This is a genomic window from Curtobacterium sp. 18060, from assembly GCF_902706105.1.
Lineage (GTDB): Bacteria > Actinomycetota > Actinomycetes > Actinomycetales > Microbacteriaceae > Curtobacterium.
Window position 1 is genome coordinate 1 of record NZ_CACSJV010000008.1, and the last position, 56469, is coordinate 56469.

At 70.0% G+C, this 56469-nt stretch carries 53 protein-coding genes and 1 tRNA gene (1 of these 54 only partly in view); 30 read left to right on the forward strand and 24 right to left on the reverse strand.

The genetic code is table 11. The features are described 5' to 3' along the window. Positions 1–187 precede the first annotated feature (187 nt). On the reverse strand, positions 188–973 hold the full coding sequence (locus GVL05_RS06145; RefSeq protein ID WP_123291876.1) for a trimeric intracellular cation channel family protein: 786 nt from the start codon (positions 971–973) through the stop codon (positions 188–190). A 69-nt stretch (positions 974–1042) separates the two neighbouring features. Here GVL05_RS06145 and efeU point away from each other — a divergent pair, with 69 nt between their 5' ends. Genes efeU through efeB form a run of 3 tightly spaced genes read left to right on the forward strand, consistent with a single transcriptional unit; the run spans position 1043 to position 5146 of the window. Further along, positions 1043–2641 carry an iron uptake transporter permease EfeU gene (efeU, locus tag GVL05_RS06150; RefSeq protein WP_159572267.1) on the forward strand — a complete coding sequence of 533 codons (1599 nt, stop codon included), beginning with the start codon at positions 1043–1045 and terminating at the stop codon, positions 2639–2641. Beyond that, a complete protein-coding gene (gene efeO, locus GVL05_RS06155) occupies positions 2628–3848 on the forward strand; it encodes an iron uptake system protein EfeO (RefSeq protein WP_123291878.1) in 1221 nt (406 codons plus the stop codon). Before efeU ends, efeO begins: the two co-directional genes overlap by 14 nt. Further along, entirely contained in the window at positions 3845–5146 is a 1302-nt protein-coding gene (gene efeB, locus GVL05_RS06160; protein ID WP_159572270.1) for an iron uptake transporter deferrochelatase/peroxidase subunit, read from the forward strand. Before efeO ends, efeB begins: the two co-directional genes overlap by 4 nt. A gap of 329 nt (positions 5147–5475) precedes the next feature. On the opposite strand, the gene GVL05_RS06165 is transcribed toward efeB, so the two are convergent. The 3 genes from GVL05_RS06165 to GVL05_RS06175 form a co-directional block, all read right to left on the reverse strand. Further along, positions 5476–7830, reverse strand: coding sequence for a bifunctional UDP-sugar hydrolase/5'-nucleotidase (locus GVL05_RS06165; RefSeq protein WP_159572272.1), 2355 nt, complete (start codon positions 7828–7830; stop codon positions 5476–5478). A 66-nt stretch (positions 7831–7896) separates the two neighbouring features. After that, positions 7897–8832 carry a sugar phosphate isomerase/epimerase gene (locus GVL05_RS06170; protein WP_159572274.1) on the reverse strand — a complete coding sequence of 312 codons (936 nt, stop codon included), beginning with the start codon at positions 8830–8832 and terminating at the stop codon, positions 7897–7899. Continuing rightward, positions 8829–9986, reverse strand: coding sequence for a Gfo/Idh/MocA family protein (locus GVL05_RS06175; protein ID WP_235035877.1), 1158 nt, complete (start codon positions 9984–9986; stop codon positions 8829–8831). Before GVL05_RS06175 ends, GVL05_RS06170 begins: the two co-directional genes overlap by 4 nt. A 76-nt stretch (positions 9987–10062) precedes the next feature. Between GVL05_RS06175 and GVL05_RS06180 the strand changes: the two genes are divergently transcribed. The 3 genes from GVL05_RS06180 (at position 10063) to GVL05_RS06190 (ending at position 12481) form a co-directional block, all read left to right on the forward strand. After that, positions 10063–11484, forward strand: coding sequence for a glucose-6-phosphate dehydrogenase (locus GVL05_RS06180; protein WP_159572276.1), 1422 nt, complete (start codon positions 10063–10065; stop codon positions 11482–11484). 28 nt (positions 11485–11512) lie between these two features. Continuing rightward, complete coding sequence (locus GVL05_RS06185) at positions 11513–12298, forward strand: dienelactone hydrolase family protein (protein ID WP_159572278.1); 786 nt, start codon at positions 11513–11515, stop codon at positions 12296–12298. 110 nt (positions 12299–12408) lie between these two features. Continuing rightward, positions 12409–12481 (forward strand) — tRNA-Arg (locus GVL05_RS06190). 97 nt (positions 12482–12578) lie between these two features. Here the strand turns inward: GVL05_RS06190 and GVL05_RS06195 are convergent. The 6 genes from GVL05_RS06195 to GVL05_RS06220 all read right to left on the reverse strand — a co-directional run bounded on the left by GVL05_RS06195 (position 12579) and on the right by GVL05_RS06220 (position 18663). Continuing rightward, entirely contained in the window at positions 12579–12737 is a 159-nt protein-coding gene (locus GVL05_RS06195) for a hypothetical protein (protein ID WP_159572282.1), read from the reverse strand. 396 nt (positions 12738–13133) lie between these two features. After that, positions 13134–14225, reverse strand: a complete 1092-nt coding sequence (locus tag GVL05_RS06200; RefSeq protein WP_159572284.1) for an alkene reductase — start codon at positions 14223–14225, stop codon at positions 13134–13136. Between the two features lie 41 nt (positions 14226–14266). Beyond that, positions 14267–14479, reverse strand: coding sequence for a hypothetical protein (locus tag GVL05_RS06205; protein WP_173169183.1), 213 nt, complete (start codon positions 14477–14479; stop codon positions 14267–14269). A 52-nt stretch (positions 14480–14531) separates the two neighbouring features. Beyond that, entirely contained in the window at positions 14532–14972 is a 441-nt protein-coding gene (locus GVL05_RS06210; protein ID WP_159572286.1) for a MarR family winged helix-turn-helix transcriptional regulator, read from the reverse strand. Positions 14973–15270: 298 nt separating this feature from the next. Further along, the gene (locus GVL05_RS06215; protein ID WP_159572288.1) at positions 15271–17949 is read right to left on the reverse strand and encodes an MMPL family transporter; all 2679 of its coding nucleotides are present in this window, start codon (positions 17947–17949) and stop codon (positions 15271–15273) included. A gap of 75 nt (positions 17950–18024) precedes the next feature. Continuing rightward, a complete protein-coding gene (locus GVL05_RS06220; protein ID WP_159572290.1) occupies positions 18025–18663 on the reverse strand; it encodes a TetR/AcrR family transcriptional regulator in 639 nt (212 codons plus the stop codon). A 184-nt stretch (positions 18664–18847) separates the two neighbouring features. Here GVL05_RS06220 and GVL05_RS06225 point away from each other — a divergent pair, with 184 nt between their 5' ends. From GVL05_RS06225 to GVL05_RS06250, 6 genes are all read left to right on the forward strand, one after another. Beyond that, a complete protein-coding gene (locus tag GVL05_RS06225) occupies positions 18848–20329 on the forward strand; it encodes a mannitol dehydrogenase family protein (protein WP_159572292.1) in 1482 nt (493 codons plus the stop codon). Between the two features lie 108 nt (positions 20330–20437). Next, positions 20438–21145, forward strand: coding sequence for a YafY family protein (locus tag GVL05_RS06230; protein WP_159572294.1), 708 nt, complete (start codon positions 20438–20440; stop codon positions 21143–21145). A gap of 106 nt (positions 21146–21251) precedes the next feature. Continuing rightward, on the forward strand, positions 21252–21623 hold the full coding sequence (locus tag GVL05_RS06235; RefSeq protein WP_159572296.1) for a VOC family protein: 372 nt from the start codon (positions 21252–21254) through the stop codon (positions 21621–21623). Between the two features lie 38 nt (positions 21624–21661). Continuing rightward, positions 21662–22390 (forward strand): alpha/beta fold hydrolase, encoded by a 729-nt coding sequence (locus GVL05_RS06240; protein WP_159572298.1) that lies wholly within the window; start codon positions 21662–21664, stop codon positions 22388–22390. Further along, a complete protein-coding gene (locus tag GVL05_RS06245; protein WP_159572300.1) occupies positions 22387–23238 on the forward strand; it encodes an MBL fold metallo-hydrolase in 852 nt (283 codons plus the stop codon). Before GVL05_RS06240 ends, GVL05_RS06245 begins: the two co-directional genes overlap by 4 nt. Next, positions 23235–23795: a TetR family transcriptional regulator gene (locus tag GVL05_RS06250; RefSeq protein ID WP_159572302.1), complete on the forward strand. Its 561-nt coding sequence runs from the start codon at positions 23235–23237 to the stop codon at positions 23793–23795. The genes GVL05_RS06245 and GVL05_RS06250 overlap by 4 nt, the downstream gene beginning before the upstream one ends. A 170-nt stretch (positions 23796–23965) precedes the next feature. Here GVL05_RS06250 and GVL05_RS06255 read toward each other — a convergent pair whose 3' ends face one another. Beyond that, positions 23966–24532: a GNAT family N-acetyltransferase gene (locus tag GVL05_RS06255; protein WP_159572304.1), complete on the reverse strand. Its 567-nt coding sequence runs from the start codon at positions 24530–24532 to the stop codon at positions 23966–23968. 9 nt (positions 24533–24541) lie between these two features. After that, entirely contained in the window at positions 24542–25537 is a 996-nt protein-coding gene (locus tag GVL05_RS06260) for an alpha/beta hydrolase (RefSeq protein WP_159572306.1), read from the reverse strand. A 113-nt stretch (positions 25538–25650) separates the two neighbouring features. On the opposite strand from GVL05_RS06260, the gene GVL05_RS06265 reads away from it, so the two are divergent. Genes GVL05_RS06265 through GVL05_RS06280 form a run of 4 tightly spaced genes read left to right on the forward strand, consistent with a single transcriptional unit; the run spans position 25651 to position 29346 of the window. Continuing rightward, the gene (locus GVL05_RS06265) at positions 25651–26562 is read left to right on the forward strand and encodes an ABC transporter ATP-binding protein (RefSeq protein WP_131880578.1); all 912 of its coding nucleotides are present in this window, start codon (positions 25651–25653) and stop codon (positions 26560–26562) included. Further along, positions 26559–27410, forward strand: coding sequence for an ABC transporter permease subunit (locus tag GVL05_RS06270; protein WP_159572308.1), 852 nt, complete (start codon positions 26559–26561; stop codon positions 27408–27410). The genes GVL05_RS06265 and GVL05_RS06270 overlap by 4 nt, the downstream gene beginning before the upstream one ends. Further along, positions 27407–28693 (forward strand): sensor histidine kinase, encoded by a 1287-nt coding sequence (locus GVL05_RS06275; RefSeq protein ID WP_159572310.1) that lies wholly within the window; start codon positions 27407–27409, stop codon positions 28691–28693. Before GVL05_RS06270 ends, GVL05_RS06275 begins: the two co-directional genes overlap by 4 nt. Next, positions 28690–29346 (forward strand): response regulator transcription factor, encoded by a 657-nt coding sequence (locus GVL05_RS06280; RefSeq protein ID WP_159572312.1) that lies wholly within the window; start codon positions 28690–28692, stop codon positions 29344–29346. Before GVL05_RS06275 ends, GVL05_RS06280 begins: the two co-directional genes overlap by 4 nt. A gap of 26 nt (positions 29347–29372) precedes the next feature. On the opposite strand, the gene GVL05_RS06285 is transcribed toward GVL05_RS06280, so the two are convergent. After that, entirely contained in the window at positions 29373–29564 is a 192-nt protein-coding gene (locus GVL05_RS06285; protein ID WP_159572314.1) for a hypothetical protein, read from the reverse strand. A gap of 223 nt (positions 29565–29787) precedes the next feature. Here GVL05_RS06285 and GVL05_RS06290 point away from each other — a divergent pair, with 223 nt between their 5' ends. After that, entirely contained in the window at positions 29788–30645 is an 858-nt protein-coding gene (locus GVL05_RS06290) for a pentapeptide repeat-containing protein (protein ID WP_159572316.1), read from the forward strand. 6 nt (positions 30646–30651) lie between these two features. On the opposite strand, the gene GVL05_RS06295 is transcribed toward GVL05_RS06290, so the two are convergent. After that, complete coding sequence (locus GVL05_RS06295) at positions 30652–31569, reverse strand: NADP-dependent oxidoreductase (RefSeq protein WP_200849169.1); 918 nt, start codon at positions 31567–31569, stop codon at positions 30652–30654. Between the two features lie 92 nt (positions 31570–31661). Between GVL05_RS06295 and GVL05_RS06300 the strand changes: the two genes are divergently transcribed. Continuing rightward, positions 31662–32168 (forward strand): MarR family winged helix-turn-helix transcriptional regulator, encoded by a 507-nt coding sequence (locus GVL05_RS06300; protein WP_159572318.1) that lies wholly within the window; start codon positions 31662–31664, stop codon positions 32166–32168. Then, positions 32165–32413 (forward strand): hypothetical protein, encoded by a 249-nt coding sequence (locus tag GVL05_RS06305; protein WP_159572320.1) that lies wholly within the window; start codon positions 32165–32167, stop codon positions 32411–32413. The genes GVL05_RS06300 and GVL05_RS06305 overlap by 4 nt, the downstream gene beginning before the upstream one ends. A 4-nt stretch (positions 32414–32417) precedes the next feature. On the opposite strand, the gene GVL05_RS06310 is transcribed toward GVL05_RS06305, so the two are convergent. Continuing rightward, on the reverse strand, positions 32418–32657 hold the full coding sequence (locus GVL05_RS06310; protein WP_159572322.1) for a hypothetical protein: 240 nt from the start codon (positions 32655–32657) through the stop codon (positions 32418–32420). A gap of 62 nt (positions 32658–32719) precedes the next feature. Here GVL05_RS06310 and GVL05_RS06315 point away from each other — a divergent pair, with 62 nt between their 5' ends. Further along, complete coding sequence (locus GVL05_RS06315) at positions 32720–33676, forward strand: phosphotransferase (RefSeq protein WP_159572324.1); 957 nt, start codon at positions 32720–32722, stop codon at positions 33674–33676. Here the strand turns inward: GVL05_RS06315 and GVL05_RS06320 are convergent. Further along, positions 33673–33903, reverse strand: coding sequence for a hypothetical protein (locus tag GVL05_RS06320; RefSeq protein WP_159572326.1), 231 nt, complete (start codon positions 33901–33903; stop codon positions 33673–33675). The two genes, GVL05_RS06315 and GVL05_RS06320, sit on opposite strands and share 4 nt — an antisense overlap. A gap of 42 nt (positions 33904–33945) precedes the next feature. Here GVL05_RS06320 and GVL05_RS06325 point away from each other — a divergent pair, with 42 nt between their 5' ends. The 4 genes from GVL05_RS06325 (at position 33946) to GVL05_RS06340 (ending at position 40197) form a co-directional block, all read left to right on the forward strand. Next, positions 33946–34383, forward strand: coding sequence for an NUDIX hydrolase (locus tag GVL05_RS06325; RefSeq protein ID WP_159572328.1), 438 nt, complete (start codon positions 33946–33948; stop codon positions 34381–34383). Positions 34384–34733: 350 nt separating this feature from the next. After that, a complete protein-coding gene (locus GVL05_RS06330; RefSeq protein ID WP_159572330.1) occupies positions 34734–37160 on the forward strand; it encodes a hypothetical protein in 2427 nt (808 codons plus the stop codon). Between the two features lie 23 nt (positions 37161–37183). Further along, positions 37184–37423 carry a DUF4190 domain-containing protein gene (locus GVL05_RS06335; protein ID WP_159572332.1) on the forward strand — a complete coding sequence of 80 codons (240 nt, stop codon included), beginning with the start codon at positions 37184–37186 and terminating at the stop codon, positions 37421–37423. A 719-nt stretch (positions 37424–38142) separates the two neighbouring features. Further along, positions 38143–40197: a transglycosylase domain-containing protein gene (locus GVL05_RS06340; protein ID WP_235035878.1), complete on the forward strand. Its 2055-nt coding sequence runs from the start codon at positions 38143–38145 to the stop codon at positions 40195–40197. A gap of 99 nt (positions 40198–40296) precedes the next feature. On the opposite strand, the gene GVL05_RS06345 is transcribed toward GVL05_RS06340, so the two are convergent. The 4 genes from GVL05_RS06345 to GVL05_RS06360 are packed head-to-tail and all read right to left on the reverse strand — an operon-like array spanning position 40297 to position 44337. Further along, a complete protein-coding gene (locus GVL05_RS06345) occupies positions 40297–41307 on the reverse strand; it encodes an ABC transporter substrate-binding protein (RefSeq protein ID WP_159572334.1) in 1011 nt (336 codons plus the stop codon). Positions 41308–41318: 11 nt separating this feature from the next. Beyond that, on the reverse strand, positions 41319–42188 hold the full coding sequence (locus tag GVL05_RS06350) for an ABC transporter ATP-binding protein (protein WP_159572336.1): 870 nt from the start codon (positions 42186–42188) through the stop codon (positions 41319–41321). Next, positions 42185–43261, reverse strand: a complete 1077-nt coding sequence (locus GVL05_RS06355) for an iron chelate uptake ABC transporter family permease subunit (protein WP_235035879.1) — start codon at positions 43259–43261, stop codon at positions 42185–42187. Before GVL05_RS06355 ends, GVL05_RS06350 begins: the two co-directional genes overlap by 4 nt. Further along, a complete protein-coding gene (locus GVL05_RS06360; protein ID WP_235035880.1) occupies positions 43258–44337 on the reverse strand; it encodes an iron ABC transporter permease in 1080 nt (359 codons plus the stop codon). Before GVL05_RS06360 ends, GVL05_RS06355 begins: the two co-directional genes overlap by 4 nt. A 28-nt stretch (positions 44338–44365) precedes the next feature. On the opposite strand from GVL05_RS06360, the gene GVL05_RS06365 reads away from it, so the two are divergent. Next, positions 44366–45205 carry a siderophore-interacting protein gene (locus GVL05_RS06365; RefSeq protein ID WP_123938320.1) on the forward strand — a complete coding sequence of 280 codons (840 nt, stop codon included), beginning with the start codon at positions 44366–44368 and terminating at the stop codon, positions 45203–45205. 243 nt (positions 45206–45448) lie between these two features. Here the strand turns inward: GVL05_RS06365 and GVL05_RS06370 are convergent, their stop codons facing one another. The 3 genes from GVL05_RS06370 to GVL05_RS06380 form a co-directional block, all read right to left on the reverse strand. Beyond that, complete coding sequence (locus GVL05_RS06370; protein ID WP_123938319.1) at positions 45449–46363, reverse strand: carbohydrate ABC transporter permease; 915 nt, start codon at positions 46361–46363, stop codon at positions 45449–45451. Position 46364: 1 nt separating this feature from the next. Further along, entirely contained in the window at positions 46365–47336 is a 972-nt protein-coding gene (locus tag GVL05_RS06375) for a carbohydrate ABC transporter permease (protein ID WP_111086244.1), read from the reverse strand. A gap of 84 nt (positions 47337–47420) precedes the next feature. Continuing rightward, the gene (locus tag GVL05_RS06380; protein WP_111086245.1) at positions 47421–48776 is read right to left on the reverse strand and encodes an extracellular solute-binding protein; all 1356 of its coding nucleotides are present in this window, start codon (positions 48774–48776) and stop codon (positions 47421–47423) included. A 308-nt stretch (positions 48777–49084) separates the two neighbouring features. On the opposite strand from GVL05_RS06380, the gene GVL05_RS06385 reads away from it, so the two are divergent. Beyond that, positions 49085–50590, forward strand: a complete 1506-nt coding sequence (locus tag GVL05_RS06385) for an alpha-N-arabinofuranosidase (RefSeq protein WP_159572338.1) — start codon at positions 49085–49087, stop codon at positions 50588–50590. Positions 50591–51019: 429 nt separating this feature from the next. Here GVL05_RS06385 and GVL05_RS06390 read toward each other — a convergent pair whose 3' ends face one another. Continuing rightward, on the reverse strand, positions 51020–52054 hold the full coding sequence (locus GVL05_RS06390) for a LacI family DNA-binding transcriptional regulator (RefSeq protein ID WP_159572340.1): 1035 nt from the start codon (positions 52052–52054) through the stop codon (positions 51020–51022). Positions 52055–52245: 191 nt separating this feature from the next. Between GVL05_RS06390 and GVL05_RS06395 the strand changes: the two genes are divergently transcribed. The 4 genes from GVL05_RS06395 to GVL05_RS06410 all read left to right on the forward strand — a co-directional run. Then, positions 52246–53193, forward strand: a complete 948-nt coding sequence (locus GVL05_RS06395; protein ID WP_111086247.1) for a carbohydrate ABC transporter permease — start codon at positions 52246–52248, stop codon at positions 53191–53193. Further along, positions 53190–54191, forward strand: a complete 1002-nt coding sequence (locus GVL05_RS06400) for a carbohydrate ABC transporter permease (protein ID WP_200849170.1) — start codon at positions 53190–53192, stop codon at positions 54189–54191. Before GVL05_RS06395 ends, GVL05_RS06400 begins: the two co-directional genes overlap by 4 nt. Positions 54192–54290: 99 nt before the next feature. After that, positions 54291–55625, forward strand: a complete 1335-nt coding sequence (locus tag GVL05_RS06405; RefSeq protein WP_173169216.1) for a sugar ABC transporter substrate-binding protein — start codon at positions 54291–54293, stop codon at positions 55623–55625. A gap of 70 nt (positions 55626–55695) precedes the next feature. Then, positions 55696–56469: the start of a beta-galactosidase family protein gene (locus GVL05_RS06410; protein WP_159572342.1), read on the forward strand. 1056 nt of this gene lie beyond the right edge of the window; 774 of the gene's 1830 nt are visible here — the first part of the coding sequence; the start codon lies at positions 55696–55698; its stop codon lies beyond the right edge, outside the window.

Consider the following 56469-nt stretch of genomic DNA (forward strand, 5'->3'; position numbering starts at 1 on the left):
GGCGAGCTTGGGGTGGGAGACCTGCCGCGCCGCGCGTCTGATCACGCGCGGCATCAGCGAAGCCCCCATCACCACGTCTGCGCGGAACCGCCGCGTTCGGGTCGCGTCGGTTCGGTGCGGACGACATGAGCCGGGTCCATACCCGACGGTAGGGATGCTACGCCGGAGCACCGACAGATGACACCCCTCAGTCGTCGAACGAGGAATCCGTTGCCGTGTCGTGTTCTTCGCGGACACTGCCCGCTCCCGTCCGCCGTCCGGGGCGTCGGAGCAGCCGGAGCGCGTCGGGTCGCAGGCTCCGCCCGCGCCGCAGCAGCGAGCCGAGCGTCGACTTCGGCTGCCAGTCACGACCGTTGGGCAGTCCCCAGCCGCGGCGGACCGCACCCCAGCGCAGACCGAGCGACAGCGCGATCGCGGCCACGATCCCGATCGACGGCGACCCGAGGGCGGACGCGACGACCATGACCACCGACGCCGCGACGGCCACGGTGGCGTACAGCGCGTTCCCGCCGAACACCGCGGGTACCCGGCGGAGCAGCAGGTCCCGCATCGCGCCGCCGCCGACCGCCGTGATCGTGCCCATGATGATCGCGGCGGGCCACTCCAGGCCGGCGTCGTAGGTGCGCTGCACCCCGACCACCGCCCAGAACCCGATCACCGCGGCGTCGAGCACGGTGAACAACCGGTCCCAGGTGATCTCGGAGAACGACACGAAGAAGGCGATGAGTGCCCCGGCCAGCGCGACCGGCACGTAGAGCGGGTCGACGAGTGCGACCGGGGGGCCGTTCTGCAGCAGGGTGTCGCGCAGCATGCCGCCGCCGAGCCCCGAGACGAAGCCGACGACCAGGAACCCGAACAGGTCGAAGTCCATCGCGCGGGCGATCGATCCACCGAGCAGGGCGGACGCGAACACCCCGGCGAGGTCGAGCACGTTCGTGACCGACGCCAGGCCATCGACGGACAGCAGGTTCATGAGAACCATCAAACCCCACGCCGAACGACTGGCGGGCCGAACGGCGGTTAGGTTAGCCTCACCTACGTCATGCTCGCCACTCTCGTCATCGGCCTCCGTGAAGGCCTCGAAGCGACGCTCATCGTCGGCATCATCGCCGCGTTCCTGCGTCGCAACCGTGTCCCCGTCGCCCCCATGTGGTTCGGCGTCGGGGTCGCCGTCGTGCTCAGCATCGGCGTCGGGTTCGGCCTGCAGGTCGTCGAGCAGGCCCTGCCGCAGGCGCAGCAGGAGGGCATGGAGGCGATCATCGGCATCGTCGCCGTGGTCTTCGTCACCGGCATGATCGTCTGGATGCGCACCCACGCGCGCACCCTGACCAAGGAACTCGAGGCGAGCGCGACCGAGGCGCTCGGCCGCGGCACCGCGTGGGCACTGGCCGGCATGGCCTTCCTCGCCGTGCTCAAGGAGGGCTTCGAGACCGCGGTCTTCCTCCTCGCCACCTTCCAGGCGTCGTCGGACACCGGTCTCGCCGCCCTCGGCGCGGTCATCGGCATCGCGGGCGCCGTCGTCATCGGCTACGGCATCTACACCGGCGGCGTCCGGCTGAACCTGTCGAAGTTCTTCACCGGCACCGGCGTCTTCCTGGTGTTCGTCGCCGGCGGGCTCGTGCTGACGGTGCTCCGGCGCGCGCACGAGGCCGGGTGGATCGTCATCGGGCAGCAGCGGACCGTCGACCTGTCCTGGCTCGCCCCGAACGGGTCGGTGCAGGGTGCGCTCGTCACGGGCGTGCTCGGCATCCCGCCGGATCCCCGGGTGATCGAGGTGCTCGGCTGGGTCCTCTACGTCGTGCCCGTCCTCGCCCTGACGCTCTGGCCCCGCGCCTGGCGTCCGTCGTCGGCACGCGTCCCGATGGTCCGCGCCACCGTCGCCGGAGCCCTCGCGGTGGCCGCAGCCGCGCTGGCGATCGCCGTCCCGACGGGCGGCGTCGACCTGCCCGGCTCCGCCACCGTCCGCGGCGACGCCACGTCCGTCTCGGCGGACATCCACGGTGCGTCCGGCGTCCTCCGCGTCGCCGGCACCACCACCGGCCAGGAGGCACGGCTCACGTTGCCGACGTCGGCCCACCGCCGCGTGACCCGTGCGGGCGTGGCCGCCGACCGGTGGCGGATCCGCACGTCGGCCACCGCCGCGGACCGCCCCACCACGCTGACGCTCGACGACCTCGTCGACCTGTTCGGCCGGATCCCGGTCGGCGTCTCGCCGTCGACGAACCCCGGCCCGTTCACCGCCCGCTGGGCGGTGCGCGACACCGTGACCCTCTGGACGGTCCGTGGTGGGGTCCTGGACGCCACCCGCGACGAACGCACCGTGCTGACGCTGAGCGGTGGGGGCCTCCCGTCCGCCCGCACCACGACCCTGGACCGCTCCGTGTGGTCCGTCCCCGACTCCCGCGTCGAGCAGACAGCCACCTCGGTGGCGGCCGCGGACTCGCGGGCTGCCGAGCTGCTGCTCTGGAAGGCCTGGTTGCCGATCGCCCTCGGCGTCGCAGCCGCCGCCCAGGCGCTGCTCGCGCTCCGTGACCGCCGTCGTCGTCGGACGGCACCCGTGAACCCCACCCCCGAAACCGTCCCGACACGCGGCCCACCCGCCGGGGACCCTGCAAGGAGCAACGACTATGCCGTTCGGTAAGCCCGTTCGACCCCTGATCACCCTCGGCGCCCTCGGCGTCGTCACCGCCCTCGCACTGACCGGCTGCGCGAGCTCCGACGGTGCCTCCGACAGCTCCACCGACGCCGCGAAGGTCTCGCGCGTCACCATCACCCTGACGAACGACGGCTCGGACCAGTGCAAGGTCTCCGAGACGAAGGTCCCCGCCGGGCCGGTCACGTTCTCGGTGAAGAACGAGTCCTCGACCGCCATCACCGAGGTCGAGCTGCTGCAGGACCAGCGGATCCTGGGCGAGAAGGAGAACCTCGCACCCGGCCTCGACGCCGTGCAGTTCACCGCGACCCTGACCGGTGGGGAGTACCAGGTGTACTGCCCCGGAGCTGACACCGAGCTCACCGACTTCACGGTCACGGGCAAGGTCACCTCGACCGCGAACAGCAGCGCCGCCACCCTGCTCGACGAGGGTACGAAGGGCTACGCCGACTACGTCGACGGCCAGGTCACCGACATGGTCACCGCGGTCGAACTGCTGCAGAAGGACATCGACGCCGGCGACCTCGACGCCGCGAAGACCGACTACGCGAACGCCCGCCCGTTCTACGAGCACGTCGAGAGCGACGTCGACGGCTTCGTCAAGAAGGGCCACAAGGCGACCGACAACGCCGGCAACCTCGACTACCTGATCGACATGCGCGCCTCGAACCTCGACCCGGCCGTCGGCTGGAGCGGGTTCCACGCCGTCGAGAAGGACCTGTTCCAGGCGGGGGAGATCACCGCGTCGACCAAGAAGACGGCGGCCGACCTGACCGAGAACGTGCAGCTGCTCGCGAAGCTCGTCCCGACGCTCGACTACAAGCCCGAGGACCTGGCGAACGGCGCCGCCGGCCTGCTCGAGGAGGTCCAGTCGAACAAGGTCACCGGTGAGGAAGAGGCGTACAGCCACATCGACCTCGTCGACCTCGCCGCCAACGTCGAGGGTGCCCGTCAGGCCTTCGCGTACCTCAAGCCGGGCCTGACGAAGCTCGACCCGACCCTGACGAAGCAGATCGCGAAGCAGTTCGACGCGACGAACACGATGATGGACGGCTACCGCAACGCCGACGACCTCGGCGGCTTCGACACGTGGGACGCGGCGACCAAGAAGTCCGACGCGAACCGCATCTCGCAGCAGATCCAGGCGCTGCAGGACCCGCTGTCCCGCCTCGCCGAGAAGGTCGCCACCGCGTGACGCAGCCCGACGACGACCGCGCAGCCCGTACCGGGGTCTCCCGGCGCGGGCTGTTCGGCGCGGGACTCGCCGCGGCCGGAGCCGGGGCGGGCGCCGCGGTCGGCATCGGCGGCGCGACGGTCGCGACGGGGGTCAACCCGTTCACGGCGGCCGCCAACGGTGACGAGTCCATCGACCTGTCCCAGAGCCACCCGTTCTACGCGACCGCCGCACGGCAGCCGCAGGGCGGGGTGCAGACCGCCCCCCAGCGGTACTGCGTCTTCATGACCTTCGACCTGTCCACCAGCGTCGCGACCGACCTGCAGGTGCTCCTCGCCCGCTGGTCCGCGGCGATCGCGCAGCTGCAGGCGGGGAAGACCGTCGGCAGCGTCGAGCCCGCGCACGGTGACGGCGTCGGCGCGGACACCGGTGAGGCGCTCGACCTCGGCCCGGCGTCCCTGACGGTCACGGTGGGGTTCGGCCCCGGCGTGTTCGACGAGCGCTTCGGGTTGGCCGACAAGCGTCCGGCGGACCTCGCCGACGTGCCTCGGCTGCCGAGCGACAACCTGCAGGCCGGACTGACCGGCGGCGACCTGTCGTTGCAGGCCTGCGCCGACGACCCGCAGGTGGCGTACCACGCCGTCCGCGACCTGGCCCGGATGGCGCGGGGGACGGCGACCGTGCGGTGGACCGTGCTCGGCTTCGGTCGTGCGTCGGCCGGCCCGCACCAGACGACGCCGCGCAACCTGATGGGCTTCAAGGACGGCACCAGGAACATCACGACGGACGAGGACCACGACCGCTTCGTGTGGGTCGACGACCCGGGCGACGGTGCGGCGTGGATGACCGGCGGCACCTACCAGGTGGTGCGGAAGATCCGGATGAACATCGAGATCTGGGACGCCGACGTCGTCAGCGACCAGCAGCGCGTGTTCGGTCGGACCAAGATCGAGGGCGCACCATTGTCCGGTGGGACCGAGCACACGACGCCGGACTTCGCGGCGACCGACGGCGACGGTGCCACGAAGATCGACGTGACGTCCCACATCGCCCTGGCCGCCCACGAGGCGAACGGCGGGGTGAAGATCCTGCGTCGTCCGTACAACTACACCGACGGCCTCAACGAGTACGGCCAGCTCGACGCCGGGCTGCTGTTCCTGGCGTACATGAACGACCCGGAGCACTTCACCCGGCTGCAGCGGAAGCTCGGCGCCTCGGACCGGTTGAACGAGTACATCTCGCACATCGGTTCCGCGGTGTTCGCGATCCCGCCGGCACCGCGCAAGGGGTCGTACATCGGCGAGCAGCTGTTCCGCTGACCGTGTCCGGAGCGCGCTGACGCCGCTGGGGGAGAGGGCGCCCTCCGCCGTTTCCCTGGAGGCGGAGGGCACCCGCGCCGCGGGGTCTCGTCGAACGGAACCACCGCCGACCTGAGAGGCGACCCGGCGCGACGCGTCGCGATGCGACAGCCCCGAGAGTACCCCGCCGATCCCCGGATCCGCAGTGCGAGCGCTGCTATGGGACAGGGAGCGCGGCAGCGGATCCGCGCGCGGTGCGCGCCGGACGCGATCCGTGCCTCCCGGCGCGACGGAACGGGCCGCCTCACGGTGGTGAGACGGCCCGTTCGTGTCGGACTGGAGGCCCGGTGTCAGTCGGTCTGGACGCTCGCGTTGGTCCGTGCGCGCTTCCGGCGCACGGCGACGAGTGCGGTGATGCCCGCCAGCAGGAGCAGGCCCGCTGCGATCCCCGGCGCCGTCAGGTCCGCGCCCGTGTAGGCGAGGTCACCGCCGGCGTTCGTCGAGTCGGACGGGTCGCCCGCCAGGTCCGTGCCGGTGCCCGTGTCCGTTCCCGGAGCGTTGCCGGTGCCGTTGCCGGCACCCGGGGCGTCCCCGTTGCCCGCGCCCGGGTCAGCCGGGTCCGTGGGGTCGGTCGGGTCCGTGGGCTCGGTCGGGTCCGTCGGGTCGACGGCCGCGGCGAGCGGGATGGTCACGGCGAGCGTGATCGTCTGGCCGCCCGGCAGGGTGACGACGAGCGGCTCGTCCGTCGTCGCGGCGGCACGGGCAGCCGTCCGGACCGTCGCTGCGTCGGCCGACGACTCGACGGTCGGCACGGCGAAGGTCAGCGTCGCACGACCCTGCTCGTCGTTCGTGTCGACGATCGTCGGGTCGATCTCGGCGGTGGCGAGCTCGACGTCACCGGCGCTCACCGACACGGTGCCGGCTGCAGCGGGGTCGTCGCTGCTGAACACGAGCGACGACAGGTCGATGCTGATCTCGTCACCGGGCTGGAACCCGCCCTCGGGGGTCGGCGTGACCGTGGTGCCGACGGCACGCTGGTCGGACGGCGGGGTGACCGTCGGGTTGGCCAGGAAGTAGTCCACCTGCGCCTGCAGGTCGACCTGGCCCGAGTCGGCGATGTTCGCGCCGGTCGCGAAGGCGGCGAAGTTGTCGCCACCGGTCGACAGGAACGAGTTGACCGTCACCTTGAGGGTGTCGTCGAGGGCGATCGACTCGCCGTTCAAGGTCATGCCGGTGATGCGCTCGCCACGGCCCTTCGCGGGGTCGTAGGTGTACGCGAAGCCGTCCGAGACGCCGAGCTTGAGGAACGGACGCGGCAGGCCGTCCGGCTGCCACTGCTGCTCGAGGGCGTCCTTGATCTGCTGGCCGGTCATGTCCTCGGTGACCAGGGTGTTCGCGAACGGCTGGACGAGCGCGGCCTCCTTGTAGGTCACCGTGCCGTCCGGGTCGCCGGCGCCGCTCGACGCGTAGACCATGTCCGTGCGCAGCCCGCCGGGGTTCATGAAGGCGATCTGCGAGCCGTTGCGCTCGGTCGCGGAGCGCTGCACTTCGGCGATGGAGTTGCCCAGGACGGACTCGCCGCCGCGGTTCTCGGTCGTGCGGTCCGACTGCACAGCACGACGCAGGTCGCCGGTGATCTCGCCGAGCTTCTTGCTGCCCTCGACGTCGGCGACGGCCTTCGCAGCCGTCACGATGTCGGCCACCGCGTCCACCGAGGTGGAGTCAGCCGGCACGCGGGTCTCACCGTTGACCGACTTGACCTCGGACGTGATGCCGGTGAGCTGCTTGTCGGCGTCGACGGTGAGCTGCAGGTGCCCGAAGTTCACGCCGTAGGAACCGGTCTGGATCACCGGGCGGGTCGTACCGTCGGGACCCGCGATCTGGTGGTTGTAGGTCGCGTGGGTGTGTGCGGAGACGATCGCGGACACCTTCGACGAGACGCCCGAGGTGATCGTGCCGAACACGCCGGACCCGGTCGCGTCGGCGAGGGCGTTCGTGGGAGCACCCTCGTGCACCAGCAGGACGAGCACGTCGGCCTCGCCGTTGCTGTCGACACCGTCGGTGAGCTGGTCGGCGTACTTGTTGACCTGGCTGACGATCGGGGCCATCGCGAGGCCCTCGACACCGCCGGGGCTGACGAGCCCCGGGATGAGGTCCTCGGTGGTCGCGCCGATGAAGCCGACCTTCACGCCGCCCTTCTCCACGATGGAGTACGGCTCGAACGCGGGGTCGGTCGTGCCCTGCTTGACGATGTTCGCCGAGACGTAGGGCCAGTCGGCCCGGTCCTCGATGCGCCCGGTCAGGTCGTCCTGGCCCTTGTCGAGCTCGTGGTTGCCGATCGCGCTGACGTCGAGGTCCATGGCGTTGAGCGCATCGATCGTCGGGGCGTCCTGCTGGATCAGCGAGGTGAACGTCGAGGCACCGACGTTGTCGCCGACGCTGGCGAAGATCGTGTTCGGGTTGGCCTCGCGGTACGACTGCACGACACCGGCGAGCTTGGCGGCACCGGCAGCCTTGTCGACGGCGGTGCCCTCGGACTCGATGCGGCCGTGGAAGTCGTTGACGTCGATGATGTCGATCGTCGTGTCGCCCTCGGCGGCGACGGCGGTGGAGGGGACGGACAGTGCGACGAGCACACCCGCGGTGGCGAAGGCCGCGCCGCTGATGATGCGCCGTCGGCGGCGCGGAGAGGAGTGGAGTTTCATCGTCGGAGAACCTATGAGGACGCACAGCCGACCCGCCAGTGTCGGGTCGAAGTCGTCACACGACGTTCACATGAGCTGGGGTTCCTGTGCGATGAGGGGACGGAGCGTGCGGTGGGCGATGCGCAGCCCTTCGAGGACCTTCTCGTCCGTGCCGCCCCAGAGCGGGTCCTCGTGCTCGACCGACAGGGTGCCGTCGAACCCCGCTTCGTACAGGCGGTCGACGACGTGCGGCCAGTCCACGACGCCACGGCCCGGCACCCGGAAGCGCCACCAGCCCATGTCCCACGGGTCGTCACCCTTGTCGACCTTGCCGAAGAACCCGTACGCGTCGCGCTTCCGGGGGAAGAGCTCGAGGTCCTTCGCCTGCGCGTGCACGATGTGCTCGGCGAACGGCAGGATCGTCTCGACCGGGTCGATGCCGATCCAGGTCAGGTGCGACGGGTCCCAGTTCAGGCCGAAGCCGAGGCCGGTGACCCAACCCCAGAGCTCGGGGGAGTACGCCAGGTTGCCGGGGTAGCCGTCCGGGTGCCAGCCCTCCATCACGCAGTTCTCGATGATCAACCGCACGCCGCGCTCGCCGGCGTAGTCGACGAGCTCGGGGAGGACCCGGTTCCCTTCTGCCATGTTCTCCCGCACCGACCTGCTGTTGTCGCGGCCGATGAACGTGCCGACGTACGGCACGCCGAGCACCTGCGCGGCATCGATCGCGTGCTTGAGGTGGGTGCGGATCTCCTCGCGGCGGTCGAGGTCCTGGTGCAGGTTGTTCTCGTAGTACGCGAGCGCCGAGATCTCGAGGCCGGTGCGGTCGAGCAGGTCACGGGTCGTAGCGGCGTCCTCGTCGGTGAACGTCGCCACCGGCAGGTGCGCCGCCTCGAAGTCGCGGCCACCGGTGCCGGGCCACACGCCGACCTCGAGCCGCTCGTACCCTTGCTCGGCAGCGAAGGCCGCGATGCGGTCGAGCGACCACCCGGGCAGGCAGGCCGTCAGCATGCCGAGCTTCACCGGATCTCCCGCCACGTGGTCTCGGCCGCGCTGGTGATCACGGCGTCGATGATGTCGGCGGAACGTGCGCCGTCCGCGAAGGTCGGCAGGCCGTCGGGGGCCGCACCGGTGCGGACCGCCGTGTAGGTGTCGGCGACGAACGCGGCGAAGGCGTCGAGGTACCCCTGCGGGTGCCCGGACGGCACGAGCGCCAGACGCCGCTGGTCCGGGTACCCCTGCGACGGGTCGCGCACGACGATCTGCGCACCACGCTCGTTGCCGAACCACGCGGACTCGGGCTGTTCCTGGTCGAAGGCGGCGCTGCCCCGGGTGCCGTCGACCTCGAACCACAGGCGGTTCTTCCGGCCCGAGGCCACCTGCGAGATCACCACGTTGCCGATGCGGCCGGTGCCGGTGCGGAACGTCGCGACCGCGGTGTCCTCGGTGGTGACCTCGGCCCGTTCCGCAGCGTCGGCGACCGGGTCGGGGTCCGGGGAGCCGGAGAACGAGGGCCCCGACGCCGCGGGCCGGGTCGGGTAGACGATGTCGGTCGCCGCGGACACCGAGGTGAAGCGCTCGCCGGTGACGAACTCGACCAGGTCGCACCAGTGCGAGCCGATGTCGGCGAACGCGCGGGACAACCCGCTCGAGGTCGGGTCGACCCGCCAGCTCGAGGCGTCCTCGTCGAGCATCCAGTCCTGCAGGTAGTGGCCGTGCACGGCGAGGAGTCGACCGAGGTCGCCGTCGGCGATGCGCGCGCGGATCTCACGGATCATCGGGTGGTAGCGGTACACGAACGGCACCGTGGCGACGACACCGGCGTCCGCTGCCGCTGCGACGAGTTCGGCGGCCTGCGCCGGGTCGATCGCGAGGGGCTTCTCGCACACCACGTGGATGCCCGCGGCGATGACCGCCATCGCCTGCGGGTGGTGCTGGTCGTTCGGCGTGCAGATGTGCACGACGTCGGGGGCGTCCGCGATGACGTCGTCGAGCGAGGCGTACCCACGAGGCAGGTCGAGTTGCGCCGCGACCTGCTCGGAGCGCGATGCGTTCCGGCCGAGCACCCCGAGCACCTCGGCACCGGCGGCCCGGGCCGCGCGGGCGTGGACCCCCGCGATCATGCCGGTGCCGATCACGACGACGCGGAGGCGTCGTCCTTCGTACCCACTGCTCATGGTGCTCCCTCGCGCCGAACTGTCACCACCGTAGCGGCCCGGCCGTCCACCGGGGCCGATGAGTACGGTCGGAGGCATGTCGAGCCTCCAGACCAGCCTGCTCATCCTCGGAGCCAGCGGCGACCTGTCCAAGCGCCTGCTCCTGCCGGGTCTCGCGACCCTGCTCGAGGTCAAGGACGACTGGGACGTCCAGCTCATCGGGGCGGGTGTCGAGGACCTCTCCGACGCCGACTGGAAGGCGCAGGTGCGCGAGTCCTTCGAGAACGCGCAGGCGTCGAAGAACGAGGGCGACGAAGGGGCGGAGGGCGACTCGTCGCTGTCGGAGCGGCTGCAGGCCGTGATCGACGCGTCCTCGTACCGGAAGGCCGACGTCACGAGCGCCGACGACCTGCGCGCGCTGCTCGGAGCCTGCGACCACGACCCCGCGATCTACTTCGCGCTGCCACCGGCCGTGACCGAGAAGAGCTGCGAACAGCTCGCCCACCTCGACCTGCCGAAGCGCACCCGCCTCGCGCTCGAGAAGCCGTTCGGCACCGACGCGGCCAGCGCCGAGCACCTGAACGACCTGCTGCACTCGTTCATCCCCGAGGAGCGCATCCACCGGGTCGACCACTTCCTCGGCCGTTCGACGGTGCTCAACCTGATCGGACTGCGCTTCGCGAACCGCATCATCGAGCCCCTGCTGTCCTCGCAGCACGTCGAACGCGTCGACATCGTGTACGACGAGACCCTCGGGCTCGAGGGTCGCGCCCGCTACTACGACAGGGCCGGCGCCCTCACCGACATGATCCAGAGCCACCTGCTCCAGGTCATGGCCGTCGTGGCGATGGAGGCACCGGCGTCGATCGACGCCGACGACCTGCGGACCCAGAAGGAACTCGTGCTGCGCGCCGTGCGGCCGTGGGGCGGGGACGTCGTCGCCGCCGGCAAGCGCGCCCGGTACACCGCGGGCACGGTCGGCGACCGCAAGCTGCCGTCGTACGCCGACGAGGACGGGGTCGACCCGTCGCTCGGCACCGAGACCCTGGCCCAGCTGACCCTCGAGATCGCGAACTGGCGATGGGCCGGCGTCCCCTTCACGCTGCGTTCCGGCAAGGCGCTCGCGAAGCAGCGCCGCGAGATCGTCATCACGTTCAAGGACTCCCCGCAGGTGCCCGTCGGTCTGTCCGGCGCCGCCCAGCCGGACCGGCTCCGGATCTGGATCGCCCCGGACGAGATGCAGCTCGAGCTGAACGTCAACGGGCCCGGCGACCCGTACACGATCGACCGCACGAGTCTCGAGACGACGTTCAACCCCGGACGACTCAGCGCCTACGGCGAGGTCCTGGCCGGTGTGCTCGAGGGCGATGCGACGCTGTCGGTCCGCGGTGACAGTGCCGTGCAGGGCTGGAAGGTCGTCGGACCGTTCCTCGAGGCGTGGAAGGCCGGCACGACGCCGCTCGACGAGTACCCGGCCGGGTCGAGCGGTCCTGAGGACTGGGACAACATCGACGCCTGAGCCGGACGGCGGCGTAGCGTCGGACGACGTGACCACCATCGACGACGTCCTGCAGACCGTTCCCGAACCCGCCGGCGCCGACATCCGTGTCGAGCCCGTCCACTACGACCACGAGGGCACCGACCTGCTCGGCGTGCTCGCGAAGGACACGGCCGTTGCCGGTCCTCGCCCGGCCGTCCTGGTCGTGCACGACTGGCACGGCGTGAACGAGCACGTCGAAGCGCGCGTGACGATGCTCGCCCGCCTGGGCTACGTCGCCTTCGGTGCGGACATCTACGGTGCCGGCGTGCGGCCCGGTGACGACACCGCCGGCCAGGTCGCCGGGTCGTACTACCAGGACCTGCCGTTGCTCCGGGCACGTGCGACCGCCGGCCTCGAGCGGCTGCGACAGGACCCCGACGTCGATCCGGCCCGCATCGTCGTCATCGGCTACTGCTTCGGCGGCTCCACCGCGATCGAGCTCGCACGCACCGGCGCGGACCTGGTCGGAGCGGTGTCGTTCCACGGTGGCCTCATCACGCACGACCCCGCCGACGCCTCGGCGATCCGGGCGAAGCTGCTCGTGCTGACCGGGGGAGCGGACCCGGTCGTGCCCGACGACGCCGTGCACGCCTGGCAGGACGAGATGCGCACCGAGCCCGGCGTCGACTGGCAGGTCGTCACCTACGCCGGGGCCATGCACGCGTTCGCCGTGCCCGGGACCGACGCGCCCGACCACGGCGCCCAGTACCAGGAGCGCGCCGACCGCCGATCGTGGCAGGCGCTGCGGGTGTTCCTGGCCGAGGTCTTCGGCGAGGAGGCCGCGGCGCTGTGACGCCGGGGGTTCGGCAGTCGCCTCGCGACACGCCGGGTGGAGCGGTCGGGCGGCCTCGATTGGCGCCCGGGCCGGAGCTGTTGTAGAGTCTTCCACGGCCGCAAGGCCACGCGCTCGTAGCTCAATGGATAGAGCATCTGACTACGGATCAGAAGGTTGGGGGTTCGAGTCCCTTCGAGCGCACAGTGCCGGTTGAACGGCATGACACCGAACAGACGAAGGGCCCCGGCGGATTCCGCCGGGGCCCTTCGTCGTTGGTGGTTCGTGCGCGAGTCGTGTTTCACCGACGCTGACGCCCGAGCAGCGCGATCCCCAGCACGACCAGCGCCACGACGACGAGCCCGACGACGACGAGCAGGGGGAGCAGGTCGATCGACGCGGTGTCGTGGCACTCGACGGTTCCCACGGCACAGGATGCGAGGACGGTCGTCGTGGTCATGGTCCGAGTGAAGCACGACGACGAGGTCGGTGTTCGCGGCCCTCGGTGCGCACCCGCTGGTGGCGCTGCTGATCAGTCGGGCCGACTTCGTGAGCAGAAATGGTCGGGTTCGTCGGCGGGACCCGACCATTTCTGCTCACGAAGCGCGCGGCACTGCCACGATCCTGCGAGAAGCACGTCACGCATCGGAACCATCCCCGGGACGGACGGGAGGCCCGTGGCGGTCTCGCCACGGGCCTCCCGTCCGTCGTTCGCTCGCCCCCACCCCGTGGGGTTCCGAGATCTCGGAACCTCGCGGGCACGCGCAGTCCTGATCGGAACCTCGACGGAACGCACGCGGGGTGTCGTGGAACCTCGACGCGCAGCGCGCCGCGTGTCGTGGAACCGCGCGCAGCGTCAGACGGCCGCGCGCACCTCGGCCAGCGACGGGTAGTCGGTGTAGCCCTCGGCGCCCGCGCCGTAGAAGAGCTCGGGGCGGGGCTCGTTCAGCTCCGCGTCCTGCTCCCAGCGGTGGGCGAGGTCCGGGTTCGCGATGGCGGGACGGCCGACCGCGATCGCGTCGGCGATGTCCTGGTCGTGGACGACGGTGATCGCTTCCTCACGCGTCGTCATCGCGCTGAAGCCCGAGTTGACGATGAAGGGTGCGCCCGCGGTGCGGCGGACGTGCTGCACCAGGTCACCGGTCGGCTCGGCGTGCAGGACGTCGATGAAGGCGAGTCCGAGCGGCGCGAGGCCCTCGGCGATCGCGGTGTAGGTCGCGCGGACGTCGGCCGCGTCGTCCTCGATGACGCCCTGGATGCCGTGCTCGGGCGACAGGCGGATGCCGGTGCGGTCCGCGCCGACGGCCTCGGCGACGGCGGTCGTGACCTCGATCGCGAAACGGGCGCGGTTCTCGGGCGAACCGCCGTACTGGTCGGTGCGGGTGTTCGACACCGGGGACATGAACTCGTGCACCAGGTAGCCGTTGGCACCGTGGACCTCGACGCCGTCGAGTCCGGCGGCGATGGCGTTGCGGGCAGCCTGCGCGAAGCCCTGCACGGCGTCCTGCACCTCGGCGGTGGTCAGCTCGTGGGGGACGGGCATGTCGGCCTTGCCCGTCGCGGTGTGGGTCTGTCCGGGAGCGGCGATGGCGCTCGGGGCGACGATGCGCGGTGTCTGCGAGATGTCGGGGTGCGAGACACGGCCACCGTGCATGAGCTGCATCACGATGGTGCCGCCCTCGGCGTGCACGGCGTCGGCGACGCGGCGCCAGCCGGCGATCTGCTCGTCGGTCTCGATGCCGGGCTGCCCGGGGTAGGAGCGGCCTTCCTGCACGGGCCAGGTGCCCTCGGTGATGATCATGCCGAGGCCCGCACGCTGACGGTAGTGCTCGACGAGCAGGTCGTTCGGGATGCCGTGCTCACCGGCGCGGGTGCGTGTGAGCGGGGCCATGACGACGCGGTTCGACAGGCGCAGGGCGCCGAAGGAGGTGGGTTCGAAGAGCTTCACGAGGGAGTGGAACGTCGTGTTGCTCGGTGCAATTCCCGCCGTCAGTCGCGCGGGCAGACCAGGGTCGACGAACGGACCTGGCCCTCGGGGCGGATCACCTGGTGCAGGGAGAGGGGCTTGCCGCAGATCGGGCAGCCGCGGTCCACCGATCGGTCGTCGACCCCCTCGGGGTGTCCGGCGCCGATCTGCGACGGTCCCATCTTGTTGATGAGCGTCGTGTTCCACCGTTCGTACCACTTGCCGAAGCGCCCCACGGTGCATCCTTTCGTTCGTGCACGAACCATTATGGCACCATCGGCCCCGGGATCACACCTGGTCGACGCGCTCCAGCAGTTCCGTCAGGTCGTCCTTGAGTGCCTCGAGGCGTTCCAGCGGCCACCCGAGCCGGTCCGCGACCGCCAGGGGGACCGCTCGTGCGCGGTCGCGCAGTGCCCGACCCGCCGTGGTGAGCGAGACCTCGAGTTGCCGTTCGTCGGCGGCGCTGCGGGTCCGGCGGACGTAGCCGGAGGCCTCGAGCCGCTTGAGCAACGGGCTGAGGGTGGCCGAGTCGAGCCGCAGTTCGCCGGCGATCTCGCGCACCGACCGGGGGTCCTGCTCCCAGAGTGCGAGCATCACGAGGTACTGCGGATGCGTCAGGCCCAACGGCTCGAGCAGGTCGCGGTACAGCCCGATGACGCTCCGGCTCGTGGCCGCGAGGGCGAAGCAGAGCTGCCGGTCGAGCGCGAGCGGGTCGGGTGCGGAGGTCATGCGCCCACGATACCGTTCGCCCACGAAGTGTTCCGGGGTCCTCTCACGATGCCGCGCGGGCGCTTCCATGCGTGAGCAGGATCCGACAGAACACCAGTCGATCAACGCGTGTTCTGTCGCACCATGCGGACACATCAGGTGCGTGCGCATGTTCCGACGTTCCACGCGTCGATCAACGGGTGGTTCGTCGGAAGGTGCGGACGCATGCGTCCGGCCGCCGCGCGGGGTGGGCGCACGCACGGGAGGCCCGGGGCCGGTCTCGTGGACCGGCCCCGGGCCTCCAGGCTGGGTGCGTCGACTACGCGCGGTGCGCGGGCGGGTGCCCCGACTCGTGCGCGTTGGCGTCCGGCGCCACGGGGAGGGCGTGCGACCCCGTGTGGGTGTCCTCGTGACCGGGCTGACCGGGCTGGCCCGGCTGACCGGCGACCGGGTGCGACCGCTCGAGCTTCGCGCCCTCGACGTCGACGTCCGGCACGATCCGGTCGAGCCACTTCGGGAACCACCACGCGCTCTGGCCGAGCAGGTGCATCGCAGCCGGGATCAGCAGCATGCGGACGACGAACGCGTCGATGAGCACACCGAACGCCAGCCCGAAGCCGATCGGCTTGATGGTGGAGGAGTCCGAGAAGATGAAGCCCGCGAACACCGAGATCATGATGATCGCCGCTGCCGTGACCACCGCGCGACCGGCGTGCAGCCCGCGCTGGACCGCGACCTTCGCCGAGGCGCCGTGGGCGTAGGCCTCACGCATGCCGGACACCAGGAACAGCTGGTAGTCCATCGCCAGGCCGAACAGGATGCCGATCTCGATGATGGGCAGGAAGCTCAGGATCGGCGCCGGGTCGTGCACGCCGAACACGGAGCCGAGCCAGCCCCACTGGTAGATCGCGGTCAGGCCACCGAACGACGCCATCACGGACAGGATGAAGCCCGCCGTCGCCGTGATCGGGACCAGGAAGGATCGGAACACGATGATCAGGATGATGAGCGACAGGCCGACGACCACCACGAGGTAGAGCGGCAGGACGTTCGACAGCTTCTCGGACACGTCGATGTTGGCGGACGCGTTGCCCGCGACACCGAGCGTGACCGTGCCGTCGTCGGTCGTGACGGTCTGCTCGCGCAGGTCCTTGACCAGGTTCTCGGTGGAGATGCTGTCGGGACCGCCGCCGGGCTTCACCTGGAACGCGATGATGTCGCGGTCCGACGAGGTACCGATCGGCAGGACGGCCTTGACGTCGTCGTTCTTCGCCAGGGCCTCGCCGATGGTGACCTCGGTCGCGGTGACGTCGGACTTGCTGATCGACTCCGGCAGGGTCGCGACGACGAGCAGCGGGCCGTTCTGGCCGGCACCGAACTCCTCGTCGAGGGCCTTGTACGCCTTGTACTGGCTCGAGTCGACGGACTCGGACGCACCGGTCGGCAGGCCGAGGCGCATCTGCGTCGCGGGGAGTGCGATGACACCGAGCACGGCGACACCGGCGACGAGCGTGACGATCGCGCGCCAGGTCTTCATCGGCTTGTTCGGCACCCGGGTCGAGCCGGTGTTGCCGATCTTCGCGCGCTCCTTCTTCCGCAGGATCCGCATCCCGATCAGGGAGAGCAGCGCCGGGGTGAACGAGGTGGCGATGAGGATCGCGAAGAACACCGCGACCGCACCGACCGTGCCCATCAGCCCGAGGAACGGGATGCCGGTGATGTTCAGCGCGAGCAGCGCGACGATGACGGTCGCACCGGCGAACACCACGGCGTTGCCCGAGGTGCCGTTCGCGAGGCCGATGGACTCGTGCACCTGCATGCCCTGCTTCAGCTGGGTGCGGTGTCGGTTCAGGATGAAGAGCGAGTAGTCGATGCCGACCGCCAGGCCCAACATCACCCCCAGCACCGGCGTGACCGAGATGAACTCGACCAGGCCGGAGAACGACAGCGAGGCAAGTGACGCCACGCCGACGCCGAGCACGGCGCTGACGAGCGGGATCGCCGCGCCGATGACGGTGCGGAGCATCAGGAAGAGCACGAGCGCGGCGATGATGACGCCGACGATCTCGCCCGGGCCGAGGATCGACGGCACGCCCTGCGCGATGTCGTTCGACACGGAGACGTTCAGGCCGCTGATGTCGGCCGAGTCGGCGTCGTCCGCGATGGCGGTCTTCGTGTCGGCGGGGACCTCGTAGGTCGACTTCGTGAACTGGACCGTGCCGATGGCGGCGCTGCCGTTCGACGACACGAAGCGGACGTCCTTCGACAGGTCGAGGAGCTTCGAGCCCTGCTCCAGCTCGTCGGCGCTGTCGTCGAGCTTCTTCGTGTTCGCGTCGATCGTCTTCTGCGCGTCGGCGATCTGCTGCTCGCCGGCGTCGATCTGCGCCTGCTGTGCGTCGATCTGGGCCTGCGCCTGCTGGAGCTGCGCCGCTGCGGCCTGCGCCTGCGCTGCCGGGACCGCTGCGGAGCCGGCTGCCTGCGCCTGGGCCTTCTGCGCGTCCAGCTGCGCCTGCGCGTCGGCGATCTGCTGCTTGCCGGACGTCAGCTGCGCCTTCTGAGCGTCGAGCTGGTCCTGTCCGGTCTCGAGCTTCGCGCGGCCGTCGGTGATCTCCTTGCGGCCGTCGACGATCTTCTGGCGCTGCTCGTCGAGCTGGTCCTGGGTGTCGAACCCGCTCGTCGCGCCCTTGACGCCGTCGAGCTTCTCGACCTTGCTCAGGAAGTCCGCGACCTCCGACTTCTGTGCGTCGGTGAACGCCTTGCCGTTCTTCGTCTCGAAGACGATCGTGCCGTTGCCGCCGTTCGCGGACGGGAACTTGTCGGCGAGCTCGTCCTGCACCTGACTGGTCTTGGTGTTGGGGATCGAGATCGCCGACGAGATCGTGCCCGAGAACAGGCTGTAGGTGACGCCGGCGACGGCCATGATCACCACCCAGGTGATGATCACGAGCCAGTGGCGTCGTGCGGAGAACCGTCCGAGACGGTAGAGGAGACCGGCCATGCGGTTGCCCCGTTCCTTTCGTTGCAGGTGCTGTGTGGAGCGGGGTGCGCCGGTGGACCCCTGGGGAGGGAAGTGTCAGTCGGTGGGCATGTAGCCGCTGCGGACGCTGTGCACGAGTCGTGCGAGCAGGGCGTCCCAGTCGGCGACGGACTGCTCGTCGATCGCGGGGCCGGAGGTGGCCAGCCAGTGTTCCGCGATCACGACGATGCCGCTCATGAGCGACTCGACGAGCAGGGCGGCGTCGAGGGGATCCGCCGCCGGGTAGCGACGTGCGACCTCGTCGCGGAGTCGTTCGGTGACCCGTGAGAACGCCGTCTGGGTGAGGACCGCGGCCTTCGGGTCGTCCTTGCCCGGGTCGCCGAGGATCCGGTACATGCTCGAGATCGCGGCTGCCAGGTCGGCTCCGCGTGCGGCGGACTCGAGCTCGTCGAACATCGAGGCCCGGCTGCCGTCACCGATCGGCGTCCGCGCCATGTCGACCAGGAACCGGTCGATGATCACGGACAGTTCCTGCTCGCACACGGCCAGCAGGACCTCGTCGAGCGAGGCGAAGTGGTTGAAGACCGTGCGCCGGGCGATGTCGGCCCGGGCGGCCAGGTCGTCGACGCTGAAACCACGACCCCCGCGCTCGTCGACCAGGTCGCGAGCGGCCTGCAGGATCGCCGCACGGTGCTTCGCCTTGAGGGCGGCGCGGCGGTCGGTCGTGAGGGTCACGAATGAGAACACTAGGTGCATCGATGCACTCGGTGCAACGACTACGAGTGCATCCTCAGGTTCGTACCCCGCGGTGGAAACTCGGTTCTGAACAGATGTGCGCGTGGTTGACTGCACCCAGCACGACCGCCGGTGCGACCGGCGGCGCGACCGCCAGAACGACCGCCGTACGAAGGAGTACTCGATGCCCGTCCGCCTGTCCCCGGAGACCCTCGACGAGATCGCCGCGAGCGGTGTCGCCGTCCCGACCTACGACCGCAGCGGGATCACCGCCGGCATCGTGCACTTCGGCGTCGGCGGCTTCCACCGCGCGCACCAGGCGATGGTGATCGACCGGCTGCTCCAGCAGGGCGAGGCGCGCGAGTACGGCATCTGCGGCGTCGGTGTCCTCGAGCAGGACCGCCGGATGGCCACGGCGATGGCGGAGCAGGGCGGCCTCTACACGCTCGTCCTCAAGCACCCCGACGGCACCCGAGAGTCCCGTGTCGTCGGCAGCATCGTCGACTACCTGCTCGCCGTCGACGACCCGGACGCCGTCGTCGAGAAGATGGCGCACCCGGACACCAGGATCGTCAGCCTGACCATCACCGAGGGCGGCTACAACTTCGACCACGTCACCGGCCAGTTCGTCGCGGACGAGCCCGGCGTCGCGGCCGACCTGCGTGGCGACGGACCGCCCCGCACCGTGTTCGGCCTGGTCGTGGCAGCGCTGCAGCGGCGCCGGGAGCGCGGGCTGGAGCCGTTCACCGTGATGTCCTGCGACAACATCCAGGGCAACGGCCACGTCGCCCGCGACATGTTCACCGCCTACGCGCGCCTGCAGGACCCGGCGTTCGCCGACTGGATGGACGAGCACGTGTCGTTCCCGAACTCGATGGTCGACCGCATCACACCGGTCACCGCCGACGAGGACCGCGCCTGGGTCCGCGACGAGCTCGGCATCGAGGACGCCTGGCCCGTCGTCGCCGAACCGTTCTTCCAGTGGGTGCTCGAGGACGACCACCCTTCCGGACGTCCGCCGTACCAGGACGCCGACGTGCAGATCGTCGAGGACGTCGAGCCGTACGAGCTGATGAAGCTCCGGTTGCTCAACGCCTCGCACCAGGGCCTGTGCTACTTCGGGTACCTTTCCGGGTACCGCTACGCGCACGAGGCCACGCAGGACCCGGCGATCGCCACGTTCCTGCGCCGCTACATGGACGAAGAGGGCTCGCCGACCCTGCACCCCGTGCCCGGCATCGACCTCGAGGACTACAAGTCCACCCTCATCGAGCGCTTCCAGAACCCCGAGGTCCGCGACACCCTGGCCCGGCTCTGTGCCGAGTCGAGCGACCGGATCCCGAAGTGGCTGCTGCCGGTGGTCCGCGACAACCTCGCCGCCGGCCGGCCCGTCACACTGTCTGCCGGCATCGTCGCGTCGTGGGCGCGCTACGACGAGGGCACGGACGAGTCCGGCGAGCCGATCCAGATCGTCGACCGGCTGGCCGAACCGCTGCACCGCATCGCCCTCACCCAGCGCGACGACCGGCTCGCCTTCATCGCGAACCGGCAGGTCTTCGGCGACCTGATCGACGACGTACGGTTCGTCGCGGCGTACCGCGACGCCCTCGACGGGCTCATCGCCGACGGCGCCCACGCCACGGTCGAACGCTTGTCGCGTTCTTGACGCGAGTCGCGCCCTGCGCGTGACCGGACGGCGGACGGGAGGCCCGGTGCCAGCTGGCGCCGCGCCTCCCGTCCGGTGCCCGGTCGCGTCACGGGCTAGGGTCGCGTCGTGAACCGGACCGACCGCCTGTACGCGCTCGTCGAGGAGCTCCGCGCCGCGGCGCCCGCGCTGCGGAGCGCGCGACGACTCGCCGAGCGGTTCGGAGTCAGTGTGCGCACGGTCGAGCGGGACCTGCTGTCCCTGCAGCAAGCCGGGGTGCCGATCTGGGCCGAGCCGGGGCGGACCGGCGGGTACACGATCGACGCCCGTGCGACGCTCCCGCCGCTCGGGCTGACCGTCGACGAAGCGCTCGCGGTGGCGATCGGCCTCGGCACGCTCGGCTCCAGCCCGTTCCGAGACGCGGCGCGCAGCGCTGCCCGCAAGGTCACCGCGGTGCTCGCCGAGGACGACGCCCGACGGGCAGTGCGACTCGCGAGCCGCGTGCACCTGCTGGAGTCGGGGGAGCGCACGCCTGCTCCCACGGCGCTCGCTGGTGCGCTGACGGGCGGGCGCGTCGTCCGGATGCGGTACCGCGACGCAGCGGGCGCGGAGACCGACCGCGTGGTCGAAGCGCTCGGGTACATCGGGAAGGGCGAGGACTGGTACCTCGTCGCGTGGTGCCGGTTGCGCGATGGCGTCCGTGCCTTCCGCGGAGACCGGGTGCTGGCGGTCGAGGAGACCGACGAACAGGCCCCGCCCCGGGTGGTCCACCTCGACGAACTCGACATCCCGCACGGCGTCCTGCGCCCCGTGCTCGGAGACCTGCTCGGGGACTGAGGCGCCAGATCCGCCTGCTGTTCGCCGAAACACCGACAGGACGGTGTCGCGGTGGTCGCGCATGCTCGACGAGTCCGGTCACGGTGGCCGGCCAGGAGGGCTTCCCATGCAGTTCGCATCCGTCCGGATCATCACCGACGACCTCGACGGGATGGTGCGGTTCTACGAACGCGTCACCGGGACCGAGGCGCGGCGGCCCGCACCCGTCTTCGCCGAGATCGTGACCGGCGGCGCCGTGCTCGCCCTCGCGACCCCGGCGACCGTGGCGATGCTGGGACCGGCCGCGCCGGAGCCCCGCACGAACGGCGGCGTGTTCCTCGAGTTCGTGGTGGACGACGTCGACGCCGCGTTCGCGGGGCTGCGTGGTGCGCTCGAGGACGTGGTGGTGCCGCCGACGACGATGCCTTGGGGCAACCGGTCGGCGCTGTTCCGTGACCCGGACGGCAACCTCGTGAACCTCTTCAGCCGCCCCGCTTGACCGTGTATTCTGTCAGTCACTGACAGAATCGAGTGCACATGCAGCTCCACGTCGAGACCCACGGTCACGGCCCGGTCCGGGTCGGACTCGTGCACGGCATCCTCGGTTCGGCGCTGGTGTGGCGCGACCTCGTGTCCCACGCCGATCCGGACCGGTACACGTTCCTCGTGCCGGACCTGCGGGGTCACGGCGAGAGCGACCGCGCGGCGTCGTACGCACTCGCCGCGTTCGCTGACGACCTCGCCGAGACGCTGCCGCAAGGGCTCGACGCCGTCGTCGGACACTCGCTCGGCGGACGGGTGCTGTTCGACGCCGTCGACCGGTTGCGCCCGGCCCGTGCGGTGTACCTCGACCCCGGCTTCCACCTGCGGGCACCGGGGCGGAGCGTGCTCGGGCGGGCGTTCTGGGCGCTGCCCGGGCTGCAGCCGTTGCTCGTGCAGGCCTACGACCGCACCGATCCGCGGTGGGGGCCGGCGAACGTCGCCCGGGCCGAGGAGAGCCATCGGCACTGGGACCGCACGATGCTGCGCGACGTCCTGCGAGCGGTCGCGACGACACCGGTCGCTCCGGCGGCCCCGTTCGTGCCGTCGACGCTCGTGCTCACCGACGACGGTCGACACGTCGTGCCCGCGGCCGAGGTGCCGGTCTACGAGCGCCTCGGGTGGGACGTCGAACGGGTGCACGGCGTGCACCACGACCTCGCGATGGAGGACGCCGCGCGCACGATGCGGCTCCTCGACGACGTGCTCGGCGGGGCGCACGCATGAGCGTCACCACGGTGTTCGGCGGGGTGTCCAACGTCCTCGTCTCCGACGGCACGACCTCGCTGCTCGTGGACGGCTTCTTCAGTCGTCCCTCGTTCCCACGGCTGATGCTCGGCCGGCTCCGACCGGACGTCACCCGGATCGAGGACGTACTCGCACGGTTCGACGTCGACCACCTCGATGCCGTGCTCGTCTCGCACTCGCACGCCGACCACGCCCTCGACGCCCCCGTGGTCGCGGACCGGACCGGGTCCGAACTCGGCGGCTCGGCGTCCACCCGGATGATCGCCACCGGGTACGGGCTCGACCGCGTGCCCTTCCGGGAGCTCCACGACCGAGAGTCGTTCGCGGTGGGGGCCTTCACGGTCACGCCGCTGCACGCCCTGCACAGCGACGGCGATGCGGTGCCGGGCGAGATCACCGAGCCGGTCACCCTGCCGGCCCGGATGCGCGACTTCCGTACCGGCGGGTGCTCCTCGTTCCTGTTCGAGCACCCGGACGGATCGGTGCTGGTCCACCCGACAGCGAACTGCATCCCCGGAGCGTTCGCGGGGCTCCACGCCGACACCGTCTACCTGGGTGCGGGTGCCGCCGGTGCGAAGCCGACGGCCTGGATCGAGCAGTACTGGCGAGAGACCGTCGGCGCGCTGCACCCGAGCGTCGTCCGACCGGTGCACTGGGACGCGTTCTGGCGTCCGTTGACCCGTTCGCTCAGGCCGCTGCCGAAGAAGCTCGACCGCCTCGACGTCACGATGCGCGCGTTCACACGCCTGGCGGACGACGACGGTGTCGACCTCCGGCTGCCGGAGCTCTGGCAGCGCGAGACCGTCTCCGCGCGGTCGGCGTCGTGACCGGGGTCCGGGCGCAGAACCGCCGGGCGACGGAGCGTGCCGTCGAGGACGCCGCGGTCGCGCTGGTCGGCGCGCGCGGGTTCGACGTCGTCACCGGGGCCGAGATCGCGACCGCGGCCGGCATCACCGAGCGCACGTTCTTCCGGTACTGCGCTTCGAAGGTCGACGCGTTCCTGTTCGTCTCGCGCGACGTCCACGACGCCGTCACCGCCGCCGTGACCGCCCCGGTGCCGTTCGATGCGTTGACCGAGGTGATCGCCGAGGTGCTCGTGACGTTCGAACGCGACCGCCCCGACGACCTCGACCGCCTGGTCCGGGTGCGCGCGCTGCTCGTCGCCGATCCGGTGCTGCTGTCCGCGGTCCTCGAACGGGACGCCGCGCAGACGCTGGAGCTGCACCGTGCGTGGGGCGGCGCCGATCGGTTCGCGGTGCCGTTGGCCCTGCTCGCGCTGCGCGCCGCGTTCGACGAGTGGGCGGAGCACCGCGCGGGGGAGTCGCTCAGCGCGGCGTTCCGTCGGACCTGCGCCGCGCTGCGGAGGGCGGCGACTGGCGGCTGATCGCGCGTCATGCCGTGGACGCAGCCACCAGGCGGACGGGAGGCCCGTGGCGGGCGTGACCCGAGCCTCCCGTCCGCTCTGGACCGTGACGCGAGACGCGCCGGGCAAGCACGTTCCTCGTGTGGTGACGGTTCTGGTTCACGTTCCCCGTGGATCACGAACCAGAACCGTCAGTCGTCAGGAAGCACGTCGTCGTCCCACGGCACCGGCGTCGTCTCGCCCGTCTCCCAGTCGTGGCGCAGGATCCCGTAGCCGACCGACGCCACCGCCCGGCCGCCCTCGATCGGCCACCCCTCGCGGTAGTGCGCCTCCTTGACCCACCCGGCACGCACGAAGACCCGGCGCATCGCCGTGTTGTCCTCGCGGGTCTGGCCCTCGAAGCGGGTCACCGACGGCAGGGTGCCGAAGACGTGGTCGGTGACCGCGCGAAGCGTCGGGACGCCGAGTCCGCGGCCGCGGAACGCGCCGGCGATGCGCAGGTCGAAGAGCGGGACCGGGTCTTCCAGATCCTCCAGCCGGACGAACCCGATTCGGCCGTGCTCCGTGTGGTCGACCCAGTACGAGTCGTGCTCGTCGTCGCGGTAGGAGCCGGACGCCACGGCCTCGACGGCCTCCGCACGGGTCCACGACCGCCGCACGTGGAAGGGGAAGTCCTCGGTCGACAGGAAGTCGACGAGGGCATCGTGGTCGATCCCGATCGGGTCGAGCCGGGTCAGCCGGACGGAGCGGTCGGTCATCGCGCCACGCTAGCGGGGCTGCAGCGTGGTGGCCCAGCGTCCGATCGCGTCGTACGCCTGCTCCCGCACGTCGGGCGCGGACAGCACCACGTCGTGCACGGCTCCCGGCAGTCGGCGGACCGTCACCTCGTTGCCGAGTGACAGGGCTCGGTGGGCCACCGTGTCGACGTTCAGCGCGACGTCGGCGTGTGCCATGCCGGGGTCCCACCGGGGTTGCAACATGCTCTTGTCGCTGAGCATGACCAGGACGGGGACCTGGATGTCGAGCCCGTGCTCGACCGTCTCCTGCCCCGCGAAGACCGCCGCGAGCCAACCGGGGTGCAGGGGGAACCCGCGTTCCGGCCGCCACTGCTGGTCGTACGTCCACGAGCCCTCGCCCGCGGCCGACACGGTGCGCGTGTAGAAGCCGGGATCGACGGCGGGCATCGGGGCGAGGGGGTTCCGCTTGGCGCCGAGCTTGATGACGGGTGCGACGATCGCCCGGCCCACGGCGGTCGCCTGGAACTCGAGCCAGGGACTGTTCAGGACGATGCCGTCGACGAGTTCGGGGTGGCGCGCAGCCCACAGCGACAGCGTCAGCCCCCCGGTGGAGTGCCCCATCAGCACGAGCCGCCGCTCGCCGGGGCCGGGGTGCTCGGCCGAGACGGCGTCGAGCGCTGCGGCGATGTCCTCGTCGTACACCGCCAGGTCGTCGACGTTGCCCGGGGTCTGGTGGGGGCGGAGGCTCCGGCCGTACTTCCGCAGGTCCAGCGCGTGGAAGCGGGCCCCGAGCCGTTCGATCCGCTCCGCCAGCTCGGTCTGGAAGAAGTAGTCCGACCACCCGTGCACGTACAGCACGTCAGCGCCGTGCAGCGGCCCGCGCCCGTGCAGCAGCAGGTCCGTCGGGGTGTGCCGACGACGGACGAGGGTGGCGACGACCGGCCCCTCGGAGTCGGAGCCGAGCGGCAGTTCGAGTCGCTCGTAGGGCGCTCCGAGGACGTCCTCGTGCCACCGCTGGACGACCATGACCCCACCGTATCCGGCACCGCTGCGGGTGGTACCGGGGTACCACGGTCGCTCCGCGGAGATCGTCTGCGACGGCGATGTGGCGGACCCGGCCGTCTCCGTACCGTTGCCGCATGATCGAGATCCAGAACCTCTCCAAGCGCTACGGCGAGAAGGTCGCCGTCGACGACGTGTCCTTCACGGTGCGCCCCGGCGTCGTCACCGGCTTCCTCGGTCCGAACGGCGCGGGCAAGTCCACCACGATGCGCGCCGTCGTCGGACTCGACCGGCCGACCTCGGGCACCGCCCACGTCGACGGACGCCCCTACCGCGAGCTGCGCGACCCGCTGCGTCGCGTCGGCGCACTGCTCGAGGCCAAGGCGGTCCACAAGGGACGCAGCGCCTTCGACCACCTGTCGGCGCTCGCCGCGACGCACCGGATCCCGACGGCCCGGGTGCACGAGGTCATCGGCATGACCGGTCTCGAGAACGTCGCGAAGAAGCGCGTCGGCGGGTTCTCGCTCGGCATGGGGCAGCGGCTCGGGATCGCGGCGGCACTGCTCGGCGATCCGCAGACGCTGATCCTCGACGAGCCGGTCAACGGCCTCGACCCCGAGGGCGTCGTGTGGGTGCGTCGACTCGCCCGCAGCCTGGCCGCCGAGGGGCGTGCGGTGTTCATCTCGAGCCACCTGATGAGCGAGATGGCCCTGACCGCCGACCGCATCGTCGTGATGGGTCGCGGGAGGGTGCTCGCGGACATGGACATCGCGGACCTGGTCGCCGCCGCCACGGAGCGGTCGGTCACCGTGCGGACGCCGGAGCCCGAGCGGCTCCTCGACGCGATCGCCGGACCGGACGTCACCATCGGCTACGAGGGCGACGGGTCGCTGCAGGTCCGTGGCCTCGGCGCCGAGCAGATCGGCGAGGCGGCGGGTGCTGCGGGGATCGTCCTGCACCAGCTGGCCACCACCGAGGCGAGCCTGGAGCAGGCCTACCTCGAACTCACGCACGACCAGGTCGAGTACCGATCGGAGGTGGCCCGATGAGCGCGGTCACGAGCAACGCCGCGCCTCGGCACGAAGCGTCCGGCGTCCACTTCTCCGGCGTCCTGCGCTCGGAGTGGATCAAGCTCCGCTCGCTGCGGTCGACGGCGTGGAGCTTCCTGCTGGTGCTCGTCCTGCCGATCGGCATCGGTGTGCTCCTGGCGTCCTTCGCGGACACCGGCGGTCAGGGGCTCTCGGGTGACGCGGCTCGGAACGCCCTCGTCCTCTACAGCACGAGCGGCACGATGCTCTCGTCGCTGATCGTCGCGGTGATCGGCGCCCTCGTCGTCACCGGCGAGTACGGCACCGGCATGATCCGCTCCTCGTTCGCGGCGGTCCCACGGCGGTCGGTCGCGCTGGCGGCGAAGGCGATCGTCCTCGCCGTGGCCGTCTTCGTCACGAGTGCCGTGAGCGTCTGGGCCACCGCGTTCACCACCCTGCCCATCGCCGCGGGACGGAACGTCGAGGCGTCGCTGGACGCGAGTGTCGCGATGCCGCTGCTGGGTGCCTCCGTCTACCTGACGCTCATCGCGCTGCTGGCCTTCGTGGTCGGCGTCGTCCTGCGCTCCACAGCTGGCGCGATCGCCGGGGTCCTCGGCCTGATGCTGGTCGCTCCGGTCGTCGTGCAGCTGGTGCAGTCGTTCACCGGAGCGGACTGGCTCGGCACGCTGACGAACCTGCTGCCGCAGAACGCCGGGCAGCCGCTCATGCAGTTCGGCACCGAGGTGACGTCGGGGTGGCACGACGGCGTCCTAGCCTTGGGGGGATGGAGCGGATTCGCGGTACTGCTGGCCTGGGTGGTCGTCGCATCGGTGACGGCGCTCGCCCTGGTCGAGAAGCGGGACGCGTGACCCCTGCCGACCTCGCCCCCGGTGCCGTCCAGGACGGTGCCGGGGGCATCGCCCTGCCCGACGCACCCGGCCGGCTCCGGCGGTTCTGGGCGCGCCACCCGGTCATGACCGACGCGCTGCTCATGGTCTTCTGGGGTGCGATCGAGGTCGTCGTCGCGTTCCGGAGTGCGTGGCAGGTCGACGGGAGCCCCGCCGCGCGGGTCACGGTCGTCGTCCTCGTGGTCATCGCCGTCTCCGGCATCCCGCTCCGGCGCACGCACCCCGCGGTGACGGCGGTGCTCGGGCTCGCGTCCGTCGTCGCGATGACGTGGACGGAAGCGGGGTACTCGCCGGTGCTCTTCACCGTGTACGCCGCGACCGTGTGGTGGTCGCGTGCCGCCGGGTGGTGGACGGCCGCGGTCGCCGTCGTGCTGGCCGCGGGGGCGACGGCGCTGCGCGTCTTCGTGGTCGCGCCGGGGTCCGGAGGACTCGCGGACGTCCTGTACCCGCAGCCCACGACGTTCCTGCTGGCAGCGGTCCTGATCGGCGTCAACGTGTCGAACCGCCGTCGCTACACGCAGGCGCTCATCGACCGCGCGCACCAGCTGGCCCGGGAGCGCGACCAGCAGGCGCAGCTCGCCACCGCCGCGGAGCGGGCCCGGATCGCGCGGGAGATGCACGACATCGTGTCGCACTCGCTCACGGTGATGGTGCGGCTGGCCGAGGGCGCGGCGGCCGGGGCGTCCGCTGGTGCACCCGCCGGTTCGGCGGGGTCCGCTGCCGCTGCCATGCGCGGTGTCGCCGATGTCGGCCGTGGCGCGATGGGCGACATGCGCCGCATGCTCGGGGTGCTCGGAGGCGACGGCGAACCCGCGCTCGCGCCGCAACCGGGCATCCACGACGTCCCGCAGCTCGTCGACCGGTTCCGCGCGCTGGGCACCCCCGTCGCCCTCGAACTCGTCGGCGTCGTCCCCGACGACGACGCCCTGCAGCTCGCCGTGTACCGGGTCGTGCAGGAGGGCCTCACCAACACCGCCCGGCACGCGCAGCGCGTCCGATCGGTCGACGTCCGCGTGGCAGCGTCCGCCACCGAGGTCACCGTGGTCGTCACCGACGACGGACGGACGGGAGGCCCGACTCGGCCAGACAGGTCGGCCCACGCCCCAGCGGGGTCGGGTCGAGGGCTCATCGGGATCGACGAGCGCATCCGCGCGCTGGGTGGGCAGGTGCGCGCGGGCTTCCGCGACGGCACCGACGGTTGGCAGATCCGGGCGACGATCCCGGTCAGGACGGAGGACCGGTGATCCGCGTGGCGATCGTCGACGACCAGCAGCTCATCCGGACGGGGTTCCGACTGCTGCTCGAGGCACAGCCCGACATCGAGGTCGTCGGCGAGGCCGGCGACGGCGGTGCGGGTGTTCGGCTCGTGCGTGCCCTGCGTCCGGACGTCGTGCTGATGGACGTCCGGATGCCCCACGTCGACGGCGTCACGGCGACGGCCGCGATCGTCGAGCAGGTCCCCGAGACCCGGGTGCTCGTGCTGACCACCTTCGACCTGGACGAGTACGCGTTCGGTGGCCTGCGTGCCGGGGCGAGCGGGTTCCTGCTCAAGGACGTCAGCGCCGCGCAGCTCCTCGACGCCGTCCGGTCCGTGGCAGCGGGCGAGGCCGCGGTCTCACCGCGGGTGACGCAGCGGATGCTCGAGCTCTTCGGCTCCGTGCTGCCGGACGACCGGCCGGCGGGTCCGGACCCGCTGGAGCCCCTGACCCCGCGGGAGCGCGAGGTGCTGCTCGCGATGGCCCGCGGGTTGTCGAACCCCGAGATCGCCGCACACCTGGTGACGAGCGAGTCCACGGTCAAGACCCACGTCGGGCGGGTGCTCGGCAAACTGGGCCTGCGCGACCGGGTGCATGCGGTGATCTTCGCCTACGAGCACGGTCTCGTACCGCGGTCCTGACGGGCGCCGATCGCGCGGCGGCGCGCTCAGCTGCGGGGTGCGCGTGAGAAGAACAGGGTGATCGCGCCGAGGGCGATGGACGCGACGATCAGCACCCAGGCGAGCACGGGGATCAGCCCGTCCCACGGGGTGAACAGGAGCACGATGCCGATCACCAGCACGACGGCGGCGGCGATCAGCACGAGGCGGTGCGGTCTTGGCGGGTGGGTTCTGGTCACAGGTGCACCGTACGCGTCGGACTGCGGACGGGCGCAGTCGCGCGCCGCTAGCCTGGCGGCAGTGACACGTTCTCCCGCTCTGTGACGCAGAGCCCATCCAGCGACACCGATTCGCTCCTCGGACGAGGGGTGGTGATCTCGTGCGCCCGGAACGGGGACTCCCGACGGAGTTCCCCAGCACCCCGGTGCCCTGTCGAGACCACTCCAGAGAGACCGTTCGTCCATGTCATCGTCTTCTTCTTCATCTTCTTCTGCTCCCGCCGACCGCTCGGGGCTCCGCGCTTCGTGCGGTGACTGCTTCGCCCTCTGCTGCACCGCCTTCGGGTTCCAGCGGTCCAGCGACTTCCCGATCGACAAGGCCGCAGGGACCCCGTGCCGCAACCTGGCCGACGACTTCTCCTGCACGATCCACCAGGCCCTCCGTCCACGGGGCTTCACCGGATGCACCACCTTCGACTGCTTCGGGGCTGGCCAGTACGTCTCGCAGGTCCTGTTCGACGGCACGAGCTGGGTCGACGAGCCGGACTCGAAGCCCGAGATGTTCCGGGCCTTCGCCGTCGCCCGGCAGCTCCACGAGATGCTCTGGTACCTGGCCGAGGCGGTGTCCCGCTCGACGACTCTGGGGTCGGCGGAAGTGCCGACCGCGCTCCGGCACCGGGTCCAGCAGATCCTCGACGGCGAGCTGGCCGACGTCATCGCGGTGGACGTCGAGTCGCTCCGGTCCGAGGTCCGCTCCGTCCTGATCGACGTCAGCGCCGAGGCTCGAGGTGGGTACCCCGCCGCCGGCGACGCGGCCGGTGACCTGCACCCGTCGGCTGACCTGGCCGGCCGCGACCTGCGATCTCACTTCCTGGTCGGCGCCGATCTGCGCGGTGCGGTCCTGATCGCCGCGGACCTGCGGGGAGGCGACCTGTCGGGTGTCGACCTGCTCGGGGCGGACCTGCGCGACACCCGGCTCGGGGGAGCGGACCTGTCGAACGCGCTGTTCTTGACCCAACCCCAGGTGAACGCTGCCCAGGGCGATGCGTCCACGGTGCTGCCCGGCGACCTGGACCGCCCGTCACACTGGTCGCTCCGGTGATCCGGGTCAGGGCAGAACGATGACCTTGCCGGCGATCCTCCCGGCTGCGCCCTCGGCGTGCAGTGCGGGCAGCTCGGCGAGCGGGATGCGCCGCGTGACCTCGACCGTCAGGGCCCCGGCGTCCACCAGCGCGACGAGCTCCGTCAGGCGTTCGCGGTTCGGCAGGACGAACACGGTCGCTGCACGAACGCCTCGGGACTCGTCACCCGGCGTGGCCATGAACGCCGTCGTGCTCACGACGACTCCGCCGTCATGGACCGCTGCGACGTCCGCCGCGAACTGCTCGGGCTCGATCGGCGCCAGGTTGAGCAGGACGTCGACCTGACCGTCGAGGGCGTCGAGCAGGTCGGTGTCGGTGTGGTCGATGACCTGGTCGGCACCGGCCGTGCGCACGGCATCGGCACTGCGGGGGCTGGCGGTCGCGATGACGTGTGCTCCGGCGCGCTTGGCGAGCTGGACGGCGTACTTGCCGACGACCCCGCCGGCACCCACGACGAGCAGCCGCTGTCCGGCGGTGAGCCGGCCGTCGTCGAACAGGGCCTGCCAGGCGGTCAGCGCGACGGACGGCAGCGCGGCCGCGTCGGCCAGTGGGACGCTCGTCGGCGCTGCGACCACGGCGTCCGCCGGTGCGATGACGTACTCGGCTGCCCCGCCGTCGCGGTCCATCGGCAGGAACGCGATGACCGCGTCGCCCACGGTCAACCCGGTCACCCCCTCGCCGATCGCGTCGACCGTGCCGGAGACGTCGTAGCCGGGGACGTGCGGCAGCTGGATCGGGATCGGCAGGAAGCCGGCCCGCATGCCGTTGTACGCGGACGCCGCGACGCGCAGTCGCACCTGTCCTGCTGCCGGGGTCGGCTGCTCGACCTCGCCGTACTGGAGTACCTCGGGTCCGCCGACTTCGTGGAACTGCACTGCCTTCATGATGATGCCCTCTCGTAGTTGCTTCGAATTCGAAGCGCTTGTCGGAGACGCTAGCACTGCTTCGAACTCGAAGCAACAGGTAGGATGCTCGTATGAGCGACACCCCCACCGCACTGACCCCGACACAGCTCGGCGCCTACTTCGCGCTGACCGAGGTGAGTGCGCTCCTGCGCCCCGCGGTCGAGAAACAGCTCCGCGACGTCGGCGGCTTGAGTTACGTGCAGTTCCAGCTCTTGGCGCGGTTGGGGGATGCTCCGGAGGGGCACCTGCGCATGACGGACCTCGCCGACGGCGTCGTCTACAGCCGCAGCGGGCTGACCTACCAGGCGCAACTGCTCGAACAGCGCGGCCTCGTCACGAGGTCCCCGTCGCCGGACGACGAACGCAGCACCGTCGTCACGATCACCGACGCGGGGCGCGAGGTCCTCGCCGACGTGTTCCCCGGCCACATCGGCACCGTGCACGGACTCCTGTTCGCGCCGATCACGGACGGGGACGCGAGTGACCTCGCCCGGATCCTCGGGCGCATCAGCGAGCACCTCCGTGCGAACCCGCCACGGTCGAAGTCACGGCGTCCCGGCAAGGCGGCGACCGCATGAGCCTCGAGCGGCGCACCGCGCGGTGGATCATCGTCGGCTCGCTCGTCGTCGGGCTGGGGCTGACCGTCTACGCGACGTCCTACTGGCTGTTCCCGACGTCGTTCCAACTCCAGGAGCGGCTGCCCGACGGATCGATCAACCCGCGCGCATGGGCCGACCTGCTCGTCGCGTACGTCCTCGCGCTCGGCTGCTTCGCGGTCGCCGGATGGGTGGGCGCGCAGCGGCTCCGCACCCGCCGCCGCTGAGGCGTCAGCTGCGCGTGCGTGACCGTCGCCGCGACACGGTGGCGACGACGAGCGTGGCGACGCCGAGCGCGATCCCGATCAGACCGAGCAGGGAGCCGAACAGCATCAGGATGCCGCCGCCGATGTTCGCACCGCCCCCGGTGTCGTTCGCGAGCGACCACCCACCGATCCCGACCGACAGGAAGGCGCCCAACAGGAACACCGTGCACATCACGTGCAGGACCCTCGTGCTCTGGGAGGTCATGGCGACTCGCTTCCGTGCGTGGACCGGTACCGGATGGTAGCGCGACCTGCGAGGGTGGAGCGATGACCCTCGAGATGCTCTGGGAACGAGCCGATCCAGCCCAGGTGCTGCGGAGCCGCTTCGGGTTCACGGACGTCGACGCTGCCGAGGACTGGGTCATCCGGACACTCGATCGGTGGTGGAACGTGCACGTCGTCGCGTGCGAGCGCATCGTGATGAGTGACCACAACGCACTCGCCTGGGTGTCGACCGCCGAGGGACCGATGCTCCTGAAGTGGTCGATCGCGCCGGAGGGGTTCGAGCGCCTGGCGTTCGCGGCGGACCTCACGGCCTGGCTCGGCGAGCGCGGCCTGCCCGTTTCCGCCCCGGTGCCGACGCCCGACGGACGGGTGCAGGTCGAGGACGACGGAGTCTCGATGGGGCTCCAGCACGTCATCAGCGGAACCCTGCTGGACGTCCGTGAACCGGCACAGGTCCACGCGGCCGGTGCGACGCTGGCCCGCTTCCACGACGCCCTGCGCGACAGCCCCGATCGGGCGCGCGCGGCCGGTGTACGCCCGCCGCCGACCCCGCTCGTGCAGCAGGTCGAGGACTGGCTCGACGGTGCGACGACGCGCGTGCCGGACCGTGCCCGGGTGGCGCTGCGACGGTTGCTGACGGCCGCGCCGTCCGACGACCTGCCGGTCCAGATCGTGCACGGGGACTACCGGGCGGCGAACGTCCTGTGCGCTGACGCGGACGTCGTCGCCGTCATCGACTTCGAGGACCTGCGCCGCGACCACCGCATCGTCGAACTGGCGGGGTCGGCCGTCCTGCTCGGGACGCTCTTCCACGACTGGGGGCCGGTCCCCGAAACCGTCCATCGGCAGCTGCTCGACGGCTACCGCTCGGTGAGCGCGCTCACTGCCGACGAGCTCGCGTGGTGGGACGTCCTGGTGCTCTGGAACACGATGCTGTTCGTCCCGCCGGGGGACGACCCCACCGGGTGGGCCGCCGCAGCCGGGGCGCTCGCCGGTTAGCGGACGACGCGCTTCGCTGCCCGGGCGACGGCCACGATCGCCGCGACCCCGAGTGCGATCCCCGCGATGCCGACGACCATGCCGCCCATGTACATCAACCCCGCGGCGAAGTTCACGCCAGTGCCGTCCGGGGTGAGGATCGTCCAGACCGAACCACCGGCTGTGAGCAGGAAGCCCAGACCGAGGAAGACGATCGCGAGAGTGACGATCGAGCGGATGTGGTGCACGGTCCGAACCTACCGAACCCGCACCGGTGGCAGAGTGGCGTGATGGGGAGCATCCGGAACATCGCGGTCGGGCTGCCGGTCAAGGACGGCCACGTGCTGCTGTCCGAGTCGTTCGACGACGTGCGGGACCTCCGCTTCCACCGTGCAGTCGGCGGCGGCATCGAGTTCGGCGAGACCGCGGTCCAGGCGCTCCGCCGGGAGTTCCGCGAGGAGCTCGACGTCGCCCTCGACGAGGTCCGGCTGCTCGGTGTCCTCGAGAACCTGTTCGAGTACGAGGGGCAGCCCGGACACGAGTACGTCCACGTGTTCGCCGTCCGGTCGGCGGAGCTGGACGCGGTGCCGCTGGACGCTGAACTCGTGGTGCTGGACGAGGGCAGCCCGGTGCGCTGGGTACCCGTCGACACGGACGTCCCAGTGTTCCCGGACGGCGTGCTCGATCTGCTCGCGGGGCACAACCCGAACGGCTCCTCAACCAGCTGATGTCCCGATCTCGTCAGGCCCTCAGCGGCGCATCACGTGGCGGTCCGATCGGTGAGTGCAGGTGTGGCCCGGACCGCGTTCATGAACGATCGTTTCTGACCAATTGCGCCGGCTGGGACGGCGCCTGGCGTCGCCCTGCACCAGAACTCACCCGAAGCCGCCTGAAGCGATCGAAGATCACGTGGGCATAACCCTTGTCTGAGCATCCATTAAGACCGCTCTGGAACTACCCGATCTGACCAGGGCTTTTGCGTTCTACCCCCCTACGGGGGCCGGGTACGGACACTCAGCTTCCTCATATGCTGCGGACGCTGACAGCAACCCGTGCTGTCGATCACGTAGGGGGTTTCGTGCGCACACTGCTGCACGCTCCGCGCACGAGGAAGCGCAGCATCGCTGCTGCAACCCTCGGCGCGCTCGCACTTGTCGGATCACTACTCGTCGCCACACCGGCGCAGGCGCTCAACGACACCGGCACCGGTGGCGTGTTCGTGCCCGCGTCCGGCCGTGTCCTGGACACCAAGGTCGGTACCGGCGGGTTCAGCACGCCGATGGAGGCCGGCAAGTACCGGACCATCAAGATCGCCGGCGTCGCCGGGATCCCCGACGACGGCACCGTGGGTGCCGTGTCGTTGAACGCGACCGTCAGTGGCAACCCGTCGGCGGGCACGCTGTTCGGCCGGCCGGATGCGGACGCGTCACGCACGACGATGCTGATCTACAACGCCAACACCGGCGAGTACGTCTCCAACACCGCGATCGTCGCCGTGAGCGCCGCTGGCACCATCCAGGTGTCGACCGAGACGGCCGCACGGCTGATCCTCGACGTGCAGGGCTACTACACCGCGAACACCGACGGCACCGCCGCCGGCGGGTTTGTCCCCGTCGCGGGCAAGCGCATCGTCGACACCCGTTCCGGGCTCGGCGCCCCGAAGGCGCTCCTGGCACCGGGGAAGAGCGTCGACATTCAGGTCACCGGCGCCAACGGCGTCCCGGCCGGAGCGTCCGGCGCGGTCGTGAACCTCCTGCCGATCAACTCCACCGCTTCTGACGGCTACCTCACGCCGTACGCGACCGGAACCACCCGTCCGGACAACGCGTTGCACTACGCGCCGTCGGTGAACACCTCGATCCAGGCGCAGGTACGGCTGTCCTCGAGCGGGAAGATGACGATCTACAACGGCTCGTCGACCATCAACCTCGTCATCGACTTGCAGGGATACTTCACCGCTTCCGCCACCACTGGCGCGACTTTCACCCCCGGAGTCGGGCGGGCCTACGACTCCCGTGCGACGGGGAACACGATCCTCGCGAAGAACGAGACACGCGCGGTCCAGGTCGCGGGGAAGGCCGGGGTGCCCGTGATGGGCTCCGGCCTCACTGCGGTCGTCTTGACGCTGACCGCTGTACACGGCGGTAGCGATGGCCGCGCGTCTGTGTGGGCAAGTGGGACCACGCAGCCGGAGACGACGTCGATCAACTTCCAGGCCGGCGAGATCCGCACCAACACCGTCACTGTCGCCCTCGGCGCGAATGGCAAGATCAACCTCAACAACGTCGCCGACGCGACTGACTACATCATCGACGTTCAGGGCTGGTATGCAAATCCTCAGGCGCCAACCATCTCGTGCCCCGCGCCCTACTCGGCGGGCGCGGTGACGGTGACTATCCCGACGGCTCCCGTGCAGTGCACGGTCACCGTGCCGGCAGCAACCGAAACCGGAGCAGAGGTCGACGTCGATGTGGACGGCACGCCTGAAACTGCTACTGCACTGAGCGAAACGCAGGCCACGAAGGTATCCGTGGCATTGCCTGCAACTGGCGGAGTGCATCAGATCGACGCCACCATCGTAACCAACACGTACGAGTCCTATGGCAGCGCGAGCTTCCAGACTGAATTTGGTGGCAACTGGCCGGCTGAGACGCTCCAGTACTTCCCTGGAGACGGCTTGTTTGGTGACATGTCGGACACGCTCGCTGTCGTGCCGGTGAATGATCAGCTTCGCGACTACGTCCAGCGTCATTTCACCGTCTCGCTCGATGCGGACGGCGTCACGAATCCGGTCCTTGACTCGGGCTGGATCGCTACGGACTACCAGCTTGACCCCGCGAAGCTAATCGAGGGAAGCCGGTACTACTGGCGTGCAGAATTGTCCGGTCCGACCAGTACTTCTTCGACTACCCAGTATCTCGCTACGCCGGTTCGCTCGTTTGTAGCGGACGCGCAACCGGTCGCAGCCGAATGTGTGATCGCGCTAGACGCTGCTGCCCGAGCGAACAACGGAACTGTCACGAAATCTGACGTCGACAGCACTTGCGCCACCACGAGTACCATCGAAACCGGCGAAGAAGAGGTCGTTGACGCGGACGACGTGCGAGCGGACCCCAACCTGTCGAAGTCCCAGAAGATGGAGATCATGTCGGCTGCCAAGTCAAGTAAGGTCAAGTCCGAGAAGTGGCAACAGCACGATGATCAGATCGGATATTCCGAGTGGCAGTCTGGGAAGTTCTACTATAACGGTTCAAAGTCTTGGACCAACAAGTACAGGGGGTACGCCGGCTACCATGACTGCCACGTGTATGGCTCCGGGACCAACGGGGTAAGGTTGACTCCTATTAACTGCAAGGAGCACCGTGCAGGCGGGGGTAAGACCAAGTCCATCGAGGACTACCAAATTGACGCGACCGTGAAGGGCTGGCCTCTCACATACGTGAAGAACATGACGACGACCTGCGGACTTACGGGCAAGCTCACCAAGGAAGTGAATAAGCGATGACGCACTCATCATCCCCTGCGCCCATGGTGGACAACCAGCCAGTGCGTACTAGTACCCTCGCTATTGTTGCAATCATTCTCGCCATTGTCGTACCAGTCGCGGGCATCGTTGTTGGTATCATCGCTCGACGGCAAGTGATCCGAACAGGAGAACAAGGACGCGGGCTGAGCACTGCTGCAATCATCGTCGGCATTGCGCTTACGGTATTCGGCTTCCTTCCGCTACTCATCGTACTTCCGGACCTGGTGCAGATTTACGGCTAGTTCCTGCCCCCTATTTGATACCCAAGCCGGATGCCACCCTTTTCATGAGAAGGGTGGCATCCGGCTTGCGGGGAGTCCAGCCCGAACGCGATTGCATCACGTCACTCCGCGGAAGGGTGACCACATGGGTTCCTGGGGATCGTGCGCTCCTGCTGATCTCATCAACGGTCTCGGATCCTTACGGTTGCGAAACGTCTCGTCCGTAGCACCGCCGAGGCGTTCCGTCCCGCGGGATCCGGGGTGCGGGGTGCGGCGGTTCTCACAACCATGTCTCGCAAGCGTCTTCGGTGAAGGTGTCATTGACAGTTGCTTGCGAGACAAGGGTGGCGACGCAGATCGGGTCTGGCTCGCCTGTGCGTCCGGCAGGGGGACGCGGCTCGGCGCGAGGACCCCTCGTTGCCGCGGGCGTGCGCCGCGACGACCGACGTGTTGTCGATGGAGGTCCATCGGGAGCTCGTGTCTCACGTGCTGCACGCTCGTACTGAGATGACCGCCGGCGGCGAGACGCGCAGAGGCGGGCACTCTCGGAGCCGCCCGTCATCGTCCGGAGGGCCGAGATCGCCCCCACTGACGTCACGATCCCGTCACGACGGGCGCATTCCCAGCGGACACGGCGGTGTTCCGCGGCGAAGTCCCGGCGACCGCCCGAGATCGGCTGGGACGCTCCCGAACGACAGCACCAGATCGGTGCGGTGATGCACCACGGGGGATCCAGAGCGATGACGATGAGACGTGCAGGGGGAGCCGCGCTCGGCTTCGTGGGCGGCAGTGTGCTCGCCGGCTTGATGGTCGGGGTCGGCGTGACACCGATGATCGCGGTCGCCGGGGTGAGCACGACGTCGGCGATCGGGGTGTTCGAGTCGCTGCCGGAGCACATCGAGATCGGGGACCTGCCGCAGCGCAACCAGGTCTGGGCCTACCGCGGTGGCGAACCGGTGCACCTGGCGAACGTGTGGGCGCAGGACCGGCAAGAGCTGTCGTTCGACCAGATCAGCGACCAGCTCAAGCACGCCGCGGTCGACGGCGAGGACAAGCGGTTCTACGAGACCGGTGGTGTGGACGCGACGTCGATGGTCCGCTCCCTGGTGAGCGTCGCCGCGTCGCAGGGCGAGGGCGGTTCGGGTGGCTCGACGCTCACGATGCAGCTCGTCCGGAACATCAAGATCCAGCGGGCGAGCGAGCTGCCGACGCTCGAGGAGCAGAAGGCCGGCTACAAGGAGGCGACGAAGCGGTCGCCGCAGCGGAAGCTCGCCGAGATGAAGCTCGCGATCGGCCTGGCGAAGAAGTACACCAAGGAGCAGATCCTGACGGCGTACCTGAACATCGCCTACTTCGGCGACCAGACCTACGGCGTGCAGTCAGCCGCGCAGCACTACTACGGCAAGTCCGCCACCGACCTGACCCCGGCCGAGGCGGCATCGCTCATCGCGATCGTGCAGTGGCCGGAGCGCCGCGACCTGTCCACGCCTGACCACTACCGCGACAACGCTGCACGGCGGAACGTGATCCTCCGCTCGATGCACGAGCAGGGGCACCTGACGACCGACGAGTACCGCACGGCACGGCTGTCGCGGCTGGCCGATTACGTGCGCATCACCGCGCCGCAGCAGGGGTGCGAGGCCGTCGAGACCGGGGCGGAGTTCTTCTGCGACTACGCCAAGCGCGTCGCCGAACGTCTGCCGCAGCTCGGCGCGACGAAGCAGCAGCGCGCCGATGCCTGGCGCACGGGTGGGTACCGCATCCAGACGACGCTGGACCTCGACCTGAACGCGAAGCAGAAGGAACTGCTCGACCGGTACGACCCGAAGACCGAGACCCGGCTGGCGCTGGGCGCGACGCTGAACACCGTCGAGGCGGGCACCGGCCGGGTGCTCACGATGGCGCAGAACACCGACTACGACCGGTCGGAGCAGGCGCCACCGACCGCGACGTCCCTGAACTACGCCGTCGACCAGGCCGACGGAGATTCGACGGGCTTCCAGACCGGCTCGACGTACAAGATGTTCACGCTGCTGGCGTGGCTCGAGGCCGGCCGCAGCCCGGACACGGTCGTGAACGGTACGCCGCACCCGCAGAGCACGTGGACGGCGTGCGGCGAGCAGACGACGGCCTTCTGGCAGCCGAAGAACGACTCGCCTGGCCAGAAGGGGCCGTACTCGGTCCGCTCGGCCACGGCCCAGTCCGTGAACGCCGCCTACCAGTCGATGGCGGCGCAGCTCGACCTGTGCGACATCCGCGACGTCGCGAAGCGCCTCGGTGTGCACCTGGCCGCCGGCGGCGAGCTGCCGTGGAACCCCGCGTCGCTGCTCGGCACCGAGAGCATCGCGCCGCTGACGATGGCGGCGGCGTACGCGGGTGTCGCGAACGGTGGTCGGTACTGCGCGCCGGTCGTCATCGACCAGGTCACCGCACCGGACGGCACGGAGCTCGGCGGGCAGCCGCGCACCTGCTCGCAGGCCGTCTCGCCGCAGACCGCGGCGACGGCCTTCGAGGTCATGCAGGGCGCGTTCCGGGGCGGCACGGCGAGTGGCGGCCAGACCCCGGACGGCACCACGCTGTTCGGCAAGACCGGAACGGCCGACGCCGCCGACCAGGTGTGGTTGGTCGGCGGGAGCTCGCGTGCTGTGACCGCGTACTGGCAGGGCAACACCGACGGCGGGAAGCACAACCTGCGGTACTACTCGAACGGTCAGGGCGGCACCTACGCGGGGTCCCGCGCAGCGGTCTGGCGCGATGCGCAGACCGCGGTGAACGCCGTCTTGCCGGTGGGCTGACGACACCAGGCGGGGCACGTGCACGAGAACGCACCACGGACAGACGGGAGGCCCGTTGCCAGCTGGCAACGGGCCTCCCGTCTGATCGTCGGTTGCGTTTTAGGACAGCTTCTTGCTGTCCTCGAGCCAGCCCGCGAGCTCCGTCATGTAGCCGGCCTGCGAGGCGTAGTCGAGCGCCGGGAAGGTGAAGCTGTGCACCTGGCCGGCCTCGAGCGCCGCGTTGTCAGCGAAGGTCGGCTGCTTCTCGAGGTCCGCGACCTGGTAGCCCTGCTGCGACAGCAGCAGGACGTCGGCCTTGATCTGGCCCGCGTTCTCCCACGAGTAGATGCCCCAGTAGAAGCCCTTCGGCTTCGGGTTCACGAAGTCGACACCGAACGACGAGTACATCTGCAGCAGTGGCTCGTCGGTCGGGCGGGTGACGTAGGCGCCGTCACCGTCGGCGTACATGGAGACGACCGACAGGTCCTGCTCCTTCGCGACCTTCTCGAGCTCGTCACCGGCGGTGTCGAAGCGCTTCTCGGCGGCCTCGATCGTCGACTCCTTCGCGCCGAGGGACTCGCTCAGGTCGGCGATCTTCTCGATGACGTCCTCGCCCTTGCCGCCCCACTTGACCTGGACGACCGGCGCGATGGCCTCGATCTGCTTCTCCTGCTCGTTGTCCTTGAAGCCGTAGCCGGGCTGCGTGTCGTCGAGCGTGCCCTTCTCGTCGGTCGGGTAGACCGAGGTCACGACGAGGTCGGGCTTCAGCGCTGCGAGCTTCTCGAGGTCGACGTCGCCGTACCCGGTACCGAGCTGGGTGATGCCGTCGGTGTCCAGGTCATCGAAGCGGGCGTCCTTCGCCATGGTCAGCTGGCCGAAGGTGCCGACCGGCTTCAGGCCGTACTCGATGAACGAGATCGCGATGTCGTTCAGCACGACGACGCGCTTCGGCGTGTGGTCGACCTTGACGGTCGTGCCGGTGGCGTCCTCGTAGGACCAGGCCTTCGACGCCGCGGTGTCACCGTCGGAGTCGTTCGAGTCGGTGCTCGAGCAGCCGGCGAGGAGAAGGGCCGAGACGGCCACGGTGGTCAGGAGAGTGGCTCGGAGGGAGCCGCGTCGGGAGAGCTTCACGTTAGGAGAGGCTAACCTAAGTCTGCCGCCGTCGCCAGCGCGATGTCGCGTTCGCGGTGCAGCGACGTGTCGTGCTCGTCGGCCTCGGGCACGATCATCGGGGCGCCGGTCACGGGGTCCGGGAACACGCGCGCGTGCAGCCCGAAGGCGTGCTCGAGCAACGCGGGGGTCAGTACCTCGTGCGGTGCGCCGTCGGCAGCGACCCCGCCGTCGTGCAGCACGACGAGCCGGTCGGAGAACCGGGCCGCGAGCGACAGGTCGTGCAGGACCATCACGATGGTGGAACCCTGCTCGCGGTTGAGCCGGCGCACCAGGCGCAGGACCTCGAGCTGGTGCGCGAGGTCCAGGTAGGTCGTCGGTTCGTCGAGCAGCAACGTGTCGGCCTGCTGCGCCACCACCAGGGCGATCCATGCACGCTGTCGCTGGCCACCCGACAGGCTCGCGACGTCGCGGTGTGCGACGTCGGTCAGGCCGGTCGCCGCGATGGCCTGCTCCGCGACGTCGGCGTCGTCCGCGGTCCACGGCTTCGCCCACGACTGGTGCGGGTTGCGGCCGCGCATCACCAGGTCGAGCACGCTCGTGCCGGCGGGGGCGACGGGCGACTGCGGCAGGATCGCGAGCTTCCGCGCGACCTGGCGGTTCGGTTCCTTGCGGATCGGGGAACCGTCGAGCAGGACCTCGCCGGACTGCGGCTTCAGCACCCGCCCGAAGGCCTTGAGCAGGGTCGACTTGCCGCAGCCGTTCGCGCCGAGGAACGTCGTCACGGTGCCGCGCTCGATGCGCAGGTCGAGATCGGTCAGCACGGGGTGCCGGTCGTAGCCGACGGACAGGCCGCGGGCTTCGAGGACCGGGGTGGACGGGGGTGTCGACGGGGGAGTCATCGGGACATCTCCTTGCGGTGACGGATGAGGAGCCAGATCAGGTACGGGGCACCGATCACGGTCGTGATGATGCCGACGGGCACCTGCCACGGGAACGCCGATCGGGACAGCAGGTCCGCGGCGAGGACGAGCGCTGCGCCGAGCAGACCGGCGAGCAGCAGGGGCGGACGGTTCGTGCCGGCCAGCCGGAGTCCGACCTGCGGTACCACGAACGCGACGAAACCGACCGGTCCCGCAGCGGCGACGGCGGCGGCGGTGAGCACGACGGCCAGGGCGATCACGAGCAGGCGGTGCCGCTGGACGGCGAGCCCCACCCCGGTCGCGACCTCGTCACCGAGCTGTCCGATGCCGAGCGCCGCACTCGTCGCCAGGGCGATCGGCACCGCGACCGCGGCGACGATCAGCAGCGGCCAGACGCTCGACCACGAGGTGCTCGACAGGCTGCCGACGAGCCATTGCGACGCCGCGGTCGCGATGGTGATCTTGGCGCGGACGAGCAGGTAGCTCGTCACGGCGTCGAGGGTCGCGCTCACGCCGATGCCGACCAGGATGAGCCGGTAGCTCTGCACCCCGCCGCGCCAGCCGAGCCCGTACACGACGGCGGCGGCGACGAGCGCACCGATCGTCGCGGCCACCGGGATCCCGCCGCTGAGCACGATCGAGGACACCGAGTACGTGCCCCCGCCGAGCACGATGGCCGCCACGGCGCCGACGCTCGCGCCCGACGTCACGCCGATGATGTCCGGGGTGCCCAGGGGGTTCCGCGTGAAGGTCTGGGTCAGTGCGCCGGCGATGCCGAGGGTCAGCCCGACGAGCGCTCCGGTGAGGACACGGGGCAGTCGGAGCGTGGTGATGATGAAGCCGTCCGGGCCGGTCTCGAGCCCGACCAGGGAGCGGAGCACGATGCCCGGGGCAATCCAGGTCGAGCCGATCGCGACACCGAGGACGACGAGCACCAGGACCAGACCGAGCGAGGCGGCCGTGTACCAGAACACCCGCGGGCGCCAGGCGAGGCCGATCGGACCGATGCGGACCCCGGTCCGGCCGGGCGCACGGACCGCTGCGCCCGTCACAGGGACACCAGCGATCGGCGACGGGCGACGGCGACGAAGACGGGGCCGCCGATGACGGCCAGGACGATGCCGACCTCGACCTCCGAGAACCCGCCGATCAGGCGTCCGACGACGTCGGCGAGCAGCACGAGCGCCGCTCCGACGAGCCCGGAGACCGGCAGCGTCCACCGGTGCCCGGTGCCGACGAGGGCCCGGGCGACGTGCGGCACCGTCAGGCCGACGAACCCGATCGGCCCGGCGGCGGCGGTCGCTCCGGCTGCGAGCAACGTGATGGCCCCGAGCCCGACGAGCCGCGCGACGAGCACGTTCTCGCCCAGGCCCTTGGCCAGGTCCGAGCCGAGCCCGAGCGCGTCGAGGGCCCGGACGTTCAGGATCGCGAGCACCAGCCCGGCGACCAGGAACGGCCACACCGCGCCGAGGATGTCGAGCTGCCGTGCGGCGAGGGAGCCGACGACCCACAGCCGGTACGCGTCGAGCGAGTCCTGGTCGGTCAGGACGACGAACGAGGTCAGCGCGCCCAGCAGGGCCGAGACGGCGGCACCCGCGAGGGCGAGGGGGACCGGGCTGGCCGTCCCGCTGCCCGCGATGGTCACCGAGAACACCACGACGCTCGCGACCAGCGCGCCGCCGAGTGCGAACCAGACCGTCGCGCCGGTGCTCGTGACCCCGAACACGTAGACGCCGAGGACGACGGCGAGCCCGGCGCCCGACGAGACCCCGAACAGTCCGGGGTCGGCGAGCGGGTTGCGCGTGTGCCCCTGCATCAGGAGCCCCGCGATCCCCAGGGCCGCACCGACCGCGGCACCGATGAGCGTGCGCGGGACCCGGGAGCCCCAGACGATCGCCTCATCGGTGGTCGACCCGGTCCGGAACAGGCCGTCGAGCACCCGGTCGACGCCGATCCGGTTGCTGCCGAGGAGCATGCTCGCGACCGCCACCAGGACCAGCACGACGACCAGTCCGGCGATCACCAGGACGCGGCGACGGACGGCGGTGCGGTGGACACCGAGGGCTGCTGACGCATCGGCGGTGCGGGCCTCCGAGACGGAAGCCAGGGCGGGGGAGGGGGCTGGCACGGAGAACATCTTAGGTTAGCCTTGCCTCATGGCGAAGACTCCGCGGCTCCTGCCCGAGAATCCCCGGCTCTTCCGTGCCCGGGTCCTGCGCACCGAGCGCACGACGCCGTCGATGCAGCGTGTCACCGTCACCGGCGACGACCTGCACGAGTTCCCGTTCCTCGGCTTCGACCACTGGTTCCGCTTGTTCACCGGGCGTCCGGACCAGGACGCGTTCCGGATGCCGGACCTCGACGGCAAGAAGTGGTGGCCGACGTTCCTGGCCATCCCCGAGGACGTCCGTCCGCACTGCGCGAACTACACCGTCGCCGCGTTCCGCCCGATGCCCGACGGCACCGCCGAGATGGACATCGACTTCGTCGTGCACACCGACGCTGACGGCGAGCCCGAGGGCCGTGCCGCGATCTGGGCCTGCGGCGCCCGCCCAGGCGACCAGCTGGCGATGCTCGACCAGGGCTGCATCTTCGACTGCCCGGACGACACCAGCGAGATCGTGATCGCGGCCGAGGAGACCGGCCTGCCCGGCGTGCTCGGCATCGCCGCATCGCTGCCCCGGAACGCCGTCGGACGCATCATCCAAGAGGTCCCCACCGCCGGCGACGTCCGCGAGATCGACGCACCGGCCGGGGTCGCGGTCACGTGGATCGTCCGCGACGAGGTCGACCACCACGCCGTCCCGGGCCGCGCCGCGCTCGCCGAACTGCAGCGGCACGTGCCCGTCGACGACCGCGGGTACGCCTTCGTGGTCGGCGAGTCGACCCTCGCCACCGAGGGCCGCCGGCACCTGCACCGTGCGGGTCTGCCGAAGGCGCGCATCACGTTCTCGGGCTTCTGGAAGCACGAGGCCAAGGAGTCCGTCTCCGCCTGAGCGGTGCCCGTTCCTTCCCATGGCGTGTGCGATGCCTGGTGCTTCCGGGCGTACCGTCACGAAACTTCTCGGCAAGTACGCCCGTTTCCGCCAGGTACGCCCGGAGCGCGACCAACACGACGGACGGGAGGCTCGTGGCGACATAGCCACGGGCCTCCCGTCCGCGCGTTCCGCTTGAGCGACGCGCCAGCGGCGCGCGACGCCAGCGCCGACCGAGCCTGCGAGGTCGGTCCGACGCGCTTGTCAGCCCTTGAGGCCGGAACCCGTCACGCCCTCCACGATCTGCCGCTGGAAGATCAGGTAGAGGATGATCAGCGGCAACGCCGCCAGGATCGCTCCGGCCTGGATGTCCGCGTAGCGCTGACCGAAGCTGCCCTGGACCGTGGCGAGCCCGACCGGGATCGTCATGAGGTCCGGGTTCGACAGCACGAACAGCGGCAGCAGCAGGTTGTTCCAGACACCGACGAACGTCAGGATCGTCACCGCGGCGATCACCGGACGCGACAGCGGCAGGATGACCGACCAGTAGATCTTCCAGATGTTGGCGCCGTCGATGCGTGCCGCTTCCTCCAGCTCCTTCGGGATCCCGTCGAAGAACTGCTTGAAGATGAACACCGCGATCACGGCCGGCACCTGCGGGAAGATGACCGACCAGTAGGTGTTCAGCAGGCCGACGGCGTTGAGCTCCTGGAAGATCGGGATGATCAGGACCTGCGTCGGGATCATGATGCCGAGGATGATGAGCAGGAACGCGATGTTCCGACCGCGGAACACCAGGCGGGACAGCGCGAACGCCGCCATCGAGGCGAACATGACCGTCAGGACGGCCGTGATCACGCTCGTGATGGCGCTGGCGAGGTACCAGTTCCAGATGTCGCCGGCCTGGAACAGCGCCGCGTAGGAGTGCAGCGTCGGGTTCCAGTTCGACAGGATCGAGTTCGCGCCGAGGGCGGCGACGCCGTTGTCGGACAGCGACGTCTTCAGGGCGAACAGGCTGGGGATGAGCCAGATGATCGCGAAGACGATCAGGATGATCCCGGCGACCAGGTTGAAGCCCTTGCCGGAGACGCCGATCTTGGCGGCGTTCGCGGGGGCGGCGGCCGAGACGCCGGTGCGGAGCTTGGCGCGGCCGGTGGTGATGCTCTCAGTGGCGGTCATGTCAGGCCCCGATCTCTCGCTTGGCGGCAGCGCGCTCGACGAGCTGCCGGATGACCGCGATCGCGACGATCACGATGAACAGGAGCACCGACGCTGCCGAGGCGGCACCGAGTCGGTTGTCGGTGAAGCCGACGCCCGTGATGAGCTGCAGCGAGACCTGGGTGGAGATGCCCGGTCCGCCGTTCGTCATCAGGTACACCTGGTCGAAGATCTTCAGGCTCGCGATGATCTGCAACAGGATGACCAGCGTCGTGGTGCGGCCGAGCAGCGGCAGCGTGATCGACTTGATCTGCTGCCAGTTCGACGCGCCGTCGACGGCGGCCGCTTCGTACAGTTCGCGCGGGATCTCCTGCAGACCGGCCAGGTAGAGCACGAAGTTGAAGCCGAGGGTCCACCAGACGGTGGCGATCGCGACACCGATCATCGCGGTGTTGGGGCTGGACAGCATGCCGGAGCCCGGGGTGAGGCCGATGGCCGACTGCATGCTCGCCCACAGGCCGGTCGCCGGCGTGAAGATGAACACCCAGATGAGCGAGATCGTCGCCGACGGCAGGATGAAGGGCAGGAAGAACGCCAGTCGGAAGAACCACTGGCCGCGGTTCATCCGGTTCGTCAGCACGGCGAAGACGAACGCCAGGATGACGAGCGGCGGCGTCGTGTACAGCGTGAACTGCAGCGTGTGCCAGAGCGACGACCAGAAGTCGGAGCGTCCGAGCATCTCGGCGTAGTTCGCGAACCCGGCGAAGCTGCCGAGGCCCGTGCGGACGGTCGAGGTGTTGAAGAAGCTCGAGACGATCATCCAGACCGTCGGGCCGAGCAGGAAGGCCGCGTAGAACAGGCCGAACGGGGCGAGGAAGAGCCAGCCGCTGCGGCCCTGGCCACGGGTGAGGCTGGTGCCGTAGGTGCGGTTCCGGCGCGGACGCGACGCGGTGGCCGCGTCCGTGGGCCGGTCGAGGACAGGTGCTGTGGTCACGTCATCGTGCCTTTCGCGCGGTGTTCACGGCGATCGCGTGGGTCGTGTGCCCGGAGCGTACGAGCCGGGCGGTCGTGTGCCCGGTCACAGCGGGCTCGGGGTGTTCAGGTAGGTCGCGAGCTGCGACTTGATGGCACTGAGCGCCTGTGCGGGCGACGAGCTGCCCTGCTGCACGAGTGCCAGCTGGGCGCCGACGGTGCCCTCGAAGGTCGAGCCGGAGCCGCCGTACCAGGCGGGGTCGTCGAACACGGCGGTCTCGGCTGCGGCCGCGTAGTTCGACTGGGGCTTGAGCTCCTTGTAGGCGCTGCTGTCGAAGGTCGGGATGTAGGCGGGGACGTGCCCACCCTCGGCCCAGGTCAGGCTCTGCTCGAGCATCTGCTTGATGAAGAGCATGTGCTGCTTGCGCTGCTCCGGCGTGCGGTCCTTCTTCGGCAGCACGAAGGTGTGCGAGTCCGCCTGCGTCGCGGGCTTGTCGTAGAGCTGCGGGATCGGGGCCATGCCGAACTTCAGTCCCTTGATGGACTGCGCCGTGCTGATCTCCCACTCGCCCTGCATGAAGAAGCCGGCCTTGCCGTCGAACATCAGGGACTGTGCCGTGGCGTAGTCGAGCGCCTTGTTCATCCAACCCTGCTTGACCCACTTCTGGGTGCGGCTGGTGACCTCGTTGTAGGCGTCCTCGTTGACGGTGAGCTTCGCGCCGCCGTCGCTGATGAACGGGGTCGCGTCGTTGATCTGGTTGTACATCGTCCAGAAGAAGCGCCACGGCGTGGCGGTCTCCGGCACGACGTTGGCGACGTTGAGCGCGGTGCCGCCGGTGACCTTCGCGACCGCGGCGAGGGCGCTCTCGAACGTGTCCATGCCGGACAGGTCCTTGAGGTTGCCGTCGCTGTCGAGCAGGCCCGCCTTCTTGCACACGTCAACGTTGTAGAAGAGCACGAAGGGGTGGGTGTCGAGCGGGATGGCGATGTTGTTGCCGTCGGTCTTCTGCGCCGTCCAGGCCTTCTGGTTGAAGTCGGCGGCGCTGAGGCCGACGCTCGCCAGGTCCTCGGACGTGATCGGGTCGAGCAGGTCGCCGTCCCACAGTGGCTTCGCGCGGGTCAGGTGGGCGACCGCGACGTCCGGCGGCTTGTTCCCGACGGTGGCCAGTGTCAGCTTCGAGTAGTACGGGTTGCCCCACGCGAACGTGGTGGCCTGCAATGAGCTCGATCCGCCGTGCTGCTTTGCGTAGCCGTCCTCCATCGCCTGCATGCGGAGGCCGTCACCGCCGCCGAAGAGGTTCCAGAAGACGAGCGTCTCGGGGTTGAGTGCACTGCCGGCCAGGCCGGCTGCGATCGGGCTCGAGCACGCGGCGAGCGGCAGCACCGTTGCGGCGGCCGCTCCTGCGGCGAGGAAGCCGCGGCGCGAGAGGCGCGACGCGGGTGTTGCTGGGCGGTTCGGCATGGCATCACTCCATCGGGATGGGCCGGGCTCGGGAGCAGGGTCGGTGCTCCCGCCGGAGCATCGCTGCTCCGTTCGCGGAACACTGCTGCTCCGCGCACGAGAGCCGTGGGTCGGTGCTCCGTGAGCGCTCACATTAGCGCTCGCGAAGATCATCCGCCACCCCTTTCGCGTCGCCGTGGAACCCGGTAGCGTTTCGGTCAGGTGAGCGCTCACTTTCGTGACGGTCCGCTTCGCTACCCCTGGCGCCGGACCGAGCACGCGCACCGCACGACCCGCAGTACCCGCTCTCGCACGATCGAAGGAGATCCATGCCCCGCACACACCTCGTCCTCGACGCCGCGTTCACCGTGGGGCCGGTGCGACGTCGCCTGTTCGGCGGGTTCGTCGAGCACCTCGGCCGCCACGTCTACGACGGCATCCACGAGCCCGCGCACGAGACCGCCGACGAGCACGGCTTCCGGAAGGACGTCGTCGAGCTCGTCAAGGAACTCGGCGTCTCCGCCATCCGCTACCCCGGCGGCAACTTCGTCTCCGGCTACAAGTGGGAGGACGGCGTCGGCCCCGTCGAGCAGCGCCCGAAGCGCCTCGACCTGGCCTGGCACTCGACCGAGACCAACGAGGTCGGCCTGCACGAGTTCCAGCACTGGCTCGACCAGGTCGGTTCGGAGCTCATGCTCGCCGTGAACCTCGGCACGCGCGGCACCGCCGAGGCGATCGAGCTGCTCGAGTACGCGAACATCAACGCCGGCACCGCACTGTCCGAGTACCGCAAGTCCAACGGCCGCCAGGAGCCCTTCGCCATCAAGATGTGGTGCCTCGGCAACGAGATGGACGGCCCGTGGCAGCTCGGCCACAAGAACGCCGAGGACTACGGCAAGCTCGCCGCCATGACCGCGAAGGCCATGCGCCAGATCCAGCCCGACCTCGAGCTGGTCGCCTGCGGTTCGTCCGGAGCGTCGATGCCGACGTTCGGCGAGTGGGAGCGCACCGTCCTCGAGCACACCTACGACGACGTGGACTACATCTCCGCGCACGCCTACTACGAAGAGGACAACGACCTGCCGTCGTTCCTCGCCGCCGGCGTCAACATGGACCACTTCATCAAGACGGTCACCACCGCTGCCGACCACGTGCAGGCGCAGAAGAAGTCCGACAAGCGCATCGACATCTCGTTCGACGAGTGGAACGTCTGGTCGATCACGAAGTGGCACGAGCAGGCCGCCGAGTTCACGCTCGACGAGTGGCCCGTCGCCCCGCGTCTGCTCGAGGACGTCTACACCGTCGCCGACGCCGTCGTCGTGGGTGGACTGCTCATCTCGCTGCTCCGCCACGCGGACCGCGTCGCCTCGGCCTCGCTCGCGCAGCTCGTCAACGTCATCGGCCCGATCATGACCGAGCCCGGCGGCCCGGCCTGGCGCCAGACGACGTTCTTCCCGTTCTCGCTGACGTCGCGCCTGGCGAACGGTACGTCGCTGCAGGTCAAGGCCTCGGGTGACACCGTCGACGGCGGCAAGTACGGCGAGGTGCCGGTCGTGGACTCGGCCGCCACCGTGACCGAGGACGGCAAGGCAGCGGTCTTCCTGATCAACCGCCACCCGTCCGAGTCGACCACCGTCACGATCGACCTCGCGGGCCTGGCGGCCTCGGGCGACGTCCGTGCCGAGGGCGTCTGGGACGACGACATCCACGCGGTGAACGACCTCTCGTCCACCGAGCGCGTCGGGCTCCGCACGAACGAGACGGTCAGCCGCGACGGCGACACCATCACGATCGAGCTGCCGCCCGTGTCCTGGACCGCCGTGTCGATCGGCTGAGACGCCTCGGCGTTCGCTGCGGCGGGCGTCGAGTGAGCACAGAGGACGTCGGGCGCTCGCGCCCGACGTCCTCTGCTCGTTCCGCGTGCGTGTCGCGTGTCGTGTGTCGGTCGGGTCCGGTCCGCGAAAGCGACAGTCTCCCGGCATGCTGCGGCGTCCGGTCCGTGAAAGCGACAGTTCTCCGCAAATGGTTGGCGGCACACTGTCGCTTTCGCGGGTGTGCCCCGGGCGGCGGACGGGAGGCCCGTGGCGGGCTGGCACCGCGCCTCCCGTCCGCCTGTTGGTCGCGAAAGCGACAGATGTGCGGCCCGCTACGCCGTCAGGTCCGCGAAAGCGACAGTTCTCCGCGGAAGGTTGGCGGCACAGTGTCGCTTTCGCGAACCGGGGCCGCGAACCGGGGCCGCGATCCGGCGCCCGAGCCCGGGCGCGTCAGCGCGCGGCGGGCGGCGGCGCGGTGCTCGCCCGCTCCACCAGGCGCACGGGCACCAGGTCGGGCGCAGCGGACACGCTCTCGCCGTCGATCTGGGCGAGCAGGTTCGCGACGGCTCGGCGCCCGACCTCGTCGAAGGACTGGTGCACGGTGGTGAGCGGCGGCCAGAAGGAGTCGGACTCGGGGGAATCGTCGAACCCCACCACGCTGAGCGACGACGGCACGGACCGCCCGAACTCGTGCGCGGCGCGGAGCACTCCGAGCGCGGTCTGGTCGTTGGCGGCGAACACGGCGGTGATGTCCGGGCGTGCGGCGATGGTGACGCCGGCGCGGTAGCCGGAGTCGGTGCTCCAGCCGCCGTGGAACACCGGCGGGACGAGCCGACCGGCGCGCTCCAGGGTGTCCTGCCACGCGGCCAACCGGCGTGCGGCGGAGTACGACGAGGTCGGTCCGGCGACGTGCCAGACGGTCTCGTGGCCGAGGTCGAGCAGGTGCTGGGTGGCCTGGCGCGCGCCGTCGGTCTGGTCGGTGTCGATCGCCGGGTGGTCGGTGCTGCCGGTGGAGTCGATGATGACCATGGGCACGCCGTCGGGCAGCACGACCTCGGCCGTGTCGATGATGTGCGACTCGATGATGATCACGACGCCGTCGACGGCCTGTTCGTGCAGGCGGGAGAACGCGGAGCGCACGCCTTCTTCGGTGCGCGAGGCCATCGGCAGCAACGTGATCGTGAAGTCGGCGGTACCGGCGGCGTCGGCGATCGCCTCGAGCGTGCGCATGTTGCCGAAGGACGCGAGCGTGAACATGATCACGCCGATGGTGCGGAAGCGCCCCGATCGCAGGGCCCGTGCGGCACGGTTGGGCCGGTAGCCCAGGGTGTCCATCGCGCGCTGCACGCGGTCGCGGGTGTCCGGGCTGACGTTGTCGAACCCGCGGGCGACGCGCGAGACGGTCTGCATCGAGACCCCGGCGGCGTCGGCGACGGCGGCCATCGAGGGGGAGCGGCGGGTGCCGGCGGGGGACTCGGTCGTCATCGGCTCGAGCTCCTTCCGTTGCGGGATCACGCAGTCTGCGTTCCCGGACGCTAGCGCATGTTGACGTTGCCATGCTATCGTCCTGACGTTCGATGTTGACGTCAACATCTGCGACCGCCAGAGCGCCCGTCACCGGGCCCGGGTCGCGGCCGAGACACCGGACACCCGAACGCAGCAGACGAAGGAGTCACATGAGCACGCTCGCAGCGCGGCCCGGCGAGGCAGCCGCAGCGCAGCCGGCAGCCCCCCGCCCGGCAGGTCGCCGGACCAAGGCGCGGGGGCGCTACACCGGTTGGCTGTTCGTCGGCCCCTTCGTGGTCGTCCTGATCGCCATGCTCATCGTCCCGATCGGCTACGCCCTCTGGCTCAGCCTGTTCCGCGACCAGCTCATCGGCGGCAACCAGTTCGTCTGGTTCGCCAACTACGTCCAGCTCTTCCAGGACGCCAAGTTCTGGTCCGGCTTCGGTCGGGTCGCGATCTTCCTGGTCGTCCAGGTGCCGATCATGCTCGGGCTCGCACTCGTCGCCGCCCTCGCACTCGACAGCGCACGGCTCTGGGGCACGTCGTTCTTCCGCATCGCGGTGTTCCTGCCCTACGCCGTCCCCGGTGTCGTCGCGGCCCTGATCTGGGGCTTCATCTACGGCAACCAGTTCGGCCTGACCGGTGCGGCGAACGACGCGCTCGGCATCGACCTGCTGCAGCCGTTCAGCCCCAGCTGGGTGCTGACCTCCATCGGCAACGTGGTCACGTGGGAGTTCCTCGGCTACAACATGCTGATCTTCTACGCCGCCCTGCGCACCGTCCCCGGTGAGCTGTACGAGGCCGCCGAGCTCGACGGCGCCGGCCCCCTGCGCACGGTCTTCTCGATCAAGCTCCCGGCCCTGCGCGGCCCGATGGTCATCGCCACCATCTTCTCGATCATCGGCAGCTTCCAGCTCTTCAACGAGCCGAACCTGCTGAAGACCCTGGCCCCGAACGTCATCGGCAGCGCCTTCACCCCGAACATGTACGCCTACTCGCTGTCCTTCAGCGGCCAGCAGTTCAACTACTCCGCCACCGTCGCGATCGTGATGGGCGTGATCACCGCGGTGATCGCCTACGTCGTCCAGGTCCGCGGAACCCGCCAGGAGAACCGATGAGCACCATCCAGCACCCCGCGACCGGCGCCGCCGGACCGGCCACGGTCACCGAGGCGACCACGACGCAGCGCGACCCGCGCACCCGCTCGACCCGGGCCTCCAGGAAGGCCGAGCGGAAGGCCGAGCGCAAGGCCGAGCAGCACGTCGACGGACGCAAGCCGAAGCGTTCCGGCCTGTTGACCGCGGTCATGGTCGTCTTCGTCGTCTACTCGTTCGCGCCGCTGTTCTACCTGCTCGTGAACAGCACGAAGACGCAGGCGTCGCTGCTCTCCACGTTCGGGCTCTGGTTCGGCGGGGACTTCAACCTCTGGCAGAACATCGTCGACACCGTCACGTACAACGACGGCATCTTCCTGCAGTGGTTCGGCAACACGCTGCTCTACGTGGTCGTCGGTGCCGGTGGCGCCACCCTGCTCGCGACCGTCGCCGGCTACGGCATGGCGAAGTTCCAGTTCCCCGGACGCCGCGCGGTGTTCGCCATCGTGCTCGGTGCCATCGCGGTCCCCGGCACGGCCCTGGCGGTCCCGACCTTCCTGCTCTTCTCGCAGGTCGGCCTGACCAACACCCCGTGGTCGATCATCCTGCCGTCGCTCATCAGCCCGTTCGGCATGTACCTGATCTGGACCTACGCGGTCGACGCGATCCCCGCCGAACTCCTCGAGGCCGCCCGCATGGACGGCGCCGGCGAGTTCCGGATCTTCTTCACCATCGCGCTCCGCCTGCTCGCTCCCGGTGTCGTCACCGTCCTGCTCTTCGCGGTCGTCGCCACCTGGAACAACTACTTCCTGCCGCTCATCATGCTGAGCGACCCGAAGTGGTACCCCCTGACGGTCGGCCTGAACCAGTGGAACGCCCAGGCCACCGGGTCCGGCGCGCAGCCGATCTACAACCTCGTCGTCACGGGATCGCTCCTCACGATCATCCCGATCGTGGTCGCGTTCCTCTTCCTCCAGCGCTTCTGGCAGTCCGGCCTTGCGGCCGGATCCGTCAAGGCCTGATCCGTCGGACGGGAGGCCCGTGGCGACCCCGCCCCGCGCCCTCCGGTCCGGAACACAGCAGCACGACCCCCTCTCCACGAAGAAGTGAAAGGCACCCCCATGAACAAGCGTCTCCGGCGCGGGCTCAGCGCCCTCGCCATCGGCGTCACCGCCACGATCGCCCTCGCCGCCTGCGCGACCGGCGGCTCGTCGTCCGGTGGCTCGTCCGACGACATCACCAAGGCACTGAAGGACGGTGGCACCCTGACCTACTGGTCGTGGACCCCCTCCGCCAAGGCCCAGGTCGCCGCGTTCGAGAAGCAGTACCCCAAGGTGAAGGTCAAGCTCGTCAACGCCGGCACCGGCGCCGACCAGTACACCAAGCTCCAGAACACCGTGAAGGCCGGCTCGGGCGCCCCCGACGTCGCCCAGGTCGAGTACTTCGCGCTGCCGCAGTTCGCCCTGTCCGACTCGCTGCTCGACCTGTCCGGCTACGGCTTCGACTCGCTCGAGGACAAGTTCGCGAAGAGCACCTGGAGCTCGGTGTCGATCGACGACAAGGTCTACGGCCTGCCGCAGGACTCCGGCCCCATGGCGCTGTTCTACAACAAGACGGTCTTCGACAAGCACGACATCGCCGTGCCGAAGACCTGGGACGAGTACGTCGCCGCCGCGAAGAAGCTGCACGAGGCCGACCCGAACGCCTACATCGCGGCCGACTCCGGCGACGCCGGCTTCACCACGAGCATGATCGCCCAGGCCGGCGGTACCCCGTTCACCACCGACGGTGACAAGGTGACCATCAACCTGCAGGACGAGGGCTCGAAGAAGTGGACGAGCACCTGGAACGAGCTCGTCGAGCAGGGCCTGCTGTCGAAGACCGTCGGCTGGACCGACGACTGGTACAAGCAGCTCGGCAACGGTGAGATCGCCACGATGATCACCGGCGCCTGGATGCCCGGCAACCTGGAGTCCGGCGTCGCCCAGGCCTCGGGTGACTGGCGCGTCGCCCCGATGCCGACCTACGACGGCGGCACCGCTCAGACCGCGAACAACGGCGGCAGCGCCGAGGTCGTCATGAAGCAGTCGAAGAACCCGGCCCTCGCCGCGGGCTTCCTGAAGTGGCTGAACTCGTCGAAGGAGTCGACCGGCGTCTTCATGAAGTCCGGTGGGTTCCCCTCGACGACCGCTGACCTCGACTCGTCGGCCTTCCTCGACGAGAAGCCGTCCTACTTCGGTGGGCAGCAGATCAACAAGGTGCTCGTCGACGCGTCGAAGTCCTCGGACAACGACTTCACCTACCTGCCGTACCAGGTGTACGCGAACAGCGTCTACGCCGACACCGTCGGTCAGGCGTACGAGAACGGCACCTCGCTCGACGCCGGCCTCGAAGCCTGGCAGAAGGCCCTCGCCAAGTACGGCAAGGACCAGGGCTTCACGGTCTCGACCAAGTAGCACCGGCACCAACTCCCCGGGGTCGTGCGGACATCGTCCGCACGACCCCGCTGTCTGAAAGAGTCATCTCATGCGATTCGCCATCGGCGACACCGACTTCCTGCTCGACGGCGAGCCGCACCGCGTGCTGTCCGGTGCGATCCACTACTTCCGCGTGCACCCCGACCTGTGGGCCGACCGGATCCGCAAGGCGAAGCTGATGGGCCTCAACACCATCGAGACCTACGTCGCCTGGAACGCGCACGCGCCGTCGCCCGACGTCTTCGACCTGACCGGCGGGCTCGACCTCGGCCGGTTCCTCGACCTGGTCGCCGCCGAGGGCATGCACGCCGTCGTCCGCCCCGGCCCCTACATCTGTGCGGAGTGGACCAACGGCGGCCTGCCGTACTGGCTCTTCGCCGACGGCTCCGTGGGCGTCCGGCGCAACGAGCCCGGGTTCCTCGCGGCGGTCCAGACGTACCTGCAGCAGCTGGCCCCCGTGCTGGTCCCGCGGCAGATCGACCAGGGCGGGCCCATCGTCCTGGTGCAGGTCGAGAACGAGTACGGCGCGTACGGCTCCGACCCCGAGTACCTGCGTGCGCTCGAGCAGATGCACCGCGACATCGGGCTGACCGTCCCGTTCACGAGCGTCGACCAGCCGATGGGCACGATGCTCGAGGACGGTTCGCTGCCGTCGCTGCACAAGACCGGCTCGTTCGGCTCGCGGTCCGCCGCGCGCCTCGAGCGCCTGCGGCAGGCCCAGCCCACCGGCCCCCTGATGTGCTCGGAGTTCTGGGACGGCTGGTTCGACAGCTGGGGCGAGCACCACCACACCACCTCGGCCGCGGACAGCGCTGCGGACCTC

What these genes read in the sequence shown, in the direction of transcription:
- GVL05_RS06245 (WP_159572300.1), top strand. Translation starts at nt 22,387, where the DNA reads ATGAGCGTCACCACGGTGTTCGGCGGGGTGTCCAACGTCCTCGTCTCC.
- GVL05_RS06405 (WP_173169216.1), top strand. Translation starts at nt 54,291, where the DNA reads ATGAACAAGCGTCTCCGGCGCGGGCTCAGCGCCCTCGCCATCGGCGTC.
- GVL05_RS06300 (WP_159572318.1), top strand. Translation starts at nt 31,662, where the DNA reads ATGAGCGACACCCCCACCGCACTGACCCCGACACAGCTCGGCGCCTAC.
- efeU (WP_159572267.1), top strand. Translation starts at nt 1,043, where the DNA reads ATGCTCGCCACTCTCGTCATCGGCCTCCGTGAAGGCCTCGAAGCGACG.
- GVL05_RS06390 (WP_159572340.1), bottom strand. Translation starts at nt 52,054, where the DNA reads ATGACGACCGAGTCCCCCGCCGGCACCCGCCGCTCCCCCTCGATGGCC.
- GVL05_RS06240 (WP_159572298.1), top strand. Translation starts at nt 21,662, where the DNA reads ATGCAGCTCCACGTCGAGACCCACGGTCACGGCCCGGTCCGGGTCGGA.
- GVL05_RS06175 (WP_235035877.1), bottom strand. Translation starts at nt 9,986, where the DNA reads ATGAGCAGTGGGTACGAAGGACGACGCCTCCGCGTCGTCGTGATCGGC.
- GVL05_RS06385 (WP_159572338.1), top strand. Translation starts at nt 49,085, where the DNA reads ATGCCCCGCACACACCTCGTCCTCGACGCCGCGTTCACCGTGGGGCCG.
- GVL05_RS06325 (WP_159572328.1), top strand. Translation starts at nt 33,946, where the DNA reads ATGGGGAGCATCCGGAACATCGCGGTCGGGCTGCCGGTCAAGGACGGC.
- GVL05_RS06165 (WP_159572272.1), bottom strand. Translation starts at nt 7,830, where the DNA reads ATGAAACTCCACTCCTCTCCGCGCCGCCGACGGCGCATCATCAGCGGC.
- GVL05_RS06145 (WP_123291876.1), bottom strand. Translation starts at nt 973, where the DNA reads ATGAACCTGCTGTCCGTCGATGGCCTGGCGTCGGTCACGAACGTGCTC.
- GVL05_RS06335 (WP_159572332.1), top strand. Translation starts at nt 37,184, where the DNA reads ATGGTGGACAACCAGCCAGTGCGTACTAGTACCCTCGCTATTGTTGCA.
- GVL05_RS06260 (WP_159572306.1), bottom strand. Translation starts at nt 25,537, where the DNA reads ATGGTCGTCCAGCGGTGGCACGAGGACGTCCTCGGAGCGCCCTACGAG.
- GVL05_RS06395 (WP_111086247.1), top strand. Translation starts at nt 52,246, where the DNA reads ATGAGCACGCTCGCAGCGCGGCCCGGCGAGGCAGCCGCAGCGCAGCCG.
- GVL05_RS06310 (WP_159572322.1), bottom strand. Translation starts at nt 32,657, where the DNA reads ATGACCTCCCAGAGCACGAGGGTCCTGCACGTGATGTGCACGGTGTTC.
- GVL05_RS06255 (WP_159572304.1), bottom strand. Translation starts at nt 24,532, where the DNA reads ATGACCGACCGCTCCGTCCGGCTGACCCGGCTCGACCCGATCGGGATC.
- efeO (WP_123291878.1), top strand. Translation starts at nt 2,628, where the DNA reads ATGCCGTTCGGTAAGCCCGTTCGACCCCTGATCACCCTCGGCGCCCTC.
- GVL05_RS06315 (WP_159572324.1), top strand. Translation starts at nt 32,720, where the DNA reads ATGACCCTCGAGATGCTCTGGGAACGAGCCGATCCAGCCCAGGTGCTG.
- GVL05_RS06210 (WP_159572286.1), bottom strand. Translation starts at nt 14,972, where the DNA reads ATGACCTCCGCACCCGACCCGCTCGCGCTCGACCGGCAGCTCTGCTTC.
- GVL05_RS06365 (WP_123938320.1), top strand. Translation starts at nt 44,366, where the DNA reads ATGGCGAAGACTCCGCGGCTCCTGCCCGAGAATCCCCGGCTCTTCCGT.
- GVL05_RS06380 (WP_111086245.1), bottom strand. Translation starts at nt 48,776, where the DNA reads ATGCCGAACCGCCCAGCAACACCCGCGTCGCGCCTCTCGCGCCGCGGC.
- GVL05_RS06225 (WP_159572292.1), top strand. Translation starts at nt 18,848, where the DNA reads ATGCCCGTCCGCCTGTCCCCGGAGACCCTCGACGAGATCGCCGCGAGC.
- GVL05_RS06195 (WP_159572282.1), bottom strand. Translation starts at nt 12,737, where the DNA reads ATGACCACGACGACCGTCCTCGCATCCTGTGCCGTGGGAACCGTCGAG.
- GVL05_RS06370 (WP_123938319.1), bottom strand. Translation starts at nt 46,363, where the DNA reads ATGACCGCCACTGAGAGCATCACCACCGGCCGCGCCAAGCTCCGCACC.
- GVL05_RS06340 (WP_235035878.1), top strand. Translation starts at nt 38,143, where the DNA reads ATGACGATGAGACGTGCAGGGGGAGCCGCGCTCGGCTTCGTGGGCGGC.
- GVL05_RS06265 (WP_131880578.1), top strand. Translation starts at nt 25,651, where the DNA reads ATGATCGAGATCCAGAACCTCTCCAAGCGCTACGGCGAGAAGGTCGCC.
- GVL05_RS06350 (WP_159572336.1), bottom strand. Translation starts at nt 42,188, where the DNA reads ATGACTCCCCCGTCGACACCCCCGTCCACCCCGGTCCTCGAAGCCCGC.
- GVL05_RS06400 (WP_200849170.1), top strand. Translation starts at nt 53,190, where the DNA reads ATGAGCACCATCCAGCACCCCGCGACCGGCGCCGCCGGACCGGCCACG.
- GVL05_RS06235 (WP_159572296.1), top strand. Translation starts at nt 21,252, where the DNA reads ATGCAGTTCGCATCCGTCCGGATCATCACCGACGACCTCGACGGGATG.
- GVL05_RS06305 (WP_159572320.1), top strand. Translation starts at nt 32,165, where the DNA reads ATGAGCCTCGAGCGGCGCACCGCGCGGTGGATCATCGTCGGCTCGCTC.
- GVL05_RS06270 (WP_159572308.1), top strand. Translation starts at nt 26,559, where the DNA reads ATGAGCGCGGTCACGAGCAACGCCGCGCCTCGGCACGAAGCGTCCGGC.
- GVL05_RS06290 (WP_159572316.1), top strand. Translation starts at nt 29,788, where the DNA reads ATGTCATCGTCTTCTTCTTCATCTTCTTCTGCTCCCGCCGACCGCTCG.
- GVL05_RS06215 (WP_159572288.1), bottom strand. Translation starts at nt 17,949, where the DNA reads ATGGCCGGTCTCCTCTACCGTCTCGGACGGTTCTCCGCACGACGCCAC.
- GVL05_RS06180 (WP_159572276.1), top strand. Translation starts at nt 10,063, where the DNA reads ATGTCGAGCCTCCAGACCAGCCTGCTCATCCTCGGAGCCAGCGGCGAC.
- GVL05_RS06295 (WP_200849169.1), bottom strand. Translation starts at nt 31,569, where the DNA reads ATGAAGGCAGTGCAGTTCCACGAAGTCGGCGGACCCGAGGTACTCCAG.